Annotated in this window: 50 protein-coding genes, 2 tRNA genes and 3 rRNA genes (2 of these 55 only partly in view); 37 read left to right on the top strand and 18 right to left on the bottom strand. The window is 39.1% G+C overall.

Translation table 11 applies throughout. From position 1 onward, the window contains the following. From ASG01_RS03710 to gldG, 23 genes are all read left to right on the top strand, one after another. Positions 1 to 588, top strand: partial view of a polysaccharide biosynthesis/export family protein gene (locus ASG01_RS03710; RefSeq protein ID WP_055860071.1) — the 3' portion only. 276 nt of this gene lie to the left of the window's left edge; only the last 588 of its 864 coding nucleotides appear in the window; its start codon lies off the left edge, out of view; it ends in the stop codon at positions 586 to 588. Then, a complete protein-coding gene (locus ASG01_RS03705; RefSeq protein WP_055860068.1) occupies positions 588 to 3,068 on the top strand; it encodes an exopolysaccharide transport family protein in 2,481 nt (826 codons plus the stop codon). Before ASG01_RS03710 ends, ASG01_RS03705 begins: the two co-directional genes overlap by 1 nt. 238 nt (positions 3,069 to 3,306) lie before the next feature. Continuing rightward, positions 3,307 to 4,179, top strand: coding sequence for a DUF6089 family protein (locus ASG01_RS03700; protein ID WP_238584499.1), 873 nt, complete (start codon positions 3,307 to 3,309; stop codon positions 4,177 to 4,179). 2 nt (positions 4,180 to 4,181) lie between these two features. Continuing rightward, positions 4,182 to 4,937, top strand: a complete 756-nt coding sequence (uppS, locus tag ASG01_RS03695; RefSeq protein ID WP_055860063.1) for a polyprenyl diphosphate synthase — start codon at positions 4,182 to 4,184, stop codon at positions 4,935 to 4,937. Positions 4,938 to 4,958: 21 nt separating this feature from the next. Further along, positions 4,959 to 7,508 carry an outer membrane protein assembly factor gene (locus ASG01_RS03690; protein ID WP_055860060.1) on the top strand — a complete coding sequence of 850 codons (2,550 nt, stop codon included), beginning with the start codon at positions 4,959 to 4,961 and terminating at the stop codon, positions 7,506 to 7,508. A gap of 8 nt (positions 7,509 to 7,516) precedes the next feature. Next, positions 7,517 to 8,065, top strand: a complete 549-nt coding sequence (locus tag ASG01_RS03685; RefSeq protein WP_055860057.1) for an OmpH family outer membrane protein — start codon at positions 7,517 to 7,519, stop codon at positions 8,063 to 8,065. An 82-nt stretch (positions 8,066 to 8,147) separates the two neighbouring features. Further along, the gene (locus ASG01_RS03680) at positions 8,148 to 8,648 is read left to right on the top strand and encodes an OmpH family outer membrane protein (RefSeq protein WP_055860054.1); all 501 of its coding nucleotides are present in this window, start codon (positions 8,148 to 8,150) and stop codon (positions 8,646 to 8,648) included. A gap of 63 nt (positions 8,649 to 8,711) precedes the next feature. Beyond that, positions 8,712 to 9,197, top strand: coding sequence for an acyl-CoA thioesterase (locus tag ASG01_RS03675; RefSeq protein WP_055860052.1), 486 nt, complete (start codon positions 8,712 to 8,714; stop codon positions 9,195 to 9,197). Beyond that, positions 9,194 to 10,057 (top strand): dTDP-4-dehydrorhamnose reductase, encoded by an 864-nt coding sequence (gene rfbD / locus ASG01_RS03670; protein WP_055860043.1) that lies wholly within the window; start codon positions 9,194 to 9,196, stop codon positions 10,055 to 10,057. Before ASG01_RS03675 ends, rfbD begins: the two co-directional genes overlap by 4 nt. 4 nt (positions 10,058 to 10,061) lie before the next feature. Then, positions 10,062 to 10,745 (top strand): hypothetical protein, encoded by a 684-nt coding sequence (locus tag ASG01_RS03665; RefSeq protein WP_055860040.1) that lies wholly within the window; start codon positions 10,062 to 10,064, stop codon positions 10,743 to 10,745. A gap of 302 nt (positions 10,746 to 11,047) precedes the next feature. After that, positions 11,048 to 12,565 (top strand): 16S ribosomal RNA (locus ASG01_RS03660). Between the two features lie 216 nt (positions 12,566 to 12,781). Next, positions 12,782 to 12,855, top strand: a tRNA-Ile gene (locus ASG01_RS03655). 81 nt (positions 12,856 to 12,936) lie between these two features. Further along, positions 12,937 to 13,010 (top strand) — tRNA-Ala (locus tag ASG01_RS03650). A gap of 201 nt (positions 13,011 to 13,211) precedes the next feature. Then, positions 13,212 to 15,979: ribosomal RNA gene (locus ASG01_RS03645) — 23S ribosomal RNA — on the top strand. A gap of 203 nt (positions 15,980 to 16,182) precedes the next feature. Further along, a 5S ribosomal RNA gene (gene rrf / locus ASG01_RS03640) occupies positions 16,183 to 16,290 on the top strand. Together the 16S, 23S and 5S rRNA genes with 2 tRNA genes alongside form the textbook arrangement of a ribosomal RNA operon. Before the next feature lie 340 nt (positions 16,291 to 16,630). Then, positions 16,631 to 19,078 carry a primosomal protein N' gene (gene priA, locus ASG01_RS03635; protein ID WP_055860037.1) on the top strand — a complete coding sequence of 816 codons (2,448 nt, stop codon included), beginning with the start codon at positions 16,631 to 16,633 and terminating at the stop codon, positions 19,076 to 19,078. 161 nt (positions 19,079 to 19,239) lie between these two features. Continuing rightward, a complete protein-coding gene (gene dacB / locus ASG01_RS03630) occupies positions 19,240 to 20,712 on the top strand; it encodes a D-alanyl-D-alanine carboxypeptidase/D-alanyl-D-alanine-endopeptidase (RefSeq protein ID WP_055860033.1) in 1,473 nt (490 codons plus the stop codon). Between the two features lie 73 nt (positions 20,713 to 20,785). Further along, a complete protein-coding gene (locus ASG01_RS03625) occupies positions 20,786 to 22,702 on the top strand; it encodes a M1 family aminopeptidase (RefSeq protein WP_055860030.1) in 1,917 nt (638 codons plus the stop codon). Between the two features lie 59 nt (positions 22,703 to 22,761). Next, positions 22,762 to 23,169, top strand: a complete 408-nt coding sequence (locus tag ASG01_RS03620; RefSeq protein ID WP_055860028.1) for a hypothetical protein — start codon at positions 22,762 to 22,764, stop codon at positions 23,167 to 23,169. A gap of 169 nt (positions 23,170 to 23,338) precedes the next feature. Next, positions 23,339 to 24,535 carry a glycine C-acetyltransferase gene (kbl, locus tag ASG01_RS03615; protein ID WP_055860025.1) on the top strand — a complete coding sequence of 399 codons (1,197 nt, stop codon included), beginning with the start codon at positions 23,339 to 23,341 and terminating at the stop codon, positions 24,533 to 24,535. Between the two features lie 85 nt (positions 24,536 to 24,620). After that, a complete protein-coding gene (locus ASG01_RS03610) occupies positions 24,621 to 25,172 on the top strand; it encodes a CopD family protein (RefSeq protein WP_055860022.1) in 552 nt (183 codons plus the stop codon). A gap of 47 nt (positions 25,173 to 25,219) precedes the next feature. Next, positions 25,220 to 25,948, top strand: a complete 729-nt coding sequence (locus ASG01_RS03605; protein WP_055860020.1) for an ABC transporter permease subunit — start codon at positions 25,220 to 25,222, stop codon at positions 25,946 to 25,948. A 3-nt stretch (positions 25,949 to 25,951) separates the two neighbouring features. Then, positions 25,952 to 27,622, top strand: a complete 1,671-nt coding sequence (gene gldG, locus ASG01_RS03600) for a gliding motility-associated ABC transporter substrate-binding protein GldG (protein WP_055860017.1) — start codon at positions 25,952 to 25,954, stop codon at positions 27,620 to 27,622. Positions 27,623 to 27,656: 34 nt separating this feature from the next. Here the strand turns inward: gldG and ASG01_RS03595 are convergent, their stop codons facing one another. The 4 genes from ASG01_RS03595 to ASG01_RS03580 all read right to left on the bottom strand — a co-directional run bounded on the left by ASG01_RS03595 (position 27,657) and on the right by ASG01_RS03580 (position 30,732). After that, complete coding sequence (locus ASG01_RS03595; protein WP_055860015.1) at positions 27,657 to 28,091, bottom strand: hypothetical protein; 435 nt, start codon at positions 28,089 to 28,091, stop codon at positions 27,657 to 27,659. 3 nt (positions 28,092 to 28,094) lie between these two features. Continuing rightward, positions 28,095 to 28,400: a hypothetical protein gene (locus tag ASG01_RS03590; protein ID WP_055860012.1), complete on the bottom strand. Its 306-nt coding sequence runs from the start codon at positions 28,398 to 28,400 to the stop codon at positions 28,095 to 28,097. Positions 28,401 to 28,473: 73 nt separating this feature from the next. After that, complete coding sequence (locus ASG01_RS03585; RefSeq protein ID WP_055860009.1) at positions 28,474 to 28,968, bottom strand: hypothetical protein; 495 nt, start codon at positions 28,966 to 28,968, stop codon at positions 28,474 to 28,476. Positions 28,969 to 29,640: 672 nt separating this feature from the next. Continuing rightward, complete coding sequence (locus ASG01_RS03580; protein WP_055860006.1) at positions 29,641 to 30,732, bottom strand: ComEC/Rec2 family competence protein; 1,092 nt, start codon at positions 30,730 to 30,732, stop codon at positions 29,641 to 29,643. A gap of 203 nt (positions 30,733 to 30,935) precedes the next feature. Here ASG01_RS03580 and ASG01_RS03575 point away from each other — a divergent pair, with 203 nt between their 5' ends. Beyond that, on the top strand, positions 30,936 to 31,613 hold the full coding sequence (locus ASG01_RS03575; protein WP_055860003.1) for a YceI family protein: 678 nt from the start codon (positions 30,936 to 30,938) through the stop codon (positions 31,611 to 31,613). A gap of 204 nt (positions 31,614 to 31,817) precedes the next feature. Here the strand turns inward: ASG01_RS03575 and ASG01_RS03570 are convergent, their stop codons facing one another. Continuing rightward, positions 31,818 to 32,246, bottom strand: coding sequence for a DUF4268 domain-containing protein (locus ASG01_RS03570; protein ID WP_055860000.1), 429 nt, complete (start codon positions 32,244 to 32,246; stop codon positions 31,818 to 31,820). Positions 32,247 to 32,349: 103 nt separating this feature from the next. Here ASG01_RS03570 and ASG01_RS03565 point away from each other — a divergent pair, with 103 nt between their 5' ends. Together ASG01_RS03565 and ASG01_RS03560 are read left to right on the top strand one after the other, a co-directional pair. Further along, positions 32,350 to 32,775: an RrF2 family transcriptional regulator gene (locus ASG01_RS03565; RefSeq protein ID WP_055859997.1), complete on the top strand. Its 426-nt coding sequence runs from the start codon at positions 32,350 to 32,352 to the stop codon at positions 32,773 to 32,775. Then, on the top strand, positions 32,772 to 33,641 hold the full coding sequence (locus ASG01_RS03560; protein WP_238584498.1) for a ChaN family lipoprotein: 870 nt from the start codon (positions 32,772 to 32,774) through the stop codon (positions 33,639 to 33,641). The genes ASG01_RS03565 and ASG01_RS03560 overlap by 4 nt, the downstream gene beginning before the upstream one ends. Positions 33,642 to 33,701: 60 nt before the next feature. On the opposite strand, the gene ASG01_RS03555 is transcribed toward ASG01_RS03560, so the two are convergent. From ASG01_RS03555 to ASG01_RS03505, 11 genes are all read right to left on the bottom strand, one after another. Continuing rightward, positions 33,702 to 34,139 (bottom strand): MarR family winged helix-turn-helix transcriptional regulator, encoded by a 438-nt coding sequence (locus ASG01_RS03555; RefSeq protein ID WP_055859991.1) that lies wholly within the window; start codon positions 34,137 to 34,139, stop codon positions 33,702 to 33,704. 35 nt (positions 34,140 to 34,174) lie between these two features. Beyond that, positions 34,175 to 34,807 carry an NAD(P)H-dependent oxidoreductase gene (locus ASG01_RS03550; protein ID WP_055859988.1) on the bottom strand — a complete coding sequence of 211 codons (633 nt, stop codon included), beginning with the start codon at positions 34,805 to 34,807 and terminating at the stop codon, positions 34,175 to 34,177. A gap of 142 nt (positions 34,808 to 34,949) precedes the next feature. Continuing rightward, positions 34,950 to 35,201: a hypothetical protein gene (locus ASG01_RS03545; RefSeq protein WP_131725315.1), complete on the bottom strand. Its 252-nt coding sequence runs from the start codon at positions 35,199 to 35,201 to the stop codon at positions 34,950 to 34,952. 16 nt (positions 35,202 to 35,217) lie between these two features. Continuing rightward, complete coding sequence (gene lipB / locus ASG01_RS03540) at positions 35,218 to 35,946, bottom strand: lipoyl(octanoyl) transferase LipB (protein ID WP_055859983.1); 729 nt, start codon at positions 35,944 to 35,946, stop codon at positions 35,218 to 35,220. 31 nt (positions 35,947 to 35,977) lie between these two features. Then, the gene (gene trpA, locus ASG01_RS03535) at positions 35,978 to 36,757 is read right to left on the bottom strand and encodes a tryptophan synthase subunit alpha (protein ID WP_055862140.1); all 780 of its coding nucleotides are present in this window, start codon (positions 36,755 to 36,757) and stop codon (positions 35,978 to 35,980) included. A gap of 144 nt (positions 36,758 to 36,901) precedes the next feature. After that, a complete protein-coding gene (gene trpB, locus ASG01_RS03530) occupies positions 36,902 to 38,083 on the bottom strand; it encodes a tryptophan synthase subunit beta (RefSeq protein ID WP_055859980.1) in 1,182 nt (393 codons plus the stop codon). Further along, positions 38,070 to 38,726 (bottom strand): phosphoribosylanthranilate isomerase, encoded by a 657-nt coding sequence (locus tag ASG01_RS03525; RefSeq protein ID WP_055859977.1) that lies wholly within the window; start codon positions 38,724 to 38,726, stop codon positions 38,070 to 38,072. The genes trpB and ASG01_RS03525 overlap by 14 nt, the downstream gene beginning before the upstream one ends. Then, a complete protein-coding gene (gene trpC / locus ASG01_RS03520; protein ID WP_055859974.1) occupies positions 38,723 to 39,499 on the bottom strand; it encodes an indole-3-glycerol phosphate synthase TrpC in 777 nt (258 codons plus the stop codon). Before trpC ends, ASG01_RS03525 begins: the two co-directional genes overlap by 4 nt. A gap of 56 nt (positions 39,500 to 39,555) precedes the next feature. Further along, a complete protein-coding gene (trpD, locus tag ASG01_RS03515) occupies positions 39,556 to 40,542 on the bottom strand; it encodes an anthranilate phosphoribosyltransferase (protein WP_055859971.1) in 987 nt (328 codons plus the stop codon). Between the two features lie 20 nt (positions 40,543 to 40,562). Beyond that, positions 40,563 to 41,162 (bottom strand): anthranilate synthase component II, encoded by a 600-nt coding sequence (locus ASG01_RS03510; protein ID WP_055859968.1) that lies wholly within the window; start codon positions 41,160 to 41,162, stop codon positions 40,563 to 40,565. 120 nt (positions 41,163 to 41,282) lie between these two features. Next, positions 41,283 to 42,701: an anthranilate synthase component I family protein gene (locus ASG01_RS03505; RefSeq protein ID WP_055859966.1), complete on the bottom strand. Its 1,419-nt coding sequence runs from the start codon at positions 42,699 to 42,701 to the stop codon at positions 41,283 to 41,285. 364 nt (positions 42,702 to 43,065) lie between these two features. On the opposite strand from ASG01_RS03505, the gene ASG01_RS03500 reads away from it, so the two are divergent. The 6 genes from ASG01_RS03500 (at position 43,066) to ASG01_RS03475 (ending at position 47,918) form a co-directional block, all read left to right on the top strand. Continuing rightward, positions 43,066 to 43,281 (top strand): hypothetical protein, encoded by a 216-nt coding sequence (locus tag ASG01_RS03500; RefSeq protein WP_055859962.1) that lies wholly within the window; start codon positions 43,066 to 43,068, stop codon positions 43,279 to 43,281. Then, positions 43,278 to 43,643, top strand: coding sequence for a c-type cytochrome (locus ASG01_RS03495; RefSeq protein ID WP_055859959.1), 366 nt, complete (start codon positions 43,278 to 43,280; stop codon positions 43,641 to 43,643). Before ASG01_RS03500 ends, ASG01_RS03495 begins: the two co-directional genes overlap by 4 nt. Then, positions 43,644 to 44,543 (top strand): 23S rRNA (adenine(1618)-N(6))-methyltransferase RlmF, encoded by a 900-nt coding sequence (rlmF, locus tag ASG01_RS03490; RefSeq protein ID WP_055859956.1) that lies wholly within the window; start codon positions 43,644 to 43,646, stop codon positions 44,541 to 44,543. It begins immediately after the preceding gene. Positions 44,544 to 44,643: 100 nt separating this feature from the next. Further along, on the top strand, positions 44,644 to 45,096 hold the full coding sequence (locus tag ASG01_RS03485; protein ID WP_055859953.1) for a hypothetical protein: 453 nt from the start codon (positions 44,644 to 44,646) through the stop codon (positions 45,094 to 45,096). 202 nt (positions 45,097 to 45,298) lie between these two features. Continuing rightward, positions 45,299 to 46,999 (top strand): lysine--tRNA ligase, encoded by a 1,701-nt coding sequence (gene lysS / locus ASG01_RS03480; RefSeq protein WP_055859950.1) that lies wholly within the window; start codon positions 45,299 to 45,301, stop codon positions 46,997 to 46,999. Between the two features lie 100 nt (positions 47,000 to 47,099). After that, entirely contained in the window at positions 47,100 to 47,918 is an 819-nt protein-coding gene (locus ASG01_RS03475) for an OmpA family protein (protein WP_055859947.1), read from the top strand. Positions 47,919 to 47,969: 51 nt separating this feature from the next. Here ASG01_RS03475 and ASG01_RS03470 read toward each other — a convergent pair whose 3' ends face one another. Both ASG01_RS03470 and ASG01_RS03465 read right to left on the bottom strand, forming a co-directional pair. Further along, on the bottom strand, positions 47,970 to 48,995 hold the full coding sequence (locus tag ASG01_RS03470) for a cytochrome d ubiquinol oxidase subunit II (RefSeq protein WP_055859945.1): 1,026 nt from the start codon (positions 48,993 to 48,995) through the stop codon (positions 47,970 to 47,972). Next, positions 48,992 to 50,335 carry a cytochrome ubiquinol oxidase subunit I gene (locus tag ASG01_RS03465; protein WP_055859942.1) on the bottom strand — a complete coding sequence of 448 codons (1,344 nt, stop codon included), beginning with the start codon at positions 50,333 to 50,335 and terminating at the stop codon, positions 48,992 to 48,994. The genes ASG01_RS03470 and ASG01_RS03465 overlap by 4 nt, the downstream gene beginning before the upstream one ends. A gap of 231 nt (positions 50,336 to 50,566) precedes the next feature. On the opposite strand from ASG01_RS03465, the gene gyrB reads away from it, so the two are divergent. The 5 genes from gyrB to ASG01_RS03440 form a co-directional block, all read left to right on the top strand. Further along, positions 50,567 to 52,501 carry a DNA topoisomerase (ATP-hydrolyzing) subunit B gene (gyrB, locus tag ASG01_RS03460; RefSeq protein ID WP_055859938.1) on the top strand — a complete coding sequence of 645 codons (1,935 nt, stop codon included), beginning with the start codon at positions 50,567 to 50,569 and terminating at the stop codon, positions 52,499 to 52,501. A 140-nt stretch (positions 52,502 to 52,641) separates the two neighbouring features. Continuing rightward, positions 52,642 to 54,537 carry a DUF3857 domain-containing protein gene (locus ASG01_RS03455; protein WP_055859933.1) on the top strand — a complete coding sequence of 632 codons (1,896 nt, stop codon included), beginning with the start codon at positions 52,642 to 52,644 and terminating at the stop codon, positions 54,535 to 54,537. A gap of 3 nt (positions 54,538 to 54,540) precedes the next feature. Continuing rightward, entirely contained in the window at positions 54,541 to 56,478 is a 1,938-nt protein-coding gene (locus ASG01_RS03450; protein ID WP_055859931.1) for a DUF3857 domain-containing protein, read from the top strand. A 72-nt stretch (positions 56,479 to 56,550) separates the two neighbouring features. Then, positions 56,551 to 57,369 carry a DUF3298 and DUF4163 domain-containing protein gene (locus ASG01_RS03445; RefSeq protein WP_055859928.1) on the top strand — a complete coding sequence of 273 codons (819 nt, stop codon included), beginning with the start codon at positions 56,551 to 56,553 and terminating at the stop codon, positions 57,367 to 57,369. Between the two features lie 16 nt (positions 57,370 to 57,385). Further along, on the top strand, positions 57,386 to 57,671 hold the 5' end (the start) of the coding sequence (locus ASG01_RS03440) for a diacylglycerol/lipid kinase family protein (protein ID WP_410492796.1). It continues 593 nt past the right edge of the window; the window shows 286 of its 879 coding nt (coding positions 1–286); its start codon is at positions 57,386 to 57,388; its stop codon lies beyond the right edge, outside the window.

Raw genomic sequence — 57,671 nt, 5'->3', positions numbered from 1 at the left:
GCAACCGGGGGAAGTTCTTCAGGCACAGTTGGTGGAAATGCGATTTTCTATTTCAATGGTTTAAAAATCGATACTAAAGGTGATATTAATGTCTTTGGAATTGGTTTTATTAAAGCGGAAGGAAGAACTTTAGAAGATATCAGCCAGGAAATTCAGAATAAAGTAAATGAAAATTTTCAGGAAGGAAAATCTGAAGTCCGTTTAAATACAGACGGAATTCGCTACACCGTTCTTGGCGATGTGGAAACGACGGGAATGACTGGTGAAAAAGTGGCTTACAAAAACACACTCACCCTTACCGAAGCGATCTCGATAAACGGCGGGTTAAACAGAACTATTGACCGGAAAAATATCGTGATTCACAGAAAATATCCCGAAGGAATAAAAGTGGCCAAAATCGATCTTACCCGCGAAGATGTGATGAATTCGCCTTACTTTTATGTACAGAACGGCGACGAAATTTTGCTTACTACCCGCGGAAGAAGCCTTAATGGTTTCGGTAAAGATCCTGTACAGACGATCATCAGCGGAGTTTCTGTGATTACTACAGCTTTGTCGATTTATCTACTTATCAAAAATCTTAACTAATGATTCCCGCAAAAGATACTGCCGACAAAAATGAAGCTCAGAAAGATAAATTCGGGTCTTTCGCTGTGTTTGATATCGAGCATTTTTTAAGAAGAATTCTCAGAAATTGGTATTGGTTTGTTCTGATGCTCACCATCGGTTATGCAGCGGCGTATGTTTACGGTAAATATTATGCGCAGAATATCTACTCTTCCAATCTTTCTCTGAGTGTTTCCAATAATACATCGAGTTATTTTACACCAAACCAGTCGATCAATTTCATTTGGGGACAGGGCGGAAATCAGGATGGAGTCTATTTGAAAAAGGTTTTGCTTTCGCGTACGCACAACGAATTTTTGGTGAAAGAGCTCAATCTTTTTACCAATTATCAGACGAAAGGCTTTGTAAAATCTACTTTTTTAGATAAAAATGATTCGCCGGTATTTTTAGAAATCGATAAAAAACATCTTCAGCAGGTTAATTATCCGATCACGATTGTGCCGAAAGGCAAAGACACCTACGAAATTGTTTTTCCGGAAGAAGGTCACACCACCAGTCTTTACTCTTTCGTCTACGAAGGTTATCAGAATGTGCCGAGTTATGCAAAACCTGCCAATAAAACAATCCGTCTGAATGAATGGTACAATGCACCGAATCTTAGATTCCGGTTGTTGCCAAATCCTGTAAAGCCGGATATTAAACTTGATAATATTATCGTAAGTCTTTACACTGTAAACCAAAGTGTAAACGATATTATATCATCGATCAACATTGATTTTGATAAAGAAATCAATTCGATCATGATTATCAGCAAAAAAGGTTTTAACCTGAATTCTACAGTGAATTTTCTGAATAAGTCTGTTGAAGAATTGCAGAAAAAGAGGTTCAACGATAAAATAACCGGTGACAAAAACACGGCAAAATATCTCCGCGAAAATCTTGCTGAGGTCCGTAAAAAACTCGACTCAAGCGCTAATTTCATCAATTATCTGAAAACCACAGAAAAGCTGTACGATATTAAAGACCGCGACGAGAAATCAATTTCGAAAATAAAAGATCTGGAAGCCAAAAAAGCCGATATCGTAAGCAAAATGAGCTCGCTGAGCAACATCAGAAACTCGGTGGAAACGCAGAATTTCGACAGAATGATTAATCCGTCTGCAGCAGGTTTTGAAGACGGAATGTTTTCTGCGTCTGTTTCAGAATTGAAAGCTTTATATCTGAAAAGAAGAGAACTGGCGTCGATTTATACGCCGAATTCTGAGCCGATGAAGGAAATCAACCGTCTCATCAATGATGCAAAAATGAATTCTACCGGTTCACTGCGAAATGTGTACACAGTTTACAGCAATCAGCTGAACAGAATCGATCAGGAAATTGCAGAATCAAATTCTGATCTTTTGACTTATCCTGAAAAACAGCGCCGATACCTCGATGCAGAAAGAGGTTATAATATGATTGAAGCAACCTACAACAGTTTGCTTGGGCGGCAGAATGAAAGCCAGATGCGAATGGCGACCAATCAGTCGGATATTACGGTGATCGATCCTGCGAAAAATCTAGGACAGGGACCAATCGGGCCGAATGTAAAAGGTACAAAAGCCGCGATCATGGGTGGAATGCTTTTGTTGCCGCTTGCTTTCATTTTAATCGGTGGTTTGCTTGATAATAAAATCAGAAATATCAAAGAGCTGCTTGCCGCGACAAGAATTCCGCTGCTGGGTGTGATCGGGAATAACAGTCACGAAAGTATGCGGACGGTTATTGACCAGCCAAAGTCTTCAGTTTCAGAGGCTTTCCGTGGAATACGCGCCAATATGCGTTTTCTGGCTAATGAGAATGACGGAAGCAAGGTAATTCTAGTGACGTCATCTGTGGGTGGAGAAGGTAAAACCTACGTCTCGATCAATTTATCTTCTGTTTTAGGTTTAAGTGACAAGAAAACTATTTTGCTGGGTATGGACTTAAGAAAGCCAAAGATTTTTGGTGATTTTAAAATTGATAATAAATACGGGATTTCAAATTATCTGACGGGTGAAGTAGCCATTGAGCAGATTATTAATAAAACGAATATCCCAAATCTTGATGTGGCGACTTCAGGACCGATTCCGCCAAATCCTTCAGAATTATTGATGAGCGAGAAGAACATCCGCTTCATTATGGAGCTGAAGAAGATTTACGATTTTATCATTATCGATTCACCGCCAGTTGGTCTTGTTGCCGATTCTTATGATCTGATGAAATATTCTGATGCTAACATATACGTCGTGCGTCATGAGTACACCGAAAAATACATGCTGAAAATGATTACCGAGAAGTATCACAACAACGAAATACAGCATCTTGGTCTAGTGTATAATGATTACAACACGAAGCAGGGCTACGGTTACGGTTATGGCTACGGATATGGTTACGGCTACTTCGATGAAGATAAAAACTACAAAGAGCCTTTAATCATCAGATTTAGAAATAAACTACGAAGTATTTTCAACAGTAAATAATCTTGCAGCCCTCATCTGATGAGGGTTTGCTGATTTTATGAAAGCCTGCCGCTGACGAAAAAAGAATAAAATCTGAAGTTTGCCGTTTACTTTATAACTAATTATGCTTTTTTGTTTATTTTTAACGAAGCATTAAGATTATCAGTAATATAAATTTGTTTTATATTTGCAAAAATTAAAATTTAAAATAACCATAAATCCATATTCTTCTATGAATAAAAAATTATTGTTTAGCTTCATGACTATCCTCGGTACTGTGGTAGGGATGAAAGCACAGAGAAATGAAGTGGGAGTTCGTTTGGGGATGAGCAATCTAATAGGTGATATCGGGAAAACCAACTATATTCTTCAGCAGCCTTTGGATTTAAACCGTGCTTCAGAATTGGGTGTTCCTTTTTATGGTGGGTTATTGTACCGATTTAATTTTAATCCTTATCAGACTGTAAGATTAGACGTTGGTTACAATCAGGTGCAGTTTAGCGATAAATCTGCAAAAGAAGAGTACAGAAGAAACCGTAATTCTTTCGGTAAAAACAATATCTACGAAGCCAGTTTGGTTTTCGAATATAATTTTTTCCCGGTTAATAACGAGCAGAAAAGAGGTATGGTAAGTCCGTACATTTTTACAGGTATCGGCGGTTTGATGTATGATGCTCCGAAAGCAACGATTAAGCACGACTTCAGAAGAAATGCTGACGGTGTGGCGCAGGCTCCGATTAATGAGCAGGATTTCATATCGACACCTGTATATTCTCTGGGAACAAAAACAGCAGTGAACATTCCTTTTGGTTTGGGACTGAAATATAAATTTAATTACGGCTGGGCTATTTTCGCGGAAGCTACATTCAGATACACTTTTACCGATCAGCTGGATTACAGCAAGATCTTGGCTAAAGATGTCATTTCTAGCTACAACGGAGATATCATAAGCCCGACTACCGGAGGTTCGCTTCTGGAAACAGGAAACTATTTTATAGTGGCTAAAGAAAGAGAGCGTGGATTGGTCGGAAGTAGAAGTGTAGGTGATTTAGAATCCCGCGACTGGCTGAATACATTCAGTATAGGATTGACCTATTCTTTCGGAAGACCGCCGTGCTATTGTGAAGATTAAATATGTCGTTGATAAAAGAAAAAATAGATCCTGAGAAATTACCGAAACACGTTGCAATCATTATGGATGGTAACGGAAGATGGGCAAAATCTCGGGGCGAGGAAAGAACATTCGGTCACAAAAATGCACTACATGCTGTACGAAATGCAATTAATGCATGCAATGAAGTAGACATTCCTTATCTTACCCTTTATACTTTTTCGTCTGAAAACTGGAAACGGCCTTCTGATGAAGTAAGTACGCTCATGAGCTTGCTTACAGAAACACTTGTGGAAGAAACCGAAAGTATCTTCAGCAAAGGTCTCAGGCTTCATGTCATCGGTAATTTAGACCGTCTTGCGCCGATCGTAAAAGAGCAGCTCCAGCATGTGATGGATCTTACCAAAGATAATACCAGAGGAAATCTTGTGCTTGCCATAAGCTACGGCTCGCAGGATGAGATTATCAATGCCGTAAAAAACATCAGTAATGATGTAAAAAACGGGAATTTAGAAATTGAAAATATTAACGAGCAGCTTTTTGAAAGCTATTTATATACCAAAAATTTTCCACCGGTTGATCTGCTCATCCGCACGAGTGGCGAGACGAGAATCAGCAATTTTCTTCTTTGGCAGATTGCCTACGCAGAATTGCAGTTTTTAGATATACTCTGGCCAGATTTCACCAAAGATATTTTCTTCCAGTGCATTGTAAACTATCAAAGCAAAGAAAGAAGATACGGCCTTACCGGAGATCAAATCACATCCAGCAAATTTTAGAAAAAGAAAGACTACGATACAATGAAGTTTAGACTATTACCCATTATTATGTTTGCAGCCTCTGCACATTTTTATGGACAAGTAACGCCTCAAGACAGCACAAAGGTAAATACCAGCGTACTGGCAGAGACTCCGCAGGAAACTTATGTTTTGAAAGACATAGTGGTAGATGGCGTTAAAAGATATACACCCGCACAGATTCTGCGTTTTACCGGCCTTATGAAAGGCGAAGTGGTAGATATTCCCGGGCAGAAAATCAGCAACGGAATCAAAAAACTTTGGGATACGCAGTCTTTTTCTGAAGTAGAAGTTTATGTAGAGAGTGTAGAGGGAAAATCGGTCGTTCTGAAATTTTATCTTCAGGATCTGAAAGAACTTGGTGAAGTAAAATTCACCGGAAAAGGCATTGGGAAATCTAAAAACGAAAAACTGGCGAAAGACAATAATCTGAAGCCGGGCACGAAGATTACCCAAAGTTTGGTTTCAAGTTTAAAAACTAAAGTGCCTCAAGATTATATCAAAAAAGGTTTTGCTGATGCGAAGATCAATATTCAGGAAAAGCCAAACCTGAACGATCCTGCGTTGGTAGACTGGACAATCGAGGTAGAAAAAGGTAAAAAAGTAAAAATCAGCCATATTGAGTTTGAAGGAAACGAGAACGTAACCGACAAAAAACTCAGAAAAAATGGTTTCAAAGAAACGAAGCAGAAGAGACTGAGCATCGGCGGAATTCTGAAACCTTCGAAATTTATTCAGGCGAAATATCAGGAAGACAAGCAAAACCTGATTAATTATTATAACTCGCTCGGCTACCGTGATGCTCAAATTGTTTCTGATTCTGTTTGGAGAAACAAAAAGAACAATTACGAAATCAACGTAAAACTTAGCGAAGGTAAAAAATACTACATCGGAGATATTACGTTTACAGGAAATACGGTGTATCCGACCGATTATCTTGAACGCAAACTGGGTTACAAAACCGGAGATATTTATGATGCAGTAGGTTTCAATAAAAAAGTTGGTGAAGACGGCGGTAAAGAAGATGATTCTGATATCAAGTCGATCTACATGAACAACGGATATTTATTCTCCACAGTAGTACCGGTAGAAAAATCGGTAAACGGAGACAGAATTAATCTTGAAATCAGAATTACAGAAGGTGAGCAGGCAACCTGGAATCGCGTAACGTGGGACGGGAATACCACGACTCACGATCACGTAGTATTGCGTGCTTTAAGAACAAGACCAGGCGAACTTTTCGCTAAATCTGATATTAAAAGAACATTTTATGATCTTGCTGGGATGTCGTTTTTCGATCCTCAGCAAATCAAATATGATATTCAGCCAGATGCGCAGGATAATACTGTAGATGTGAAGTGGGGCTTGGTAGAAAAAGGTTCGTCACAGATTCAGCTTCAGGCTGGCTATGGTGGAAACAGTTTCATCGGAACACTTGGCGTGACGTTCAATAACTTCTCGCTTAAGAATTTCCTGAAGTTTAAAGATTTCAGACCGGTGCCACAAGGTGACGGGCAGACTTTATCTGTACAGGCGCAGGCCGGGCAGTTTTTCCAGAATTACGGGATCTCTTTTGTAGAGCCATGGATTTTCGGGAAAAGGCCGACCGCACTTTCTGTGAGTGTAAACAACTCGTTGGTAAGATATAATTCTTCGATCACACAGGTAAGTACAGAGCCTTCAAAATTGAATATCATTTCGGCAACTGTTGGTTTAAACAGACAGCTGAGCTGGCCAGACAGTTATTTCTCGCTTTATACAGGAATTCAGTATCAGAATTATAATTTTAAAAATTATCCTTTTGAATTCGGAAACACACAGGAATATTACGGAAACTCTAATAACCTTTCGTTAAACGTTGGGATCAGCAGAAACTCCGCTGGTATTGACCCGATTTTCCCGACAACTGGTTCAAACATTGAACTTTCAGGAAAATTCACGCCGCCGTATTCTTTATTCAAAACGAGAGATTATTCGACACTTTCTCCGACTGAAAAATACAAGTGGCTTGAGTTCTATAAAATTAAGTTTAAAGCAGATGTTTACAACGAAGTTCTTGGAAAATTAGTTCTGAGATCATCTGCTGAAATGGGCTTCATGGATGGCTACAACAAAGTTTTGGGAGCGCCGCCATTTGAAAGATTTTATGTAGGTGGTGTAGGTTTATTTGGTGGCCGATTTGACGGTAGAGAACTTATTCCGTTGAGAGGTTACGAGAATGCTTCGCAGTCTGGTGGTGAGCCAGATGATATTACGCCACGAGGTGGAGGTACTATTTACAATAGATTTACGTTAGAGTTAAGATATCCGATTTCAATGAGCCAGACAGCAAAGATTTACGCGCTTACTTTTGCAGAAGGCGGTAACGTTTGGAACTCCTGGGGAACTTACAATCCTTTCCAGCTGAAGCGTTCAGTAGGTGTTGGGGTAAGAGTTTACATGGGTGCATTTGGTCTTATTGGATTTGATTTTGCGTACGGATTCGACCGCACAGTAACGGGCACAGAGCCTTCCGGTTGGAAAACGCATTTCTTAATGAACCAATCTTTATAATAAAATTTATGAAAAAATTTAAAATAATTTTCACATTTGTAGTACTTTTGTCTTGTGGTTTCGCAAATGCGCAGAAGATAGGTGTTGTAGATACCGAATATATTTTAAATATGATGCCTCAGTATAAAGAGGCCGAAGCGAGACTCAATTCGCAGATCGATACGTGGCAAAATGAGCTGCAGAGTCTGCAGTCTGAGCTCGACCGAAAAAGATCAGCTTTCGAGAGTGAAAAAGTACTTTTGGTAGGAGATCAGCTCAAACTTCGTGAAAAAGAGGTGATGGATCTTGATAAAAACGTGAAAACTACTTTGAGTTTACGTTTTGGCTCAACCGGTGAGATCAGCAAACTTCGCGAGACCTTGGTGCAACCTTTTCAGGATCAAATCTGGACGGCTATAAAAACAATGTCTGAGAAAAACGGTCTTGGTATCGTAATAGACAAAAGCAACGGCGTAAGTGTGATTTTTCTTCAGAAAAGATTCGATTACACAGACAAAGTTTTGGATGTTTTAATGAAGGGAACAGATTCCGGAAAAAAATCGGAAAAGAAAAAATAATAGAGTTTATAGAAAAGAGAATTAACCTTCATCTTTTTTTATCATCTAAAAACAAATTAATTTAAATTATTTATTACCAGTTATGAAAAAATTAAGTGTATTATTTGCAGCAGTAATGATGGTTGTATCATTCGGTACAGCAAAAGCTCAAAAAATAGCTACTTTAGATGTTGTAGGTGTACTTACAGCAATGCCAGAAAAAAAGAAAGCTGATGCAGAATTAACAGCTTTTGCTGATGCAAAACAAGCTGAAATCAAGAAAAAAGCAGACGCTGCACAAGCAAAATTTCAGCAATATCAAACAGAAGCATCAAAGAAAACTGCTGACGAGAATAAAGCGAGAGAGGCTGAAATGGAAAAATTAGGAACTGAGATCAAGCAAATGCAGGAAAAAGCTCAGAAAGATTTCCAGGCTAAACAGGATGCTGCTTACGAGCCTATCGAAAAGAAGCTTAATGATGCGGTGAACAAAGCTGCTAAAGCAAACGGATACGATTACATCATGGATGCAAATTCTACATCAATCGTGTACAAAGGAGGTCCCGATGCGACAGCTGCAGTGAAAAAAGAATTAGGTCTTTAATTTTATATTAAAAGATTATAAAAACAGCCACTTCATTTCGAAGTGGTTTTTTATTTTTGTGCTATGGAAAAAGAAGTTGCCACCAAGGTAAAAGTGCGTTTCAGCGACTGCGACCCGATCGGTCATTTAAATAATGTGAAATATCTCGATTACATGTTTAATGCCCGCGAAGATCACGTAGAAACATACTATGGTTTTACCTACGAAGAATATAGAGAAAGAACCGGCTGCACGTGGATTGCAATTCAAAACGAAATTGCATATCTGAGAGAAGTACGCTACAACACACAGGTCATCATCAGCAGTAAAACCATCGAAATTCAGGACCGTACCTCGAAAGTCGAAATTCTTATGAAGAGTTTAGACGAGAAAACAATTCATGCGGTTTTGTGGGTTACGGTTATTTATTTTAATGTGAATACGCGCCGCAGCGAGGTTCATCCGCAAGATATTAAAGATGCTTTTGGGCAGTTTTATATCAGTCTCGAACAGAAAGATTTCCAGAGCCGAGTGAAGTATTTACGGTCACAAAATGCAAAAAACTCATGAAGAAAAAAATTATAGTAACTGGCAGCAACGGTCAGCTTGGCAATTGCATCAAAAAAATTGCTCCAAGTTTCGAACTCGATTATGAATTTGTTTTTACAGATTCAAAAACTTTAGATATTACAGATGACAATTTTGTGACTAATTTCTTTGCCGAAGAAAAACCAGACTTTTGCATCAATGCTTCCGCGTACACAGCGGTAGATCTCGCCGAGCAGGAAAAAGAGAAAGCTTTTGCTGTAAACGCAGATGGTGTTGAAAATCTTGCTAAGGCATGTGCAGATCATGAGGCAGTTTTTATTCATGTGTCGACAGATTATGTTTTCGATGGTGATACCAATCTCGATTATTCTGAAGACGATTTTACGAATCCAATAGGAGTTTACGGTGAATCGAAACTCGCAGGTGAGGAGCGTGCGATAGATGCCAATCCGAAAACGGTAATTCTGCGAACTTCCTGGCTATACTCTGAGTTTAATAAAAACTTTGTGAAAACCATGCTGAATCTTTTTTCGCAGAAAGACGAGCTTGGAATCGTGGGCGATCAATATGGACAGCCAACGAATGCAAACGATCTTGGTGAAGCGATTATGGAAATTATTGAATCTCCAGAAAAGGAATTTGGTGTTTTCCATTTTTCCAATTATCCGGAAACGACTTGGTTTCATTTTGCCGAAAAGATTGCTGAGTTTTCAAAATCTTCAGTGAAACTTAATTCGCTGACGACTGAGCAGTATCCGACGCCTGCGAAACGTCCGAAAAGAAGTACGATGTGTCTGGATAAAATCGAAAATTCTTATCAGATTGAGCCAAAGCATTGGGAAAACAGCTTGGAAGATTGTATCGAAATTCTTAAATCATAGCGCTATGAAAAGTTTATTTTCGATAGTGGCGTTTTTTCTTGTTCAGACCTTCTTTGCTCAGAATATTTATTTAAATAAAATTGAGAAAACCAAAGACAGCGCAGACAAATTTTTATATTCAATTTCTTCAACAGATATTTCTAAAGCAGAATATCTTGGCGAGATCGAAGTTCAGGGTTATTCTTCGGATGACGCCGCAGTTTTTTCTGCTATTTATAAAAAAGCGAAAGAAATTGGAGGAAATGCAATTGCCTACAAGCCATTCGAGTCGATAGATAATATAGAAAAACCGCTCGATCCTCAGCATTATAAACTCGGTGTATATTTCTTGTCGAAGGAAAATTTTATAAACGCGGATGAAAATCTTTATTTATTTGCGGGTTCATCGAATGACCAGAAAATAAGAATTAATGAAAAAGATTTTATTTTACAGCCTAGATCTTTTGTAAAAATCAAGATGGATGAAGGGATGACGTATGTTGTTTCTACTAAAAAATTATTGGGATCTACAATTAGAGTTAAAAAAAATGTGGATGGAGAAGGACAATATTACCTGATATCAGGTGGAAAAATAGGCGGAGCGAACAACAATGATGGTACACTTCACATTAAATCTGGTGACATTACAGGCCTTGAAAAATCTTTCGGAGAATTTTTAAAGTTGATTTATAAGCCTTTAACGTTTTAGCTGATATTTTATGTTAAATATATTTGGAATTGGCATTATGAAGTTGTTATCTTTTTTATTTAGGGATTGGATGTTTTGGGTATGGATTTGCTTTCATTGATGAAGGGAAATTTTTTCAGAAAAACATTTGGTAGTTTAGGAATAAAGTTTTACTTTTGCACTCGCAAATACGGAGCGACACTGACAGAGTAAGCGATGTTAAAAAGCGAAGAGAATAGAAGATCATTGAAACATAGATATACAACCAAGTAAGGAAAAAAACTAAGACGTTAATTTCTTTGAGGTAGGGACAGACACAACATACAATGGAGAGTTTGATCCTGGCTCAGGATGAACGCTAGCGGGAGGCCTAACACATGCAAGCCGAGCGGTAGAGATTCTTCGGAATCTTGAGAGCGGCGTACGGGTGCGGAACACGTGTGCAACCTGCCTTTATCAGGGGGATAGCCTTTCGAAAGGAAGATTAATACCCCATAATATATTTGATGGCATCATTAGATATTGAAAGCTTCGGCGGATAGAGATGGGCACGCGCAAGATTAGATAGTTGGTGAGGTAACGGCTCACCAAGTCGATGATCTTTAGGGGGCCTGAGAGGGTGATCCCCCACACTGGTACTGAGACACGGACCAGACTCCTACGGGAGGCAGCAGTGAGGAATATTGGACAATGGGTTAGCGCCTGATCCAGCCATCCCGCGTGAAGGACGACGGCCCTATGGGTTGTAAACTTCTTTTGTACAGGGATAAACCTACTCTCGTGAGGGTAGCTGAAGGTACTGTACGAATAAGCACCGGCTAACTCCGTGCCAGCAGCCGCGGTAATACGGAGGGTGCGAGCGTTATCCGGATTTATTGGGTTTAAAGGGTCCGTAGGCGGACTCGTAAGTCAGTGGTGAAATCTCACAGCTTAACTGTGAAACTGCCGTTGATACTGCGGGTCTTGAGTAAGGTAGAAGTGGCTGGAATAAGTAGTGTAGCGGTGAAATGCATAGATATTACTTAGAACACCAATTGCGAAGGCAGGTCACTATGTCTTAACTGACGCTGATGGACGAAAGCGTGGGGAGCGAACAGGATTAGATACCCTGGTAGTCCACGCCGTAAACGATGCTAACTCGTTTTTGGGGCCTAGCGCTTCAGAGACTAAGCGAAAGTGATAAGTTAGCCACCTGGGGAGTACGTTCGCAAGAATGAAACTCAAAGGAATTGACGGGGGCCCGCACAAGCGGTGGATTATGTGGTTTAATTCGATGATACGCGAGGAACCTTACCAAGGCTTAAATGGGAATTGACAGGTTTAGAGATAGACTTTTCTTCGGACAATTTTCAAGGTGCTGCATGGTTGTCGTCAGCTCGTGCCGTGAGGTGTTAGGTTAAGTCCTGCAACGAGCGCAACCCCTGTCACTAGTTGCTAACATTAAGTTGAGGACTCTAGTGAGACTGCCTACGCAAGTAGAGAGGAAGGTGGGGATGACGTCAAATCATCACGGCCCTTACGCCTTGGGCCACACACGTAATACAATGGCCAGTACAGAGGGCAGCTACCAGGCGACTGGATGCGAATCTCGAAAGCTGGTCTCAGTTCGGATTGGAGTCTGCAACTCGACTCTATGAAGCTGGAATCGCTAGTAATCGCGCATCAGCCATGGCGCGGTGAATACGTTCCCGGGCCTTGTACACACCGCCCGTCAAGCCATGGAAGTCTGGGGTACCTGAAGTCGGTGACCGTAACAGGAGCTGCCTAGGGTAAAACAGGTAACTAGGGCTAAGTCGTAACAAGGTAGCCGTACCGGAAGGTGCGGCTGGAACATCTCATTTTAGAGCGTCTTAAGACGATAAACAAACAAGTGTTTTCGGACACACATTGGACTTATTTTAAAGAATACGTTTTAGTTTTTTTATTTGGTTGCTATATTATATAAAATACACCCACTAGAGATTAGTATAAGGGATAAGAGATTTAGAAAAAGAAGTTAGGAATTAGAAGTTGGAATTAGTCTGACCTCTGGTGTCTAAAATCTAACATCTAAACAAAGTCTCGTAGCTCAGCTGGTTAGAGCGCTACACTGATAATGTAGAGGTCGGCAGTTCGAGCCTGCCCGAGACTACTAATTAAGGCGGATGGCAAATAGCTTTTAGCTGCTGGCATTTAGCCAATAGCAAGAAGCCATAAGCTGGAAGCGACTAGAGGGGAATTAGCTCAGCTGGCTAGAGCGCCTGCCTTGCACGCAGGAGGTCAAGGGTTCGACTCCCTTATTCTCCACAGTTGTACGGTTTACGGAAGTAGGCGGTATGATGTATGATGATAATTTAAGCAGGATGTATACTACATAGTGACGGAGCCGTCATTAGTACGTTTTGCGGATTATTTAATTACAAGAAAAGAGATCATTGACATTAACGGTAAAGACATCACAAAGAGAAAACCGAGCACTTATAAGTGCTTGAGTAACCTAAAAATAGGAAAGAAATCGTTAAGGGCGTATGGCGGATGCCTAGGCTTTCAGAGGCGAAGAAGGACGTGGTAAGCTGCGAAAAGCTCGGGGGATTGGCACACACGAATTGATCCCGAGATGTCCGAATGGGGCAACCCAATACATTGAAGATGTATTACTCTAAATTTATTTAGAGAGCAAACCAGGAGAACTGAAACATCTAAGTACCCTGAGGAAAAGAAATCGAAGAGATTCCGTAAGTAGTGGCGAGCGAACGCGGATTAGCCCAAAAGTCTTTATATATTTAGAAGAATGTTCTGGAAAGAACAGCCATAGACGGTGATAGCCCGGTATTCGAAAGGTATACATAGATGATAAATGAGTAGGGCGGGACACGTGAAATCCTGTCTGAATATGGGGGGACCATCCTCCAAGGCTAAATACTCCTGAAAGACCGATAGTGAACAAGTACTGTGAAGGAAAGGTGAAAAGCACTTCGAATAGAAGGGTGAAATAGAACCTGAAACCGTACGCCTACAAGCGGTCGGAGCCCACAAGTTGGGTGACGGCGTGCCTTTTGCATAATGAGCCTACGAGTTAATGTTACTAGCGAGGTTAAGGACTTCAGGTCCGGAGCCGGAGCGAAAGCGAGTCTGAATAGGGCGCTTAGTTAGTAGTATTAGACGCGAAACCTTGTGATCTACCCATGGGCAGGTTGAAGCTTTGGTAACACAAAGTGGAGGACCGAACCGGTTGACGTTGAAAAGTCTTCGGATGACCTGTGGGTAGGGGTGAAAGGCCAATCAAACTGGGAGATAGCTCGTACTCCCCGAAATGCATTTAGGTGCAGCGTCGTGTATAAGTTTATTAGAGGTAGAGCTACTGATTGGATGCGGGGGAGTCAAATCCTACCAATTCCTGACAAACTCCGAATGCTAATAAATGTTCCACGGCAGTGAGGGCGCGGGTGCTAAGGTCCGTGTCCGAGAGGGAAAGAACCCAGACCAACAGCTAAGGTCCCCAAATATATGTTAAGTTGAAGCAACGCGGTTGGACTGCATTGACAGCTAGGATGTTGGCTTGGAAGCAGCCATTCATTTAAAGAGTGCGTAACAGCTCACTAGTCGAGCGGTCCGGCATGGATAATAATCGGGCATAAACATATTACCGAAGCTATGGATTTACAGTCAAGGGACTGTATCTGGTAGGGGAGCATTCTGTTTGCACAGAAGCAGGGTCGTGAGATCTTGTGGAGCGTACAGAAAAGAAAATGTAGGCATAAGTAACGATAAAGGGGGCGAGAAACCCCCTCACCGAAAGACTAAGGTTTCCTCAGCCATGCTAATCAGCTGAGGGTTAGTCGGGACCTAACGCGAACCCGAAAGGGGTAGTGGATGGACAATGGGTTAATACTCCCATACTTGCTCACACTAAAAAGGGGACGGATTTACGTACTTACTGGAGACTGACGGAATAGTCAAGACCTAGCCTTCGGGCGAAGTTGCTGTAAGGAAATAGATTCCAAGAAAAGCCGAAGTGAAGCAACCCGTACCAAAACCGACACAGGTAGTCGAGGAGAGAATCCTAAGGTGCTCGAGTGAGTCGTGGCTAAGGAACTAGGCAAAATAGTCTCGTAACTTCGGAAGAAGAGACGCCTCTAGCAATAGAGGCCGCAGTGAAGAGGCCCAGGCGACTGTTTATCAAAAACACAGGACTCTGCTAAATCGAAAGATGCTGTATAGGGTCTGACACCTGCCCGGTGCTGGAAGGTTAAGGAAGGGCGTTAGCAGCAATGCGAAGCGTTTGACTGAAGCCCCAGTAAACGGCGGCCGTAACTATAACGGTCCTAAGGTAGCGAAATTCCTTGTCGGGTAAGTTCCGACCTGCACGAATGGTGTAACGATCTGGGCACTGTCTCAGCCACGAGCTCGGTGAAATTGTAGTATCGGTGAAGATGCCGATTACCCGCAATGGGACGAAAAGACCCTGTGAACCTTTACTATAACTTCGTATTGACTTTGAGTAAGTAATGTGTAGGATAGGTGGGAGACTTTGAAGCAGGCACGCCAGTGTTTGTGGAGTCGACGTTGAAATACCACCCTTTACTTACTTGGAGCCTAACTTGAGAAATCAAGGACATTGCGTGGTGGGTAGTTTGACTGGGGTGGTCGCCTCCAAAAGAGTAACGGAGGCTTTCAAAGGTACCCTCAGCACGCTTGGTAACCGTGCGTAGAGTGTAATGGCATAAGGGTGCTTGACTGTGAGACCTACAAGTCGATCAGGTGCGAAAGCAGGACATAGTGATCCGGTGGTTCCGTATGGAAGGGCCATCGCTCATAGGATAAAAGGTACTCCGGGGATAACAGGCTAGTCTCCCCCAAGAGCTCACATCGACGGGGAGGTTCGGCACCTCGATGTCGGCTCGTCACATCCTGGGGCTGGAGAAGGTCCCAAGGGTTGGGCTGTTCGCCCATTAAAGTGGCACGCGAGCTGGGTTCAGAACGTCGTGAGACAGTTCGGTCTCTATCTATTGCGGGCGTTAGATGTTTGAGAGGGCTTGATTCTAGTACGAGAGGACCGAATTGAACAAACCTCTGGTGTATCAGTTGTACCGCCAGGTGCACCGCTGAGTAGCTACGTTTGGAAGAGATAAACACTGAAAGCATATAAGTGTGAAACTCGCCTCAAGATGAGACATCTTTTAAGGGTCGTTGGAGATGACAACGTTGATAGGCTACAGGTGTAAAGACAGTAATGTCATAGCCGAGTAGTACTAATTACCCGTAGATTTATAGCCTATTACATAAGTAATGGGTGATCAGTAATGAGTAATCATATATAATCATCAACATTATTTATATCAAGCCTTGTAAGTGCAAAAAAGGTTTTGTCTTTGTGAACGTTTTTATCGATTAAAACAGATGTCGGATACAAGACATCAGATAACAGACTTAAGATCTGAATCTGATATCTCCCCTCTGATATCTTATATACAACCTTTAGGGTGGTTTTAGCGGTGGGGCTCACCTGTTCCCATTCCGAACACAGAAGTTAAGCCCACCAGCGCCAATGGTACTGCGAAAGCGGGAGAGTAGGTCGCCGCCAGTCTTTTTTTATTCCMATTCCGAACACAGAAGTTAAGCCCACCAGCGCCAATGGTACTGCGAAAGCGGGAGAGTAGGTCGCCGCCAGTCTTTTTTTATTCCAATAACTCCTTCATCAAAAWATGAAGGAGTTTTTTTGTGACATGTAGTTAAGAAACTAGTACATATGAGAAAATAGTTTTGAAACCGTAAGTGACAAGTGAGAAATATAATTTGACAAGACTTACAATTCAAATAGAAAAATAACTTTGTTTGATTTATATATTTTTTGGATTGTAAAAGTACAATGTTGCATTCTTGCTTTTTATTGTTTTATACACTATTTTTACAGTAAATACTGCCCATTGTCTTTCGCACAAGTTATTTTACCGCTCAACATTAAAGGAACATTTACCTATAAAATTCAGGAAGAGTTTAGAGATAAAATTGGATTGGGCATGCGTGTTTTGGTTCCGTTTGGTGGGAAAAAAATATATACTGCGATAGTCTGTGAGATCAGTAATCATGCACCCGAAAATTTTATCGCAAAAGATATCATCGGCGTTTTAGATGATTCGCAGATTCTGCCTGATAAGCAGCTTGCTTTTTGGCAATGGCTTTCCAGCTATTATCTCTGCAATATCGGTGAGATTTACCGTTTTGCCTTTCCGGCTTCTTTAAAACTCGAAAGTGAAACCTATTTAAAACTAAAACCACTGGCTGATATTAATTTTGAGAATCTTGATGTTCACGAAATGTATCTTATTCAGGCTTTAGAAGTTCGTCAATTGATCAATCTTACCGATGTCGAAGCATTTATTCCAAAGAAGGATATAATAAAAACAGTGCGGTCTCTTCTCGATTTGCAATATATCGAAGTGGATGAAAAGATTACTGAAAAATATAAAGCGAAAGAAATATCATACATTAAGATAGAAGATAATTTACTGAACAGTACAAATTTTTCTGAGATTTTATCAAGTTTAGTCCGCGCCGCAAAACAGAAAGAACTGTTTCTTTACATACTTCACAAACAAACCGAAGATCCGGAAAGTTTTATTAAAAAATCTGATCTGCTTGCCGAAAATATTTTTGCGCCGTCTCATCTTAAAGCGTTGGTCGATAAAGGTTTTGTCGCGGAATATAAGTTGGAAACAGACCGTTTAACTTATTATGAAGGCGAAACAGAGAATCTGGATGAACTTTCAGAAAGCCAGAAAAAAGCTTTACAAGAAATTGATGAAGCATTTGAAAATAATAAAAATGCGCTTATTCACGGAGTTACGTCTTCCGGCAAAACGCATGTTTATCTCGATAAGATTGAAGAATGTTTCCAGAAGGATAAAAATACGCTTTTCCTGCTTCCGGAGATTTCGCTTACCAAACAGATTATTCTTAGGCTGGAAAAAAAATATGGCCGACAGCTTGGTTTTTATCATCAGAAACTAACTGATTTTGAAAAAGTTGAAGTTTGGAGGCGCGTTAAAAACAACGAGATAAAAGTTCTTATCGGTACCCGAAACGCATTATTCCTTCCGTTTAAAAATCTTGGATTAATCGTTGTTGATGAAGAGCACGACAGCGCATACAGGCCAAAAGAAGTTTCGCCGTTTTTTAATGGTCGGGATGCGGCTTTAATGCTTGCATATTTCTATAAAGCAAATGTAATATTGGGTTCTGCAACACCTTCTGTCGAAAGTTATTATTTGGCTAAAAAAGGAAAACTTGCTTACATATCATTAAATGAACGCTTTGGAAATGTTAATTTGCCGGAGTTCTCAATCATCAATTTTAAAGAAGCACAGGATTCTAAAAAAGTAACCGGAAATTTTTCACTGACATTAATTGAGGAAATCCGGAAAACATTAGAGGATAAAAATCAGACAATGATCTTGCACAACCGCCGTGGTTATGCGAGTGTCGTAGAGTGTGAGACTTGCGGATATGTGCATTACTGCTCAAACTGCGATGTTGTTTTGACGTTTCATAAAGCGGCAAACGAAATGAAATGCCATTATTGCGGTCAGCGGGCGGCAAAACCCAAAATCTGTCCGAAATGTCATTCTGAGAATCTCAACGAGAGAGGCGTCGGCGTAGAGCAGATTCATGAAGAAACTTCCAAGATTTTTCCGGAAGCTACGGTTGATCGGATGGATGTAGATTCTATGCGGAAGAAATTTGCGTATGAAAAGCTTTACGAAAAAATTGAAAACCGAGAAACTGATATTGTAGTTGGTACGCAGATGATTTCCAAAGGTTTGGATTTTGATCACATCGAACTCGTTGCGATTCCAAAGGCAGATTCTATGCTTTATGTGCAGGATTTTAGGGCTGAAGAACGCGCTTATCAACTGATAACGCAGGTTTCCGGACGTGCAGGAAGAGTCTCGGGGAAAGGAAAAATTCTGATTCAGACTTTTAACCCTGAGCATTCTGTTTTTCAACTCATTAAATTAAATAATCCTGCGAAGATTTATAAATATTTTCTGACGGAGCGTCAGCGGTTTTTTTATCCGCCTTTCACCAAATTAATTTTAATAGAATTAAAACACCGGAAGGATGATAAAGTAAATCGCGCGTCACAGTTTTTAGGATCTGTTCTGCGGAAATATCTGCCGGAAGAATGTATTCTAGGACCGGAAAGATCGCAGATTGCGAAACTGAATAATCTGTATCAGTTTCAGATTTTATTAAAACTTCCGAGAGGCAAAAATTACTCAAAATATAAAGATTTGGTATTGACAAGTCTTAATGAATTCGAAGAAATAACTGCATATCAAAGTATTAAAAAAAATATTTTTGTAGATTTTTAACAAAGTTTAACAGCTTTTTAAATTACTTTATCATCTCTTGTTGCTGCGTGTTTTGCAATATTCTATACATTTGTGCGTTGCTAATATGTTTGGATTTGCAGACTGAAACTTAACTATCAGATTTTGACACAATCCTAACAGTAACAAATCTCACAAAATTGATGGTAAATTTTAGAAAATATATTTCAGGTTTTACGGTTCTTGCTTCAGGATTTTTCCTCTCACAGGTACCCGTTTCTGCAGTTCTTTATTCTCAGAGTTACGAAAATCAGAAAAGTGCACTCAACCTTCCTTCTCCGGTCGCGATCGCAGAAAAGGTGTTTCTTTCTCCAAAAGAGCTTGTAGATGTAAACGTAAACACGATGATGACCGATCCTGTGCTGAAAAACGCATCTTGGGGTTTTGTCATCTACGATCCAAAGACGAATAAAATTATTTCGTCTTACAACGAAAATATGCCGCTGGTGCCGGCCTCGACCACGAAACTACTCACAACGGAAACTGCCTTGCATCTTTTAGGTGAAAATTACCGTTGGATGACCGAGCTCGATTATTCCGGGACGGTTGAAGAAAATGGAGTTTTGAACGGAAATCTTTATTTAATAGGAAGCGGCGATCCATCGCTGGGAACCAATAAAGCCGGCGCATGGTCTTACCGCGAAATTATCACTGATTTTATTGCAGGTTTAAACAGAGAAGGCATTAAGAAGATTAACGGAGATATTTTCATCCAAACAGGTTTATATAAGAGCAATATCTCGAGACTGCCGGAAAATATAGTCTGGCTGGAGCAGGCAAATTATTATCTCCCGGCTGGTTCAACGAAGGATATTAATCCGATGAATGAAAAATTGGTTGTGAAGAAAAACAGCATGACAGCCGCCGCCGACAAAAGATATTTCTATGTTTCGCCATACACAAAGCAGCCCGTTTATGCAGATTCCTACGAAGGTGACGGAAAACTTTTAACTAAACTTCCGGACGCACCCACTTATCTTGCGAATAATTTGAGAGCAACGATGCTGAAAAGCGGAATCTCGATCACGGGAAAAGTTTTACCTAAAATGACAGATGCTGCTCCTGAAAGTAAAAAGATTGTTGCATCATACAAATCTCCGACGCTTGCCGACATAGTACATTACACAAATCAGCACAGTGATAACGGACTTGCTGAAGCTTTGCTGAAAACCGTTGGTTTCCACAAAGGTGGCGATCAGACGCCACAAACCGGAAGAATTGTAGTAAATGATCACTTACGAGATGTCGCTTTTGACGTAGAAGGTTTAAATTACATGGATGGAAGCGGACTTTCAAGAAGCAATACGGTAACACCGATTTCTCAGGTAAAATATCTGACTTCGCTGATGAACAAAAATTATTACAAAACGTATTTCGATTCGCTTCCGGTTGGAGGACAGAGCGGAACGCTGAAAAGAATGTTCAACGGTCAGGGCAATGGACAGGTTTTCGCAAAAACAGGAACTTTAAACAAAGTAAAAGCGCTTGCAGGTTATATCAAAACAAATTCAGGAAGAACATTGGTTTTTTCTTTATTGGTAAATAATTATGCAGGTTCAGTAGATCAGGTAAAAGGCAGAATGGAAAAACTCATTCAGCCGGCGCTCGATCTTTAAATAAAATACAGTAAAGGAAACCTTTTAATCTCAGATTGAAAGGTTTTTTTTATCTTTAATCCTTTACAAAACGATGAAAAAAATATTTATTCTCGGCATGAGTTTGCTGGCATTTTCAAACCTTTTTGCGCAGCAAAACAACGTTGAAATGAAGGGCCTGATGGCAAAAGAGATGAAATCTTTTGCGCAGAAAATGGCAGTTGGCAACATCAATCCGAACACTTCAAACTATGATCTTCAGTATCAGCGGATGGATGTGACGCTTGATCCGGCAGTGTATAATATTTCCGGTTCGGTAACTTCGCATTTCAAACCTCTGCAGGCCATGAATAGTATTTATTTTGATCTTGCGAATGCACTTTCTGTTTTTTCGGTGCAGTTTCATGGGCAAAATCTGGCTTTTCAGCAGCTTACAACTAAAGAAATTAAAATTGATTTTGCTACCGCGCTTCCAGCTAATACGCTCGATTCTTTAACGATCAATTACGCGGGAGCACCGCCCACCACGTACAACTCTTTTTCGACCACATTGCAAAGTGGAATTCCGCTTTTATCAACTTTAAATGAACCTTACGGTGCGCAGGATTGGTTTCCGACGAAGCAAAGTCTGAATGATAAAATCGAAAGATTTGATATTAAAGTCACGACGCCTGCGCAATATAATGTCGCATCCAATGGCAAACTGATGTCTGAAACGATTCTGCCCAGCGGACAGAAGCGTACTTTCTGGCGTACAATGTATCCGACAGCAGCGTATCTGATTGCTTTAGGAATTACCAATTACACAAAACTAACAGACACAATGGGAAGTCCGCCTTTCCCTTTTATTAATTATGTTTATCCTTCAACAACCGGCAACGCAACAAGCATGGCGAATATTGAATGGACGAAAACGGTGATGAATACTTTTGAAACCTATTTTGGACTCTATCCTTTCAGAAATGAAAAGTACGGTCATATGGAGTTTCAGTTTGGTGGAGGAATGGAACATCAGACAATGTCCTCAATGGGCGGCTGGAGCAAACAGTTAGTTGCGCACGAACTTGCACATCAATGGTTTGGTGACAAAGTTACCTGCGGCGCATGGAATGATATTTGGCTGAATGAAGGTTTTGCGACTTTCGGAGAACATGTCGCGAACGAAAAACTCATTATGTCGAATGCTGATTTTTTAACTTATCTTCAGGGCGAAAAAGATTATATTACAAGTGCTACCGGCGGCAGTGTGTATGTTGCAGACAGCAATCTGAATAGTGTTAATGCGATTTTCAACGGTCGTTTGTCGTACTCAAAAGGTGGATATGTTCTGAGAATGATTAAATGGATTTTAGGCGATACAGTTTTTTATCAGGCGCTTAAAGATTATCATACACGGCCCGCGTTGGCTTACAATTACGTGAGAACTTCAGATCTGAATGCATCTTTACTACAGTCAACCGGAAAAGATTTTACCGAATTTTTTAATGACTGGATTTACGGTCAGGGTTATCCGTCATATACTATCAAATGGAAACAGGTGGGGAACTTTATCACTTTTAAAGCTTCTCAAACGCAAAGCAATCCTTCCGTAAATTTTTATGAAATGCCATTGCCAATAAAAGTAATTGGAACCAGTGGTCAGGTAGCTTTTTTAGCCTTAAATAACACTTTCAATAATCAGTATTTTACAGAAGCGGTGACTTTTCCGGTGGCAAGTGTGCAGTTTAATTACGATTATCAGATCATCGAAAAAAACTCTACAGTTGCGCAGGATGCAACTTTAAGTACTGCAGAAACGGTAAAAGAGGTTTTTAGTATTTATCCAAATCCGGCGAGAAATGAATTGTTTGTTTCGGGTTTAAAAAGAGAAACCGATTATCAGATTTACAGTGCAGACGGAAGATTGGTAAAACAGGGAAAAACGGATAAGAAAATTGAAATCTCATTTTTAACGAAAGGCGTTTTCTTTTTGAAAATAGCAAATTCAGATTTCAAATTTGTTAAAGAATAAAAAATATTCATCATATTGATTTTCAGTGTATATTTGTTTTAAACAAATAATTTAAACTTATGAAAATCTCAAAATTATTCTATTTAAGACTGATTGTTATCACTGTATTGATGCTGGATCTAATATCTTGTGAATCTAAAAAATCCAGCAATCCTTTATCGGATACTCAGTGGGTCGGGATGGCAAAAATTCCGGAAGAAACTGAGGTAGTTCTGAAGTTTTCTTCAGATAAACTGGATGTTTTCGTAGGAAGTAAAGTTATTGAGAACATGAGCTACACTGTAAGTAACGGCGAAATTACTTTGGTTAAAAAGTCGGGAGGAACACCTTGTAATAATGGATCTACCGGAAAATATAAGTACGAAACGGTAGGTGATAATCTGATCATGACATTAATTTCCGACGAATGTACTGCCAGAATAAAATCTGTACAGGGCGTGATTTACAAAAAATATGACGGGAAGTAATTAAATAGTCCTAAATCTTAAACCTAAAGCTTTCATTCTGTGAAAGCTATTTTTTATTATTCTTAAAAAAGACTTTAAAAAACGAGGCATAATTTACATCAATAAAGATCATGAAACATCTTTTGTTTAATGTGTTTTTATTAAATTAGCGCAACTAAATTTAATTATAATGATCTCCGGAAAATATCTTGAAAATCTACAGAACGAACTGAACAATATCGAAAACGACGGGCTTTTTAAGAAAGAAAGGATCATCACCTCACAGCAAAGTGCCGAGATCGAGGCCAATGGAAAAAGACTATTAAACTTCTGCGCCAATAATTATCTTGGGCTATCAAATCATCCTGAAGTGATGAAAGCGTCGCAGGATATGATCGAATCTCGCGGCTACGGAATGTCTTCGGTGCGTTTTATCTGTGGAACTCAGGATATTCACAAACAGCTTGAAGAAAAAATTTCTACATTTTTAGGCCTTGAAGATACGATTCTATATGCGGCATGTTTTGATGCCAATGGCGGTGTATTTGAACCTTTATTTACAGACGAAGACGCGATTATTTCGGACGAACTGAATCATGCGTCAATTATCGATGGTGTACGTTTGTGCAAAGCAGCGCGATACCGTTACAAAAATAATAATATGGCGGATCTTGAGGCGCAGCTTATTGCTGCTTCAGAGAAAAATCACCGTTTTAAAATCATTGTTACAGACGGTGTTTTCTCGATGGACGGAATTGTTGCTGACCTGAAAGGCGTTTGCGATTTGGCTGATAAATATGATGCGCTGGTGATGGTAGACGATTCTCATGCGACAGGATTTATCGGAAAAACAGGTCGGGGAACGCACGAAGCCAATGAAGTAATGGGCAGAGTAGATATCATCACATCGACTTTGGGTAAAGCTTTGGGTGGTGCCTTGGGTGGATTCACTTCCGGAAAAAAGGAAATCATCGATATGTTGAGACAGCGTTCGCGGCCTTATTTGTTTTCAAATTCACTGGCACCCGGGATTGTCGGCGCTGCGATGAAGGTGATAGACATGATTTCTGAAGACACTTCACTGCGAGATCGCGTGATGGAAAACGCTGAATATTTCAGAAAAGAAATGAAAGTAAAGGGTTTCGATATTCCTGATGGTGAAGCAGCCATCGTTCCGGTGATGTTGTACGATGCACCTTTAGCTCAGAAAATGGCAGAAAAATTAATGGATGAAGGCATCTACGTAATCGGATTCTTTTATCCTGTGGTTCCAAAAGGAAAAGCAAGAATCAGAGTGCAGCTTTCCGCAGCGCACACGAGAGCACATCTTGATAAAGCCATTGCTGCTTTTGAAAAAGTAGGGAAGGATCTGGGTGTGATTTCTTAATTTAAAAATATAAAGCAGAAACGATACTAAATGAGTTTCTGCTTTTTTGTTTCTAAAAATATATCTTTGCACACAAAATTTTACGATGCTGTACACCATTATCAAAGCGTTGCATATTATTTTTATGGTCAGCTATTTCGCCGGGATTTTCTATCTCGTGCGTATTTTTGTGTACTACAAAGACACCGATGATTTTGCCAACGAAAAGAGAAAAATTCTCCGTGAGCAGTATACTTTTATGGCGCGCAGACTTTGGAATATTATCACCGTCCCTGCTGGAATTATCATGGCCGTTTGCGGAATCATTATGATATTTCTGAATTTCGGTTTGATGAAAACACCTTGGTTTCATCTGAAGCTTACATTCCTCATCGGTCTTGCAGCTTATCATTATTGGTGCTGGAAAAAAGTAAAACTGATGGTCAGCCTTAATGGCGAAGCCATTACAACTTCCAATCTAAAACTTCGCCAGGCCAACGAAATCGCCACATTTATTCTCTTTCTTGTTGTATTCACAGTCATTTTAAAATCAGACGTAATCGAATATTGGTGGCAATTAATCACCGGATTTTTCGTTCTTGTATTTTTAATTATGATGACGGTGAAACTGGTCAACAGGAAAAAATCAAAAAAATAATAATCAAAGGTAGAGTATATTTACCATGAAAACTTACAGTAAAAAATATGTTTGCCATCTTTAGAAAAGAACTCTGGAGCTCGTTCGGAAACTGGAGCGCGTGGGTTGTGATCGGTGCGTTCAGTTTGATCACCACACTATTTTTATTTTTCTTCGAAAACGATTTTAATATTTTCGATATCGGTCAGGCATCGCTGCAAAGTTATTTTACTTTGGTGCCATGGCTTTTAATGTTCATTATACCGGCACTTTCAATGCGCGCTTTTGCAGAAGAGCAACAAACCGGAACACTCAACTGGCTTTTTTCGCAACCTGTAAGCATACCGCAACTGGTGACCGGAAAATTTTTTGCAGTAAGCGCGGTCGGCATTTTATGTCTGATTCCATCATTGGTCTATTTCTACACAGTTTACGTACTTGGCGTACCAGCAGGAAATATCGATATGGGAATGACGCTGGGAAGTTATTTGGGGTTAATCATTTTGATTGCAGCTTTCTCAGCGGTTGGGGTTTTGGCTTCATCGCTTTCACAAAATCAAATCATGGCATATCTGCTGGGTGTCTTTATGTGTTTTATTCTGTATTTCGGGATCGAGCAATTGGCAAGCTACAAACTTTTGGGCAATGCCGATTATCTTTTGCAGAACGTCGGTTTTTACCAGCATTTTCTCGGTTTCACAAGAGGTTTGATAGATTTTAAAGACATTGCATATTTTGTTCTAATCATTGGTCTTTCGCTGGCTTTGTCTAATTATTTTATCACCGGAAAAAAGTAAACCATGAAAAAATTTAATTTAAAATCACCTTTCGGGATATTTGTAAGCATTATTTTACCGTTTTCATTACTGCTTTATTTTTCAGGTGTAAGGCTTGATCTTACAAAAGAAAAAAGGTATACACTTTCTGAAAGCACAGTAAAAGTTTTAGAATCAGTTAAAAAACCTTTGACAGTTGAAGTGTATTTGGAAGGTGATTTTCCTGCAGATTTTAAGCAGATTCAAAACGAAACACGATTCATGCTCGAGAATTTCAGAAAGATAAACAGCAATATTGATTTTAAATTTATTGATCCGTTTAAATCTAAAATGTCGCCTGATACTCTGATGGCGATGGGAATGCGGCCTTCCGTTTTACCTGATGTGAAAGAAGGAAAAACCACGCAGATTGAGATTTATCCGTATGCCGTGATCAAATATAAACAGCGTGGCGTTTCGATTCCGCTCATTGTAGAGCAGGCGAATATTTCTGCCGAGGATCAGCTTCGAAAATCAATAGAAAATTTAGAATACAATCTGGTTTCCAATATCAAATCGGTTTCTTCCGACCACCGGAAAAAGGTAGGCATTTTGGTGAATCAGGACGAATTGCGACCTGAAGAATTCTTCGGTTTTATGAATCTTGCCCGCGAAAATTACGATGCCGGACCGATTATTCCTAAGAATAATACTGAACTCACGCTGGCAGATTTACCGTTATTAAAACAAATGAGCGCCTTGGTTATCGCAAAACCACGCAAAGCGTTCACCGACGGCGAAAAACTGATTCTCGATCAGTACATTATGCACGGCGGAAAAACGCTTTGGATGATCGACGCCGTAAATGCTGAAATGGATACCCTCACGAGATCAAAAAAAGTGATGCCATATCCCGTAGATATAAATATGACAGATTTTTTCTTTAACTATGGTTTAAGAATCAATCCGGCGCTGGTAAAAGATGTACAGAAGTTTGCCTTACTGAAACTCGTTACTGGTGAAGTAAACGGCAATCCTCAGTTTTCAAGTCTGCCGTGGCCATACTTTCCGCTCGGGATTGCAGAAACAGATCATCCGATTACAAAAAACATCAATCCGGTAAAGTTTGAATTTCCGACGTATATCGACACGCTCGGCGGAAAGAAATTTAAAACCAATGTACTTTTTGAATCGAGTAATAAAACACTTCTGAAACAGGTTCCGAATTTTGTCTATCTTGAAGAAATTGCAAGTGTAGACAGTCTCGGACAAATGGAAAAGCCAAGCACACCCAAGATTTTTGCAGTAGCGCTTGAAGGCAGATTTTCTTCAGCTTACGCTTCACGAATTGAAAAAAAGTCGTATCCTGATTTTAAAAATACAAGTCCGGAAAATAAGATGATAGTCATTGCAGACGGTGATGTCGGAAGAAACAAAGTGATCAAAGGCCAGCCGATGCCGCTGGGAATGGACCGTTTAACAGACGAGCAGTTTGGCAACGAACAGTTTCTGCGCAACGCACTCGATTTTCTTTTGGATGACAGCAATCTCATCAGTTTACGAAACAGAAACATAGAAGAGCGACTGCTCGACCGCTACCGTATTTCTGATGAGAAAACAAAGTGGCAGTGGATTAATCTTTTGCTTCCGCTGGCGGTAATTGCAGGTCTTGGATCTTTATTTTTCTGGCTTAGAAAGAGAAAATTCGGATCATAAAACATAAGAGAGAAACGGTAAAGTTTCTCTCTTTTTATTTTTTACTGAGTATAAAAGGCAATGTCACAATGTCAATTACGCGTTCTCCTTTTTCATTTTCCCCGGGAATCCATTTCTTATTTGCAATGATTTCTTCTGCCACTTTTTTTATTTCCGCATTGAAATCTTCAGCGTTACCATAGACCGAAATATTTAAAACAGTTCCGTCGGCAGCAATTTTAAAAATGAGTTTGAATTTCTTTCCCTGAAAATCATATCGGGCAGTCGCAAGTTTCTTTTCAATCTCTTTTAAAAACATTCTATTTCCACCGGGAAACTGTGCCGGAAAAGCAACGGTCGGCGGCGGCGGTACCGAAAAATCCTGTGGCTGCTGCGCCTCGAATTTTTCCGCAACAGTTTTCTGATCTTTCTTCTGACCTGAAAACAGTCCGCAGCAAAGCGTGGAATACACGATGAAAAGTTTAATCATATTCTAAAGTATTTCGGTTACTGTGCCATGTCCCACATGATCTTCACCTTCGTACATCTCAAAATCCTGACCTTCGTATATCTGTTTTAAATAATCATCTGCCCGAAGAAGCGAAATATCAGCCGTCACAATTTCTCCCGGAAAAACCAGCTCCGGCTCCTCAAAATCTGCAACGGCAATAAAATTTTCTTCACTGAAAGGAAATTTCACCGTTGGCCGGTAACCCGATGAAACAGGACTCGTAAGTCCTCCGTTTTCTGTACTGCGGAAGGTGAGCATGGCTGTGAAATGTTTCTGAGCTTTCTTCATGTTTTAAAAATAAAAAAAACTTCCCGAAAAAGTACAAACCTGTTTTCGGAAAGTTTGATCATGTCTATGAAATTTATTTGCAGTCAGTTTCGTTTAAAACCTTTTTGTATTTGGCTTTTGCGGCGTCTTTCAGGATCATGTTGCCCTTTTTATTCGGGTCTTCCGTCAGCTCACCTTCTTTAATGTAAAGCCTGTCGCCGTCTACTTTCATGATGGTGATTTCGCTTTGCCTGTTGCCTTCAATCATATAATTGTAGTCAAACTGAATCTCATTTTTCGAGATCATTTTTCCGGTCAAAGTTCCGGTGGCACCGTCTTTTTCATAAGGTCTCCACAACATTTCTCCGCGGATATCGTCATTGCTCAATACCCGGAATTTCACCATTGTAGAATCTTTATTTTCCACTTTCTCAAAGCAGTAGTCGCCGCTCAGAGCAGCTGCAGCCTCAATGGTTTTTGTCATCGCCACCGTATCTGTGGTTTTGGTCGTTTCCTTCGTTTCTTTTTTGCAGGAAATGGCCGCGAGGGAAAGGCACATAAGTACCAGCGTGATAATAGATTTTTTCATGTTATTTAATTATTAGTTTTAGATGCAGATTTTCTTTCATCATTTGTATGCAAAAGTTAATAAAAAATTAAATCCCCAACGATTTTATTTTAAAGCTACTAATCATTGTTCAAAGACGCATCGACGAGCTCAGAATGAAACCGTTAAATTGAGCGGTTAGTATTAGATTTGTCAGTCTGAGCCTGTCGAAGACTCAATTAATCAAACTATTTATAATCCATATAATCAAACTATTTTAATAATTTTTAAACAGGCTTTTAATGATGAGAAAAAGTGCTGCTGCGCTGCATTGGTTCCCATCTGTTTGGCTTTGAGAAGATTCATCGCTGAAGGAGCTTGCTTCACTTCTGTTTGGGTTAATGTCTCGATATATTCATCTCAACCTGTTCAGTTTTGCCTTAATGTAACGCAGAAAAGGTCTGCCTCACTTCACGTTTGCCTCGTCGCAACCTGAGATAGTTTCCACGCAATGCGTTGAAGCCGTCGCAATCTGAAAAAGCCTTCCTCACTTCAGGTTTGCCCCGTCGCAACCTGAGAAAGTCTCAACCTGTTCTGGTTTGCAGTTTCGCGATGTGAGAAAGTTTTACCGTTAAGTGTTTCGGCGTTTCTCCGTATGAAAAACATTATACGTGAAGGAAATCTTTCTGTAATAATTTAAAAACAGACAGAAAATTACTCTAAAATCCTTTGTACCACACCTTTTTCGTTGATGCTGAGATACCAGGTTTCCGGGATTCTGTTGGTTACCTCAAAAGTTTTCAGGCGGACTTTAGATTTCATGCATTGTTCGATCATCAGCGACGGACGATTAAAATTTCCCTGCCCGGAAACAAAACTGTGCACCGGATTAAAGATATTCAGCATTTCCTGAGACGTATTGTTTTTGCTGCCGTGATGTGGAACTACAAGGAAGAAGAGGTCTTTAAGCGACTTTTTCCAATCGGCGGTGTGTTTCTCAAAAGACTCGATTCCACTGTCGCCGGTGAAGAGAAATTTCTTTGTCCCGAGTTTCAGCATCGTCACAATGCTCACCATATTGGTCGCCGAAACACCGTTTTTGATGCTGCTTTTTTCGAGCAGATCGCAGGGATTCTGTTTTAAAATTTTTTGAGGAAGAACATTATTTATTACTTCAAAAAGTATCGTTCGGTCGATCATTTTGCTTTCCAGATCTTTTTTTACATCTTCCAGAATCGCTTCCTCTTTTAAAGCCGGAAGATTGCTGTTATAAAATTCTGCCGACGGACCGACAGCCGTAAACTCCGGAAATTTTTTAAAAATATCACCGTGTTTCGCTTCAGTAATTTTTATCTCCAAACCGTAGGTTTTTATTTTTTCGACCACGCGCAAAAGATCTCTGTAGCGCTCGATGGCTAAAATATTTTTTAGTGTATCTGCGTTTTCTAACGTTTCCGTTTCGATAATCCGGTCATTTACAAAGCGTAATTTTTCTCTAAGAACTTCAGCAGTTTTCGACATGGAATGATCAATTTTATGAATCCAGATTTCACCGATCGCCGCGTGATAATCATCCAGAAGATTTTCCACGCCGCCGAGGTGATCGTTGTCATAATGCGTGCAGACGAGCAGATCGATTTTATTGTCAAATTTAGGCAGAACTTCCTGTAGCCGCCGTTTCAGTTTGGGATAATATTTTTTAAATCCACCGTCGATAAGAATAAGTGATTTGCGGTTGGTGTCGGTAAGCATGAGAATAATGGCGTCGCCATCTTCCACATTAATGAGGTTGATTTCTGCTTTCATGATTGTGTTTTTAAGCTAAATTGAGTTGGTTAAATTAAAAATATTCTGAAAATTGAGAGAGTTTTACAGAAAAAATATTTTATTTTCTATTTAATTAACATAAGATAAGACAAGCGAAACTTTTTTTTCGGATTTTTGTGTGTCAGATTTACTATCTGATTTAAAAACATCAGTAAAACAACATTAATAAACAATTTAGAAAAATGAAAAAATTCAGTGTAATTGCTTTGGCAGGTCTGGGATTGCTATTGGCATCTTGTAACGACAAAAAAGCGGACGACGCAAAAACTTCTACCGAGCAGACTGTTGCTGAGAAAAAAGGGAGTATGTTTTCTGTAGACGCAGCGACTTCAAAAGTAGAGTGGAGAGCGTTCCACAAAGGTGGTTTTGCACCAAGATGGGGAAATCTTAAAATCACTTCCGGTAACTTAACTGTGGATAACAGCCAGTTGACTTCAGGTGAATTTATTATCGATATGAAATCTCTGACTGTAGATCCTGCTTCAGTGACAGAAAAAGATAAAAAATATTCAGATCTTGAAGGTCATTTGAAGAGTAAAGATTTCTTCGACACAGAGAAAAATCCTACTGCAGATTTTAAAATCACTAAAGTAGAAGATCTTGCAACTGCACCAAGCGATGCTGTACAGGGTGCTAATAAGACCGTGAGCGGAAATCTTACCCTTCTTGGAAAAACGATGAACGTTACATTCCCTGCAAAAGTGAACATGACTGAAACCAACGTAGATATGATGGCGAAATTCACGGTAAACCGTGCAGATTGGGGCATCAAATTCGGAACTGATGAAACAGATCCTGCAGAATGGGCGATCAGTAAAGACATCGAAATTTCTGTTGATATAAAGGCAATGAAAAAATAATCTGATTCACATATATAAAAAGACATCTGCATTTTGCAGATGTCTTTTTTGTTTTATGATGGTTGAAATAATTATTTAAATTTGATCTTTCTTTTTCCTGTAAAAAGTGATTTTATCATCCTGTAAAGAAAAACAGGAAGTTTAATAAACAGAAATTCTACAATGATCTCTGCTGTAATCTGAAAAATAAATTCAAAAATCATTTTAAACGTCTTTTATAAAATCTTCGTACTCATAATAAAAACGCTCGAAGCCATCCATTTTTTCAACGAAAAATTCAAAAATCTGTTGCCAGGAGTTTTTATTGAAAATAGAAACGCCGTTTTTTTCAACCCAGACTTTACTGATGATTTTTCCGTTTTCAAGTTGAAAAAATTCATCTTTCTGAAAGTCGCCGATGTAGTCTTTTAAAATATCTTCCAGCGACCAGATTTTCTCAAAATACGCATTTCGAAAGACTTCATCCTTCATCTCTATTTCCAGAGAAACTTCGGCCTTCTTGTTATCCGCATTAAATTTAAACGAAAAATCTTTGATCTTTGTATCATATAAAAGCCATTTTCTTGGAAACGACTTTCCAAAAGCCGTCCAGAATTCCTTTTTTAGCTGCTGCGCTTCCTGTTTACTGAACATAAAACAAAGGTAAGAATTAATAGAAAAAACGGCATGCGAGAAAAAACATGAGGAAATGGAGAAAGTCTTATGGTATTCAAACAAAATCGCTACTTTTGTTGTGATGTTGTCTAAGAAATCACAGTATGCTTTTAAGGCGCTTTCATACCTTGTTGAAAAGGGAAATGAGAGGCCGGTTTTAATCTCTGAAATTTCAGAATTTAAAAAAATTCCTTTAAAGTTCCTTGAAAATATTCTGCTTCAGCTAAAAAAATCTGAGATTCTCGACAGCAAAAAAGGAAAAGGCGGCGGATATTTTCTCAAAAATAATGCGCAGACCACAAGTCTGGCAACGATTATCAGAATTGTAAACGGCCCCATTGCGCTTCTCCCTTGTGTCAGTTTAAAATTTTACGAAAAATGTGAAGATTGCAACGAGGATCACTGCGGCCTGCACGATGTTTTAATCGAAGTGCGTGATGCTTCCCTGAAAATTCTGGAAGAAAAAACGCTGCTCGATCTCACCGACCAAAAAACTGTTTCGATTTGAAAATTTTCACGCTACTATTTTTATTTTCTGCCATGATTTTTAATGCTCAAAATTTTAAATCGTATCAGTTTTACACTCAAAACGGCAAGGAAATCAATCCTGAAAAACTGGTAAAAAATCTCGCAGAATATGACGTCATTTTCTTTGGCGAACTTCACAATAATTCTATTAATCACTGGCTGCAACTGAGAATTACAGAAGCTTTATACAAAAAAGCAAACGGAAAAATTACTTTGGGCGCGGAGATGTTTGAGCGCGATAATCAAAAACAGATTAATCAATATCTTTCCGGAAAACTGGATGAAAAACAGCTGAAAGATTCAGTGAGACTTTGGAGCAATTTCGCAACCGATTACAAACCGCTTTTAGATTTTGCCAAGAATAATCAGCTGAAATTTATTGCTACCAACGTTCCAAGAAAATATGCACAGCAAACAGCGAAACAAGGTTTGGAATCTTTAAATAATATTTCGCCTGAAGAAAAAGAATTTATCGCGGAGCTTCCGGTAAAAGTGACGCTCGAGACGCCAGGTTATGAGGAAATGAAAAGCATGATGGGCGCTCATGCAGATGTTTCTAAAGCAATGAATTTTGTATCTGCGCAGGCGATAAAAGATGCGACCATGGCAGAATCAATTTTAAAAAATATGGAAGCCGGAAAAATGTTTATTCATTTTAACGGTGATTTTCACAGCAAAGAATTTGGCGGAATTTACTGGTACATTCAACAGAAAGATCCAAATCTGAAGATGGCGGTGATCTCTATTTATGAATCTGAAAATCGGGAATTGGCTTTTCCGGAAAAGAATTTTAAACCGACGACTTTCAATCTCGTGGTTCCGGCGGATATGACGAAGACGTATTGATTATTTAAAAAAAAATCTGTCTCCTTGGAGACAGATTCCACTAAATACTATATATGAAAACTATTTTCTGATAATTTTACTGAGAATATTATTTACAGTATTTTTCATCTCTAAAAGATCTTCTGGCGAAAGATCGAGACGCGATTTTATTTTTTCAGGAATTTCACTAGCCTGCACTTTCAAATCAAAACCTGCACGGTCGAGAAAAATTTCAACCACACGCTCGTCTTCTTTCTTTCTTCTTCTCTGAAGCATTTTTTTGGTTTCCAGACGTTTTAGAAGTGGCGTAAGCGTTCCGCTATCCAAGTATAACTTTTCGCCAATCTGGTTTACGGTAAGCCCGTCTTGCTCCCATAAAACCATCATCACAAGATATTGGGAATAAGTAATGCCGATCTCATCGAGAAAAGGACGGTACAAACCCGTGATTTCTTTGGCAACTAGATAGAGCGGAAAGCAGAGCTGATTGCCCAGTTTTGGAACGTTCTGATCTTCCATTATTCCTGTTTTTTTTGGATGAATGATTTTTTAATTTATCTTCTGATTATAAATTCCTCCATCGGAATTCTTACTTTCTTCATGTGGGAGAGATAATCGTTTTCCAGATCTCTGTAGCCGAGGTATAAAAGACTCACACTTTTCAGTCCCAATTCTCTCAAACCTAAAATTTCGTCCACTACGTCATTACTGAAACCTTCTGCCGGAGTAGAATCTATCTTTAATTCTGCAGCCTGAGCCATCGCCAAACCTAAAGCAATATAAGTCTGTCTTGCGGTATGAGCAAAATGCTGTTCCGGAGTCTGATTATCATACAATTCTTTAATCTTGTCTGTATAACTGCTGAAGCGACCTCGTGGCAAATCCCGTACGTCGGTGTGATGATCGTATACTTTGTCAATTTTCTCGGCGGAATAACTGTCCCACGCTGCAAAAACCAAAACTTGCGAACAGTCTCTCATCACCTCAGGATTCAATGCGCCTTTCACCATTTTCTCTTTTAATTCCTGATTTTCTACTACAATCACACGGAAAGGCTGTAATCCTGATGAAGTCGGAGCCAATCTCGCAGCTTCCAAAATTTTATTTAAATCTTCTTGTGATACTTTTTTTGTTGAATCATACGCTTTTACGGCATGTCTCCAGTTTAAATCTTCTATTAATGACATTGTTTATTATTTTTGAAATTAAAAATTTGATTATTAGAATTGTGTGAACAAAATAACAATGCAAAGATAGAAAACAATTAAATTGTGTACAATTTAATTTTGGAAAATGAGTTTTAGATGAAATCTATCTATTTTAAATAATTTATGTGTTCTTTTTTAAATCTTTTATTTTAGAAATAAAAAGTAAAAAGGAAGAAATTATTAAAAGGGAGGAAATTAAATAAAATATCCAAGGATTCTCTTCTGATTTGATATCGTTAGATAAAAAAATTGCAATTCCAGGAATTAATAAAAATATTGCTAATCCTATTCGTGTTTCAATATGTCCTAAAAGTCCAAAAATTCCTAAGAACACTTCGTAGAGAATTTTTTTTAATAATTTAATATTTTTCATCTTAGAATTATTTAAATTATTCACTCACCAATTCCGCCTCAAAAACATCTGCAAAATGCTTTCTGATCTTCACTTTAATATCTTCAACTTCTTCTGGCGTCAGTTCTCTTTCCAGTTCTCTTTTTAAAGAAGTCACCTGCTTATCTTTAATTCCACAAGGGATAATATATTCGAAATAGCGCATCTCCGTATTGATATTGAGCGCAAAACCATGTAATGTTACCCAACGCGATGCTTTCACACCCATTGCACAGATTTTTCGGGCGTATGGTTTTCCAACATCAAACCAAACTCCGGTTTCGCCGGGTGAGCGTTCACCTTTTAAACCAAATTCGGCCATCGTTCTGATGATCACTTCTTCCAGATTGCGCATATATTTGTGGATGTCGGTAAAAAAGTTTTCAAGATCTAAAATCGGGTAGCCCACAATCTGTCCGAAACCATGATAAGTGATGTCTCCGCCACGGTTTACTTTCACAAAAGTTGCTTCGATTTCTTTCAACTTGTCGATTCCCGCGAGCATATTTTCTTCATGACCACTTTTCCCCAGTGTGTACACGTGCGGATGTTCCACCAAAAGCAAATGATTAGGTGTTATCAGATGATCTTCTGCCGGCAAATCGCGGTTTTTGATCTTGGTATCGATGATGTTTTTCATCAAAGATTCCTGATAATCCCACGAAGACTGGTAGTCTCTGGTTCCCAAATCTTCAAAAGCAACTTTTCTGTTCTGATGTGTATTCATACGCGTATCTAAGGTGCAAATTTAGTCAATTTTAATGTTTTACCGAAGCAATGAATTCTGCGGCAGAAGTTCGCCAGTCATTATTGTGAAGAAGAATTTTTACAAATGCGGTTCCTATAATTCCGCCGTCAGCTTTTTCGGTGACGTTGTCGAAATCCTGTCTAGTCTGAATTCCAAAGCCGATCATTAAAGGATTTTTCAGAGGAAGTGAAGATAGACGTGAAAGATAATCATCGTTTTTCAAAACTGCATTTTGCTGTCCGGTTGTGGAAGACGAACTCACCGCATACAGAAATTCTGAACTCAGAGAATCAAGATAGAGAATCCTTTCGTTGGAAGTTTCGGGCGTTACGAGAAATGTGAAATTCAGATTATATTGTTTTAAAATCTTCTGATAGTTTTTTTCAAATTCAAATGGTGGTAAATCAGGAATAATTAATCCGGAAACGCCGCTGGACTCGCATTCTTTGCAAAAATTTTCGAAACCGAACTGCAAAACAGGATTGATATAACCCATCAGAATCACCGGAATTTTAATCCCGTCTTTTACTGTTTTCAGCTGTGAAAAAAGTTTTTCGATCGTCATTCCGTTTCTTAAAGCTAATTCGTGAGCCTGAGAAATTACAGGTCCGTCTGCAACAGGATCAGAATACGGCATCCCGATTTCCATCATATCCGCTCCCGAATCTTGAATGAGTTTGATGATTTCTGCAGTGTCATCCAGTTTTGGAACGCCTGCAGTAAAGTATATATTGAGTTTTTTAGAAATTTCTGAATCTTTATTTTTTTGGGTGTGGTTTTCTGTATTCATCCTGTTAAAATGTTTTGGTTTGTGATTGAAATTTTTTCTGGAAAGGCAGATTTTGTCTTTCGGCAATTCTGCGATCCGGCTTGAGCGGAACTCCTTTTGCAAAGCAAAAGAGTGGGAGCGGAAGACGGAAATTATCGCGCAAAATCAGATATTTTTCAGATAGGTTTCCATATCCTTATCGCCGCGGCCGCTGAGACAAATCACCACGACATCATCTTTTTTAAACTTTTTCTTGTCTAAAACAGCCAGCGCATGCGCACTTTCCAATGCAGGAATAATACCTTCTATTTTTGTCAGTTCATACGCAAACTGCAAAGCTTCATCGTCATTGATGCTGAAAAATTCGGCTCTTTTTTCTCTGAAAAGATTCGCGTGGAAAGGTCCGATTCCCGGATAATCAAGGCCGGCGGAAATGGAATGTGGTTCAATCACCTGACCGTCTGCCGTCTGCATTACAAGACTTTTGCTGCCGTGCAAAATCCCCAGAGTTCCCAGAAAAGTGGTCGCTGCCGACTTCCCAGACTCTACGCCAAAACCGCCGGCCTCAGCCGCGATAATTTTCACATTTTCTTCATCCACAAAATGATAAAAAGTGCCTGCAGCATTGCTTCCGCCACCGACGCAAGCAATGATGTAATCTGGATTTTCTCTGCCGATCTGCTCAAAAAGCTGTTCTTTGATTTCTTTTGAAATGATGCTTTGAAATCTCGCCACGAGATCAGGAAAAGGGTGCGGACCGACCACACTTCCGATTACATAATGCGTCGTCACGGGATTATTAATCCAGTCTTTTAGTGCTTCGTTTACGGCGTCTTTCAGTGTTTTGGACCCTGAAGTTGCAGGAATAACTGCCGCACCGAGCATTTTCATGCGGCCTACATTTGGTGCCTGTCTCTGGATATCGACTTCGCCCATGTAAACGATGCATTCCAGGCCAAGAAGTGCGCATGCGGTTGCGGTCGCCACACCGTGTTGTCCGGCTCCGGTTTCAGCGATGATTCTTTTTTTGCCAAGCCGTTTGGCCAACAAAACCTGTCCAAGCGCATTGTTGATTTTGTGCGCGCCGGTGTGGTTGAGGTCTTCTCTTTTAAGGTAAATATTGGTGGCGTATTTTTCACTTAAATTTCTTGCAAAATAGAGTGGTGTGGCGCGCCCAACGTAGTTTTTAAGCAAATCTTCGTATTCTTTTCTGAATGATTCAGATTCGATGATTTCGATATAATTTTTCTGCAGTTCTTCTACATTTGGATACAGCATTTCGGGAACGAATGCACCGCCATAATCGCCGTAATATCCGTTTGCATCAGGGTTTTTATAATTTTTCATGTGTTCTTTTTATTTTTTGCAGATCTTTTATTCCGGGTGAAATTTCGTACCGCGAATTAATGTCAACTGCAAAAGGTTTCTGTTTTAAAATATCTAAATTTTTGATGTTTTCTTCTGAAATCCCGCCGCTTAAAAAATACGGAACAGGAATGTTAATTTCGTTTAAAATCTGCCAGTTAAAAGTTTTCCCTGTTCCGCCAAATGCTTCAGAATCTGTGTCAAATAGCAAATAGTGCATGGCTGACTGTGGCTGGCTAATGATTTTTTGAAGTTCTTGTGCGCTTTGATTTGCAATTCTGATAACCTTAATTATTTTAATTTCTGAAGGCAGTTTCTGTCTTAAATCTGAAATAAATTCTGTTGTTTCGTTTCCATGAAGCTGAATGAAATTCAAATTTGCCTTTTCAGCAATTTCTACAATTCTTTTTGCATTTTCATTCACGAAAACTCCGGTTTTTCCTGAGTGATTAGTGGCAGAAATCTCTTCTAAAGTGAGGCGATTCAAAACAAATCTCGGCGATTTTTCGAAAAAAATAAATCCGAGAAAATCAACTTTCATGTTAATAAGTTCGTTGATCTGATCTATATCTGTCAGTCCGCACACTTTTAATTTTGTGGAAATGTATTGGTTTTCTGCGCTCATTCTATCTGATTCATAAAGTTTTCAAACTGATTTCCGGGATTTTCATGTTTCATGAAATATCCGCCCATCAAAAATCCGTCAAAACCTTTTTCTTTTAAAAACTTAAAATCATCCATCGAATAAATTCCGCTTTCAGCAATCGATAAAACATCATTTGGCAATTGATTTTTCAACTGTATTGAATGCTGAAGATCAACTTTAAAATCTTTTAAATTTCTGTTGTTGATTCCGACGACTGTATTTTTTTTTGAAATATGTTTCAGTTCACTTTCATCATGAATTTCCAGTAAAACCGAAAGTGCTAACTCTTCTGCAAGTTCTGTGAATTCTACAATCTCCGAAATAGAAAGACAGGCGGCAATCAGCAAAACAGCGTCTGCGCCCATCGCTTTTGCTTCGTAAAACTGATATTCGTCAATCATAAAATCCTTCCGTAAAATCGGAATATTAATTTGATTGCGAACACTTTCAATATCATTAAAACTTCCGCCAAAATAATCATGGTCGGTGAGAATGGAAACAGCGCCCGCTCCAAATTTTTCATATTTAGAAATAACTTCGAGCGGAGAAACCAGATTATTGATAATGCCTTTGCTTGGAGACTGTCTTTTAAACTCCGCGATAATTCCAGATTTTTTCCTCAAAGAATCTTCCAACGAAAGAGTTTTTCTTTCAAAAAACTCAGAATCTTTGAGTTGCTGTAGCGGAATTTTAGATTTTGAAAAAGCAATTTCCTGCTTTTTGGTTTCTATAATTTTATCGAGAATATTCATTTTTGTGTTTTAGTGTAATCTAATCAAAAGATTTAAGATAGAATTTGTAAAAGCTTCTATGACACAAGCTTTCTAAGGCATTTAAAAGCTTTGCCGCCAAGAAGACTTTCTTTAGCAGCCGCTAAACATTCGCTGTAATTTCCAACTTTTCCGGTGAGCTCAAGTGCAACGGCAGCATTCGCTAAAACAACCGCATTTTGATCTTCCAAACCTTTTCCCTGCAGAATATTTTTAAATATCGAGGCCGTTTCTTCACTCGTTTTTCCCGCTTTAATGTTCTTCGCCAAAACCGGCTGGAAACCAAAATCTACAGCAGATAAAATCTTTTCGCCAACTTTCGTGATGATTTTGCTGTCGCCCGTGAGACTGATTTCATCATAACCGTCCATACCGTGCACAAGAATGAAATCGCGTTTCTCTTTCTGCAGCAGATACTGATAAATTCTTGCAATCTCCAGATTGTATACACCAATCACCGAAAATTCTGGCTGCGCAGGATTCACCAGCGGACCGAGAAGATTGAAAAATGTTCGTAAGCCTAAAGATTTTCTTAATTCTGAAACCGATTTTAAAGCGGGATGAAAATGCGGAGCGTGAAGAAAACAGATATTGGCTTTCTCTAAATCTTCCCTCAGTTCTTCCGAAGTTTCTTTAAAACGGTATCCCAAAGCCTCCATCAAATTTGATGAGCCGGTACGTGTAGAAGCGCCGTAATTTCCGTGTTTCGCTACTTTTTGTCCGGTTCCTGCAACAACGAAACTCGCCAAAGTGGAAATGTTAATCGTGTCTTTTCCGTCGCCGCCAGTTCCGACGATGTCAATTAAATTCTGCGTTTGAAGATCAACAGGAACTGCCATTTCGAGCAAGGCTTCTCGAAAACCTTTCAGTTCGTCTAAGGTAATGTTCCGCATGAGAAAAGTGCTGACAAAAGCAGAAACTTCGGCGGAATTGAATTTATTTTTGGCAATTTCAATCATGACGGATTTCGCTTCGGCTTTTGACAAAGTGTGATGATTGAAAAGGTACTGCAATATTTCTTTCATAATTTTTTCTTGAATTAAAATCAGCCGAGGAGAAAATTTCTGATAATTTTTTCTCCTTCCGGCGTCAGAATACTTTCCGGGTGATACTGTACGCCATGAACGTCGTAGGTTTTGTGTTTCAGACTCATGATCATTCCCTTGCTGTCTTTGCTCGTAATTTCGAGTTCGGCCGGGAAATTTTCGGGGTTAACTGCCCAGCTGTGATAGCGTCCTACTTCCAGAGTGTCTGGCAAATCTTTAAAAAGTTTGTGATCGCTCGTCTGATGCGCTTCTGTCGCGACGCCGTGATAAATTTCAGTAAGATTAATCAGATTTCCGCCGAAAGCTTCTGCAATAGCCTGCTGACCGAGACACACGCCGAAAATAGATTTCGTCGGTGCGTATTTTTTGATAACATCCAATAGAATTCCGGCTTCATTGGGAATTCCCGGGCCCGGTGAAAGGATAATTTTATCGTATTTTTCGATTTCTTCCAGGGAAATTTTATCGTTTCGGTAGACATCCACTTTTGTTTCTAAAATGCGCTCGATGATCTGTACAAGGTTGTAAGTGAAACTGTCGTAGTTGTCGAAGACCAAAACTTTTGGTTTCTGTAAAGAAATATTTTTATCTGTTTTCATAAATATGTTTTAATTGTGGTGATGTTTAAATGTTTGACAAATCTGCGACCCGGCTTGAACGGAACTCCTTTTGCGAAGCAAAAGAGTGGGAGCGGAAGACGGAAACTGTCGCCAAAAACATTAAACCAGTTTCTCCGCTTTTTCTACTGCTTTTTTTAATGCGTTGAGTTTATTATTCACTTCCTGCAGTTCGTTTTCAGGGATAGATTTGGCTACTATCCCAGCGCCTGCCTGATAAAAAAGTGTGTTGTTTTTGCTGAGAAAGGTGCGTATCATGATCGCCTGATTGCAGTCGCCATTGAGTCCAACCATACCGATGCAGCCGCCGTAATATCCGCGCGAATCTTTTTCGTATTCGTTAATGAGTTGCAAAGCGCGGTGTTTTGGAGCTCCGCTTAAAGTTCCCTGCGGAAAAGTCGCAGAAACAACGTCAAAAGGATTGGTTTCCGGTTCCAAATCTGCGGTTACCTCGCTCGTCATGTGAATCACGTGCGAAAACATCTGGATTTCTTTTAGTTTTGAAACCGTGATGTTTTTTCCGACTTTCCCAAGATCATTCCGTGCGAGGTCAACAAGCATCGTATGTTCGGCGTTTTCCTTGGCGTCGTTTTTCAAAGCTTCAGCAGCCAAAAGATCGCTTGTGATATCGCCTGTTCGTCTGAAGGTTCCGGCAATCGGGTGAATGACGGCTTTGTTGTTCTTGATAATCAGCTGGCTTTCGGGGCTTGAGCCAAAAAGTTTGTAATCGCCGTAATCGAAGAAAAACAGATACGGAGATGGATTGATATTTCGAAGCGCCCGATAGACATTAAATTCATCTCCGAAAAATTTCTGCTCAAAACGTCTGCTTAAAACCATCTGAAAAACATCGCCGCGCATGCAGTGCTTCTGTGCCGTTTTTACCAGATTTAAATAATCATCATCTGAAATATTTGTAGTTTCATCGCCGTTTTTTTCGAAAGGATAAACTACGGCATTTCGGTTTTTAATCAAATCTTCCAAGGCGCGAAATTCTGAAGGTAAACCTTCAATTTTATTTTCGATGAGGTGCATTTCATCATTGTAATGATTAATGGCGATCACATATTGATACAGTCGGTAGCGCAAAATCGGGATTTCAACTTCTGTGCTTTGAGGTTTCAGTTTAATTTTTTCAAAAAACTGTACGGCTTCAAAACTTGTGTATCCGAAAAGACTCTGCGCCGTTTCCTCGATGTGATCCAATGTTTTTTCACACACGAAAACTTTGGAAAAACTGTAAAGAAGTTTGGTAAGTTTTTCGTTATCCAAAGATTTTTTCTCCGCAGGTTTGTTGGGAAGCTTGATTTCAAATTCGCTGAGGTTTTTGATTTCGATTCCGGCAACAGCATTTACTGCGATGAACGAAAAATTATTTTCAACATTTTTTGAATCTGAACTCTCCAGCAAAATCGTATCGCGGAATTTATCGCGGATCTGAAGGTACAGATGCATCGGTGTCTGCATGTCGCCCAAGGTTTTTTTTGAGCTTGTTTTTATCTTGATTTTGGTATCAAACATTTTTTCTGTTTTAAAATTTGTGCATAAAAAAAGACTTCAACGCATCGTCAAAGTCTTGTATAGTTTCTATAAAATCCAGGTTGAGAAAATTAACAACAGGACAATAGCTTCAGACCCGACGAAGAGTTTGAATGCCACCACCAAAATTTGTTAACTGAAATAATCATACAGCAAATGTAGAATTTTTTTTGAATCTTAAAATATTTTTTTTAAAAATTTAGATGAAAAAAGTTTTAAAGCCGTCAAAAAAAACATCAGGAGCCCGAAAAATGCTGGATAAATTTTTATATTTTTGTACGATTAACAGAGCTTATTCTTTTAGAAGAATGCGGCTTTTATCAACATTAAAAATTTAAATTTAGACATGAAAAAATTATTGGCAATCGCATTTGTAGGAGGTTTATTGGTGGTAAACTGTGGCAAAAAAACAGAAAACAACCTGAAGGACAGCAATGTAATGCTTGAAGAGCCGGAAGCGCCTGTCGTAGCGGCAGATTCTACAAAAAAAACTGATTCTGTGCCAGCGGCTGCAATCCCAAATCCTTCGCCGTCTACAGATTCTACTGCTGCTGCCAAATGAGAAAAATAATCGCGGCTTTGGCTTTCAGTTTCTTCGTTTTTTCATGTGAAAAGAAAGACAGCGGTTCTTCGACAATTTATAATGATCAAAAAACAGCTGAAAACGCTAAGAAACTTTCAGGTGAAGAACTGATTGCCGGTTCCGACTGTATGTCTTGTCATCAGCTTGATGAGCGCATGATTGGACCATCTTATCATGAAATTGCTGCGCGCTACACCGGAAAAGATGCCGAAATGCTCGCCTCAAAAATTATTGAAGGCGGAAAAGGAAACTGGGGCGATGTGCCGATGCAGGCTCACCCGCAAATCTCAAAAGAGGAAGCAAAATTTATGGTGCAGTATATTCTAAGTCAGAAAAAATAAATGTCTTCCGAAAAAACAGGTCTGCACATAAGAAATCTGCACCGCAATTCTTACGATTTTGCCGAACTGATCTCCTGTGTGCCGGAACTGAAACATTTTGTTTTCAAAAATAAATTTGGAAATGAAACGATTAATTTCAGCATTCCGAAAGCGGTAAATCTGCTGAATAAAGCTTTGCTTGCGCATTTTTACGGCGTCAAAAACTGGTCGATTCCAGACCGAAATCTCTGTCCGCCCGTTCCGGGAAGAGCAGACTACATTCATTATGTCGCAGATCTTATCAACGAAAATGACTTGCAAACACGTAATTTTAAATCCATAAAAGGTTTGGATATCGGAACCGGCGCAAGTTTGATTTATCCTTTAATTGCAGCAAAATCTTATGGCTGGAAGATGACCGGAACTGATATCAGCGAAGATTCCCTGGAAAATGCAGAGAAAATTTTAAGTGAAAATCAAGATATAAAAGATCAGATTACACTGAAAATGCAGCCGGAAAAAGATTTCATTTTTAAAAATATTGTTCTTCCTGACGATCGTTTTGCATTTTCGATGTGCAATCCGCCGTTTTATGATTCTGAGGAAAGTTTGCTCAAAGAAAATATCAGAAAAAATAAAAATCTGTGGAACATAAAAACTGCCGAGAAGCATCTCAACTTTTCCGGCGTTGATGCCGAATTGTGGTGCGAAGGCGGCGAACTGGCTTTTATCTCAAACATGATTCTTGAAAGCAGAGATTACGCAGAAAATATTGAGTGGTTCACGTGTCTGGTTTCCAAAAAAGAGCATCTTTTCAAACTCCAAAATCTGCTTAAAAAAGTGAAAGCCGCTGAAGTGAAAATAATCGATATGGCGCAGGGACAGAAAGTGAGCCGATTTCTGGCGTGGCGATTTATTTAAAAAATCAATAGATGATTTTAATTAAATTTTTAAAAAAGGTCGAAGATTTATAATTTTAATATTTATAAATTTTTGAACATAGTATAAAATTCAATCAATCATGCCTTCAATAAATTTTACGTTTAATTCAGTAGAGTTCGATTTTGATCTCCGTAATGATCAAAGTTTTTGGTATTGCGAAGCAAATTATAAAAATAATAAAGTGATCATTTCAGCTAAAAAAGATATTTTTGAAGATGAAAGAACTATAGAAAAACTTAAATCTTTCTGTAAAATCATATCTTTAAACATCGAAAAGATACAAGAAAAGTCAAAATTGTGGATTGTAAGATTATATAATGAGTTAGGATCGTTTGAAATGGATGAAGGCTATTTTGGAAAAGAAATTTTCATCAAGCTCGTAAGTATTGAAATAGAAACGTTTTTTGATTTTGAAGTAAATCTTCCTTTTTTTTCAAAGAGAGATTTAATAATGGATATCAATCATAAGTATTATGTAATGTTCAAATCAATAAATGAAGATGTTTTTGTAGAGGGAGTGCATAAAGACTAAGTGGTTGAGATAACCATTTTTATTTCTTAAAATCGAAAAAGTAGCGTAAAAAGGAGTTATTAATTTCATTGAAATTTTTAAGTCCTAAAAGATCTTTGTTAGTGTTGGGATGTTTAAATTTCACTTATTTGATTTCCCGAAATTTCTTCCGCAACCTTTCTTCAAAATTCCTTATTTTTGCACGTTATTTTAAATACACAAAATGCAGTTATCAGAACAGGAAATCATCAGAAGAGAAAAGCTGAATAAGCTTGTTGAAATGGGAATCAACGCGTTCCCGGCGGAAGAATATACGGTAACAGATACCGCAGAATCGATCAAACGTGATTTCGCAGAAAGTAAACAGGTGAAGATTGCCGGCAGACTCATGTCGCGCAGAATTCAGGGGAAAGCTTCTTTTGCTGAGCTTCAGGATTCTACAGGGAAAATTCAGGTGTATTTTAACAGAGACGAAATCTGTACAGGCGAAGATAAAACTTTGTACAATGACGTTTACAAACATCTTTTAGACATCGGTGACATCATCGGAATCGAAGGTGAACTGTTTACCACGCAGGTTGGCGAACAGACGGTTTTAGTGAAAAACTTCACGCTGCTTACCAAAACTCTGAAGCCGCTTCCGCAGTCGAAAACTGATGAAAACGGAGTTGTTTATGATGCTTTCAACGATCCCGAGCTGCGTTACAGACAGCGTTATGTAGATCTAATTGTAAATCCACATGTGAAGGAGACTTTCGTAAAAAGAACGAAAATGTACACCGCAATGCGTCAGTTTTTTAATGATGCAGGTTATATTGAGGTGGAAACTCCGGTTTTGCAGGCGATTCCCGGCGGTGCGGCAGCGAGACCTTTTATCACGCATCACAACGCATTAGATATTCCGTTATACATGAGAATTGCCAATGAACTGTATCTGAAAAGACTGATCGTGGGCGGATTTGACGGCGTTTATGAGTTTTCTAAAAACTTCAGAAATGAAGGAATGGACCGTACGCACAACCCGGAATTTACCGTGATGGAAATCTACGTGGCGTACAAAGATTATTACTGGATGATGGATTTCACCGAAAAAATGATCGAGCACTGTGCCATCGCCGTAAACGGAACGACAAAAGCTAAATTTGGTGACCAGGAAATCGATTTTAAAGCACCTTACGCACGTGTCTCGATGACTGAAGCCATTCAGAAATATACAGGATTTGATATTACGGGAAAAACTGAACAGGAATTATTTGACTTTGCTAAATCCATCGGCATTGAAGTAAATGAAACGATGGGTAAAGGCAAACTGATCGATGAAATTTTTGGCGAAAAGTGTGAAGGAAACTTTATTCAGCCAACATTTATCACCGATTATCCAGTTGAGATGTCGCCATTAACCAAGAAACACAGAAGTGAGGAAGGTTTGACTGAACGTTTTGAACTGATGGTTTGTGGTAAAGAAGTTGCCAATGCCTATTCAGAATTAAACGATCCGATTGATCAGCGCGCGCGTTTTGAAGATCAGTTGAGATTAGCCGAAAAAGGTGACGACGAGGCCGGACAGTTTATCGATGAAGATTTCCTAAGAGCGTTGGAATACGGAATGCCGCCAACTTCCGGAATGGGAATAGGGATGGACAGATTAATTATGTTCTTAACAGATAACGCATCCATTCAGGAAGTATTATTTTTCCCGCAAATGAAGCCGGAAAAAACCGTTCCTCAAATCGAATTGGGCGAAGATGAAAAAGTGATTCTTGAAATTTTAAACTCCCGCGAAGAAGAATTTTCTTTAACGGAAATAAAAGAAAGAAGTCAGCTTTCCGGAAAAAAATGGGATAAAGCGTCAAAAAATCTTACGAAACACAACCTTGTAAAAGTGGAAAAAATTGGTGAGAATGTTTCGATGAAACTGGTTTAATTTCTTTAACATAAAAACTGAAATCCTGAAATTTTTTCAGGATTTTTTTGTTTAAATAAAATAATACTTTGATTTTACGTTTTATTGTAAACCTTTGGCGATGAAATATTTTTTTTGCTTTTTGCTTTTTTCATTCTCTGTGAATGCGCAGACCATGTCGTCGATTTATTTTAAACATAATTCTGCAGAATTAAATGCGGTTTCAAAACAGAAACTTGACAGTATTTCTCGGCTTAAAAGCAAATTTAAACTGAAGATCTACGGTAATTGCGATACCTCCGGAAACATAGAGTTGAATCAAAAGTTGAGTGAAAAAAGGGTTTTAGCGGTTTCAAATTATCTTAAAAACAGGCTTTCGGATAATCTGAAAATTGTTGAAGAAAAAGGTTTTGGCGATCAGAAACCGATCAACGATAATTCTGTAGAAGAACTGCGGGCAAAGAACCGACGCGTAGATGTTTTCATCGAAAAAGTGTTTATGCCTCATGAGAAAATCCTACGGAAAACGCCACCAAGTTTTGTGAAAACTTCTATTGAAATGATGAAAGTAAAAGATACTTTTCTTTTGCCAACGGTACATTTTATTGGTGGTAGAAGTGTTTGGCTTCCGGAAGGGAAGACTGAGCTACAGAAGGTTTTAACAGTTTTGAAAAATAATCCGACGATTAAAATCGAACTTCAGGGTCATATTTGCTGCGACTATGAAAATTTCGATGGTGAAGATCTCGATCTGAAAACGTACAATCTTTCTTTCACAAGAGCAGACGCCATCCGGCAATATTTACTGAAAGCAGGAATTGACGGAAATCGCGTGGTGGCAAAAGGTTTCGGGCATCTCAATCCGCTGGTTTATCCGGAAAAAACGGAAGCTGATTTTGCAAAAAACCGCCGCGTCGAAATCGTGATTTTAGAAAAGTGAAAAAATGTTTTTGAAGCGATTACTGATTTGAAATTTAATTTAATAAACGATTTATTTTACCTTTTTATCAATCTCTTTTTTTACATTCGAAAAGGAAAACATCAGATAAAACAGAAAAGGCAGAATGAAAACGGAGCCGAGCATCAAAGCCCAGGCGAGTGTGGTAATGGTTTTTGGCGCGGCAATATGTTCGGTAAGCGAAAGATGACTGCCGTTGGCAAATAATAAAATATTCGGGTTGTGCTGATAGGTTGCTGCGACCAAAATCATCATGATCTGAAAACCTGCCAATATGCGCACGGCGATCATTTTTCGATCTTTTAAAGCTTTTAAAACAAATAATAAAGCGACTGTTGCCAAAGTAATTGCAGTAATGCCAAGCGGTTTTGAGAAAACCCATTTCAGTAATGGAATGCCGGAAAAATACGCCGCTGTAAAAACTAAAATGCCAGAAACCAGAACGAAAACAATCATTTCGTACGATTTTCTAATCATCAGATTGAGTTCGAGTTTGTCGCCTAAAGTTCTTAGTGAAAAAACCGATGCGAGATATGCGCAAAGAGAAACGGCGAAAATACCGACCGAAACGCCAAACCAGTTGAGCCAGCTGAAAATATACAGATCCTGAAAAGTTCTCGCTTCAGGATTTATTGATTTAGAAATTGTGGAAGCTGCGATCAAACCAAGAAAAAACGGCGTCAGCAAACTTGCATAATAGAAAATGAGTGTATAAACAGTTTGCCAGCGGTCTTTCACGGCGTCATAATTTCGAAATGTGAATGCTGTACCGCGAGCAATAATGCCGAAAAGCATGAAAACCAGCGGAATGTGCAGATACGTCGACATTGTCGCATACACTTCCGGAAAGCCTACGAAAAGAATCACAATCGCTATAATCAGCCACATATGATTTGCTTCCCAGATCGGCGCAATTGAATCGTACATGATCTTCTGGGTGTACATTCTGCGTTTTTTCGGTGTGAAAAGCTCGACGATTCCGGCGCCAAAATCGGCTCCGCCTAAGATGAAATACAGGCAGATTGAAAGCCAGAGAAAAGAGATCACTACGTAAATCATGATTTTTTCTTTTTATCGTTAAACTGAAGATCGGTGTGATCGTAAAGTACAGGCACCATTCGGATTTGTCTTCGCAAAAGCAAAATGATAATCATTGAAAGAGAAATAAAAATTGCGGTAAAAAAGTAAAAAGAATACTGAATGCCAGGCATCGGCGTCACCGCATCTGCAGTACGCATGATTCCGTAGATAATCCAGGGCTGGCGGCCAACTTCTGTCACCGTCCAACCGGCTTCGAGAGCGATATATCCAAAAGGCGTGGCAATGAAAAAAAGTTTCAGCAGCCATTTTCTGGTAAGCCATTCTTTTTTAAATAAAAATGAAAAGAGAAAGACGCTTCCAATAAGAATCATCACGACGCCGAAAAAAATCATAATCTGAAATGCGTAATGTACAACGGCAACCGGCGGCCATTCATCTCTCGGAAAATCTTTCAGACCTTTTACTTCTGCATTAAAATCGCTGGCAACAAGAAAACTGAGCAGTTTTGGAATTTTGACAGCATATTTAATTTCTTCTTTTTCTTCGTTCGGAATTCCACCAAGAATAAAAGGTGCGCCTTTTTCTGTTTCAAAATGAGCTTCCATCGCGGCGAGTTTTATCGGCTGTCTTTCTGCAACCGATTTAGCCGCCACATCACCAGTAAGTGGTGCGCCAAAGGCTCCGACTATAGCAAATGAAGCCGCGATTCTGAATGCTTTTGTATGAAAATCAACATTCTTTTTTCTCATTATTAAAAAAGCGTGTACGCCTGCAACAGCAAATCCGGTGGCACAAAACGCGGCAACGGTCATATGCAGAGCCTGCGAAAACCAAGCATCATTAAACATGGCTTTTATCGGATCAATGTTTACGTATTCTCCATTCACATAATCAAAACCGGCTGGAGAATTCATCCAGGCATTTGCTGCGACGACCAAAATTCCCGAGGCGAGACCACTTAAACCGATAAGGAATCCACAAAACCAATGAAACCATTTATTAAATTTATCCCAGCCGTAAAGGAAAAATCCTATCGCGATGGCTTCAATAAAAAAGGCAGTTCCTTCGAGTGAAAAAGGCATTCCGAAAATCGGTCCTGCGTGTTTCATAAATGAAGGCCAGAGCAAACCCAGCTCAAAAGAAAGCATGGTTCCTGAAACGGCACCTGTGGCGAAGAGAATGGCGACGCCTTTGCTCCAGGCTTTTGTGAGACCTTTGTACATTTCGTTTCCTGTCTTCAGATATTTCCAGTGGGCAAAAGCCATGAGAAAGGGCATCACCATTCCAACGCATGCAAAAATGATATGAAAACCAAGAGAAAGTGCCATTTGAGCTCTGGCAGCGAGAAAATCGTCCATAGAATGTTTTATTTCCACCTCTAAGTTAAGTATAAATCCGATCCCTAAATTATGATTTATAACAGCGATTGCCTTTCCTTTTGATATGTTAACTTTGTAAGATTATCATCTGATTTCAGCGTAAAAAATTGCAGTTTTTACATCTGTTTAATGCGATAATTGGCTTTTATAAGTGGAAAAAAAACACGATATTTGTAAGTCTTTGCATTTAGCAAAAATTTTATATTTTATATGAGTCAAAAACAATATACAGCTAGCAGTATTCAGGCCCTGGAAGGCATGGAGCACGTGAGATTGAGACCTTCAATGTACATCGGTGATGTAGGTGTAAGAGGTCTTCATCATTTGGTTTATGAAGTGGTAGACAACTCAATTGATGAGGCACTGGCCGGTCATTGTGATACAATTCTGGTAACGATACATAAAGGTGAAGGAATTTCGGTAAAAGATAATGGTAGGGGTATACCGGTTGATTTTCATGAGAAAGAGCAGAAATCGGCTCTTGAAGTGGTGATGACAAAGATTGGAGCCGGAGGTAAATTTGATAAAGATTCTTACAAAGTTTCCGGTGGTCTTCATGGGGTCGGTGTTTCTTGTGTGAATGCACTTTCTACACTTTTGGTAGCTACGGTAAGCCGTGACGGAAAACTGTATCAGCAAAAATATTCTGAAGGTAAAGCTTTGGCAGATGTTGCTGAAATTGGCACTACAGAAGAAAGAGGAACGGAAGTTTTCTTTCAGCCAGACGGAACTATTTTTCAGGAACTGATTTATAATTATGATACGCTTGCAGCAAGAATGCGTGAACTTTCTTTCCTGAATAAGGGTATTACCATTACTCTTGTTGACGAACGAGAAGAAAATGAAGACGGCACATTTGCGTTTGAGGTTTTCCATTCTGAAGGCGGTTTAAGAGAATTTGTCGAGTTTATCGATGGAAACCGCGAGTCGATCATGGAAAGCGTGATTTTTATGGAAGCCGAAAAAGATGATATCCCAGTGGAAGTTGCGATGCGTTACAACACTTCTTTCAGCGAAAATCTGCATTCTTACGTTAATAATATAAATACACATGAAGGCGGAACGCACTTGGCCGGTTTCAGACGAGCTTTGACAAGAACGCTGAAAAAGTATGCTGATGATCTTGGAATTCCTGCTAAAGAAAAAGTGGAAATTACCGGTGACGATTTCCGTGAAGGATTGACTGCTGTGATTTCTGTAAAAGTGATGGAGCCGCAGTTTGAAGGTCAGACGAAAACAAAACTGGGGAACTCCGAGGTTTCCGGTGCGGTTGACAAGATTGTTGGAGAAATGCTTTCCAACTTTTTGGAAGAAAATCCTTCTGAAGCTAAACTTATTGTGCAGAAAGTTGTTTTGGCAGCAAAAGCCAGACAAGCAGCCAAAAAAGCACGTGAAATGGTGCAGCGTAAATCTCCAATGGGTGGTTCTGGTTTGCCTGGTAAACTTTCAGACTGTTCTTCGAAAGATCCCGCAGAATCTGAACTGTTCCTTGTCGAGGGAGATTCGGCAGGTGGAACTGCGAAACAAGGTAGAGACCGACATTTTCAGGCGATTTTGCCATTGAGAGGTAAGATTCTGAATGTGGAGAAATCGATGCTTCATAAAGTTTACGACAACGAAGAAATTAAAAATATTTACACAGCACTTGGAGTTTCGGTAGGAACTGAAGAAGACAGCAAAGCTTTGAACCTCAGCAAACTTCGTTATCATAAAGTCGTGATCATGACCGATGCTGATATCGATGGTTCGCATATTTCGACGTTGATTCTGACCTTCTTCTTTAGATTTATGAAAGAAATGATTGAGAACGGTTACATTTATATTGCACAGCCGCCTTTGTATCTTTTGAAAAAAGGAAACAAAAAAATCTATGCGTACAACGAAAAAGAGCGTGAAGAAATCACTTTAGAAATGTCTCCGGATGGAAAAGGAGTGGAAGTGCAGCGCTATAAAGGTCTCGGTGAGATGAATCCTGAGCAGCTTTGGGAAACTACACTTAATCCTGAACACAGATTATTAAAACAGGTGAATATAGACAATGCAGTAGAAGCTGATAATGTTTTCTCGATGCTGATGGGCGATGAAGTTCCTCCAAGACGTGAGTTTATCGAGAAAAATGCAAAATATGCGAAGATTGACGTCTAAATAGATTCCTTTTTTTATCGTAACAAAACTCCACATCGGTGGAGTTTTTTTTTGTCCTTTTTTAGTATATCATTTCATAATGATTATTTTTTAACTTTTCTTTAAGAAATTTATTTACATTTGCCAAAAACCAATATACTATGATGAAAATGTTTACCATCGGTGCAATTTCTTTGGCATCAGTGTATTATGCACAGTCTTATCCTGCTTCATTAATTTCTGAGCCTTTAAAAAAGAATGCCAGCGCCGTGATTCGTAATGAGCAAACGACTTTGGAGATTAATAAAATTGATGAGATTGTTTATAAGAATTTTTCTGCGATTACCGTTTTAAATAAAGATGCTGTGACATATGCAGCTCCAAAAATTTTTTATGAAAAAGGAGATGTGATTTCGGATGTAAAAGTTACAATTTACGATGAAAAAGGCGCGAAAATAAAATCTTTTTCAAAAAGTGATTTTTCTGATGTAGCATCAAATTCGCAGGGGACATTTTACAGTGATAACAGAGTGATGTTTTTACCGTACACACCGACTTCTTACCCGTATACGGTAGAATTTTCTTATGAGCAGAAAGATCACAATACCGTTTTTATTCCAGATTATACGCCATTTACAAACTTTAATCTCTCGCTTGAAAAAAGCAGTTTCAATATTGTTAATAAATCAGGAATCAATCTTCGCAGTAAAATTTACGAGTCGCCTTTTCAGTACGCGACTGCAAAAACTTTAGGTTCGGGAAATAATGTTTCGTATCAGTTTGAAAATATTCCCGCGATCAATGATGAAGAACTGGTTCCAAATCCGGCAAAAATTTTACCTAAAATCAGTTTCTCATTAGACCAGTTTTCTCTGGTTGGCAGAAAGGGAGAAATTACTTCGTGGAAGGATTTTGGACTTTGGTATTATAATAATCTGCTGACGCCGGTTTCGACATCAACACCGCAAATTAAAGCTGAAATCACTGCATTAAAACTGACAGGAACGACGGAAGAAAAGGTGAAGAAAATTTACCAGTACATGCAGAGTAAGACAAGATATATTTTCGTTGCACTCGGTATTGGTGGATGGCAGCCGATGATGCCCGATGAGGTTCAGAAAAAAGGATACGGCGACTGTAAAGGTCTTACCAATTACATGAAAACTTTGCTGGACGAAGCAGGAATTCCGTCGCATTATGTGATCATTAACTCAAATTCTTCTGCAGTAAGTTTTGATAAAGATTTTCCTAAAATGGGCGGTAATCACGTTATTCTGGTGGTTCCGACAGAAAAAGGAAATGTCTGGCTTGAAAATACTTCGCAGGAAATGGCTTTTAATCACTTAAGTTACAGCACGACCGACCGAAATGCGCTGGCCGTAAAACCGACTGGGATTGAACTGATTGAAACACCAAGTTATACTGCGCAGCAAAATAAGGAAAAGCAGATTTTAACGTTGCAGTTGCACGAAGATAAAACAGTTTCCGGGAAAGGAAATTTTATGTTTACGGGAAATCAGTATGACAGTAATCTTGGTCTGATGTCTCTGTCGGCGAAAGAAAAAACAGATGCAATTAAGAGTCAATATTCTGTGATGAGTTTTGAAAATTTTGATCTTTTGGAAATGAAAAACGACCGAGACAACACTGCGTTTTTGTATGATATTAATTTTAAAGCAACAAACTTTTCAAAGGCTGTCGGCAAAAGCTTTATTTTCCGTGCCGTGCCGTTTTATTCAAACAGTTTTTATCATCAGGACGAAACGCGCTCACTTCCTTTTGAAAACCGGTTTGCGTATGAAGATGAATATGAGATTAGCTACAAAGTTCCGGCAGGTTATATTATTGAAGATATTCCGGAGAACGGAAATTTTTCTTCTGATTTTGGAAACTATACCCTTTCATTTGAGAAAAAAGACGACCAGCTTCTTGTCAAAAGAATCATTCACATCAAAAAAGGAATGTATTCTAAAGACCGCTATAACGAATATGTGAACTTTCGGAAAAAAATCATGAATGCAGACAACTCAAAAATTTTAATTTCAAAAAAATCATAACCGATGAAAAAACTGATCACCGCATTTACTTTGTGCTTTTTTTCTTTTCTTACTCAGGCGCAGAAGCATGAATTTTTAAAAGTTCCGAAACTCTCTAATGATGATCTCACGAAAGAAAAATCTCAGATCGATGAAAAAGCGCCTGTGGAGCTGCTTTACCGCTCAATATATTACCGTGTAGATACTTCAACAGGAAAGCTGATTAAGAATTTTGTCTATCGTGTAAAAGTGTATGATAAAGATAAAGCTGAAAACTGGCTGAATCTCGAAATTCCGCTTTACGATAATAAAAAAGGAGACAGCGAAAGTCTTAATTCGATGAAAGCTTATGTCTACAACTGGGAAAACGGAAATATTGCAGAAACAAAAGTTGATAAAAGCTCGAAGTATAAATCGAAGGAAAACAAATTCGTCACGATAAACAAATATGCTTTCCCGAATGTGAAAAACGGTTCGGTGATCGAGTATAGATATGAAGTAGATTCGCCTTTTCTGTACGAACTTCCGCTGATTTATATCGAAATGGACACGCCTTCAATGTACACAGAATATGTTTTTGATTCTCCAATCAATATGTCTTACCAGGTTGATTATACCGGAAATCTCGCGCCGAAGTATAGTAAAAATGAAGAGATTCAGTCTTACGGATTGCAGACACGCACGTACCGGTTTGCATATGAAAAAATACCTGCTTTTAAGTCTGAAAAATTCGTAAAAAACAACGACAACTACCGTACAAAAGTTCGTGCAGAACTGCATTCCACTCTTTTCAACAATCAGTTTAAAGCGTACACGGCAAGTTGGGAAGATATTCGAAAAAAACTCTGGGATGACGATGATTTTGGCAGTCAGTATAAAAAAAACAGAGCGGTAAAGGAGGCAATTCCTTCTCATATATCAAAAGAAGGCAGCGAACTTTCGAAAGCAAATCTGATTCTTGATCACGTTAAAAATACATTTACCTGGAATAGAAGTTCAGGTTTTTACACTGAAAACGGGTTGAAAGATCTGATAAAAACCAAAACAGGAAACGCTTCAGATCTCAATCTTATGCTTATCAGCATGATGCGGAATGAAAATATAAAAGCCTATCCAATTTTAATTTCTACAATCTCTAACGGATATGTAAATCCTACATTTCCAAACATCGGAAACTTTAATTATGTAATTGCCTGCGCAGAGATAAACAAACAAATGTATCTTTTTGATGCAACTTCAAAACAGTCAAAAATTGATCTTTTGCCTTCGCGTGTGTGGAACAATAATGGGTTGCTGCTAAAAGATGATAAAGCAGAACTTATTTCTTTAAATAACATCAATAAAAGCCACGGTTATCAGGCGGTTTCAGCAAAATTTAACGCTGACGGCAGTATTTCAGGCTCGTACAGTGACAAAGATCTCGGGATGTTTTCGATGAGTGCCAAAGAAAATTTTGACGAAAACCCTGATAAATACAAAAAGCAGTACAAAGAAAATTTCTCCGTAGATTTTACCGATGTTAATGCTGGTGTGCTTGATACCGGCGATTTTGAGGCGAATATGAAATTTACTTCTAACAATATGGTGGATGAAATTGGAAAAAAGAAAATCTTCAATCCTCTGTTGTTTCTAAATACAAGTTCTAATGAATTTGATCAGAAAGAAGAAAGAAAATATACGATTGATTTCATTTCGCCTTTCACAAAAGTAAAAAAGGTAGAGATAGAAATTCCGGAAGGTTATGATGTTTTGGATATGCCGAAAAGCAAAAAAATCGTTACCGATGATAAAGAGATCAGCTATTCCTACGTTGTTGAAAAGAACGGAAACAAAATCGTTGTTACCTCGCAGGTAAGCGTTGCCAGTGCAGATTATCCGCGTGAGTATTATCCTGCGTTTAAGCAGATCTGGAAGGTTATTTCCGACAGCGAAAGCCAGGTGATCAGTTTAGCTAAAAAATAATTTCATATAAATATTTGCAAAAGCCATTCTCATATCAGGGTGGTTTTTGTAATTTAATCGAAAATTTGTACGATGAAAAATTCAATTTTAATCTTTGGACTGATCGCTTCTGTGATGGCGACAAGCTGCAAAAAAACAACGGCAGAAAATAAAAATGAAACCGTTGAAATATCTGTGGCGAAGAAATTTGCCATCGATTCGGTAAAGGTTAATGATTCCGTTAAAATCAACTATATGCTTTCTGCAAGTTATACTGCCACTTTTTTGGTTTTTCCGGATCTGAAAGATAAAGCGCTGCTCGACAGTATTTACGATAACAAAAAAGGCATCACCGATTTTTCTGTAGGTGGTTTGAAATCTTATCTTGAGAAGGATAAAAATGAATATTTCGACAGCGTAAAAAAAGACTATGGCAGCGAAAATCAGGACTTTAATATGGAATTGTACAGCGGCTGGGAAATGAGTCTTATTTCGCAAAAAAATGATTATCTGCAGATCGAAAACCTGTACAGCTCATATGAAGGTGGCGCCCATGGAAATTATGTTTTTGATGACCGCGTTTTTGATTTGAAAATGAATAAAAAGCTTCAGCTGCAAGATATTACCACGATGCCTACGGCGATGCTGTCAGCATTGCTAAAGAAAAATCTCAATAAATTACCTTCAGGAACAACCGATTCTCAGGGCGCTGTAAACAATTCTGACATGCTTTTGGTTGAGGTCATTCCGCCTAACAGAAGTTTCTACTTTGACGATAAAAACCTGTATTTTCACTACAGTCCGTACGAAATTGCCGCCTACGCTGCCGGCGATATCATCATCCCGATTGCATGGGAAGATCTCAAAGGTACGCTGACGGATGAATTTAGAGAGCGAATGAAAATAAAATAAGATAATGCTTCCGGATATGGAAGCATTTTTTAATTTTGTGGTAATGGAGCGCGTAGCATTTATCATTAATCCTTTTTCGGCGAAAAAAAATTATCATCCCTTTTTGGATGAGTTGAAAAGAAAAATTCCGAATCCTAATTATTACATCAGCGAATCGATTTCCGGGACAGAAGATTTTATAAGAGATCATTTTGCTGATACCGATATCTTTGTGGCAATCGGTGGTGACGGCACGATTTCTACAGTTGCTAAAAATCTGATTTACACAGAGAAAATTTTGGCTATTTTTCCTGCCGGCTCGG

It is taken from the genome of Chryseobacterium sp. Leaf180 (assembly GCF_001424585.1).
In the GTDB taxonomy this organism is placed as follows: domain Bacteria; phylum Bacteroidota; class Bacteroidia; order Flavobacteriales; family Weeksellaceae; genus Chryseobacterium.
The sequence above is the reverse complement of the archived record's forward strand: the minus strand, read 5'-3'. Positions and strand labels throughout refer to the sequence as shown.

What these genes read in the sequence shown, in the direction of transcription:
- gldG (WP_055860017.1), top strand. Translation starts at nt 25,952, where the DNA reads ATGAAAAAATTTAATTTAAAATCACCTTTCGGGATATTTGTAAGCATT.
- ASG01_RS03675 (WP_055860052.1), top strand. Translation starts at nt 8,712, where the DNA reads ATGGAAAAAGAAGTTGCCACCAAGGTAAAAGTGCGTTTCAGCGACTGC.
- ASG01_RS03525 (WP_055859977.1), bottom strand. Translation starts at nt 38,726, where the DNA reads ATGAGCGCAGAAAACCAATACATTTCCACAAAATTAAAAGTGTGCGGA.
- ASG01_RS03465 (WP_055859942.1), bottom strand. Translation starts at nt 50,335, where the DNA reads ATGGACGATTTTCTCGCTGCCAGAGCTCAAATGGCACTTTCTCTTGGT.
- gyrB (WP_055859938.1), top strand. Translation starts at nt 50,567, where the DNA reads ATGAGTCAAAAACAATATACAGCTAGCAGTATTCAGGCCCTGGAAGGC.
- ASG01_RS03610 (WP_055860022.1), top strand. Translation starts at nt 24,621, where the DNA reads ATGCTGTACACCATTATCAAAGCGTTGCATATTATTTTTATGGTCAGC.
- ASG01_RS03700 (WP_238584499.1), top strand. Translation starts at nt 3,307, where the DNA reads ATGACTATCCTCGGTACTGTGGTAGGGATGAAAGCACAGAGAAATGAA.
- ASG01_RS03590 (WP_055860012.1), bottom strand. Translation starts at nt 28,400, where the DNA reads ATGAAGAAAGCTCAGAAACATTTCACAGCCATGCTCACCTTCCGCAGT.
- ASG01_RS03485 (WP_055859953.1), top strand. Translation starts at nt 44,644, where the DNA reads ATGCCTTCAATAAATTTTACGTTTAATTCAGTAGAGTTCGATTTTGAT.
- ASG01_RS03665 (WP_055860040.1), top strand. Translation starts at nt 10,062, where the DNA reads ATGAAAAGTTTATTTTCGATAGTGGCGTTTTTTCTTGTTCAGACCTTC.
- ASG01_RS03605 (WP_055860020.1), top strand. Translation starts at nt 25,220, where the DNA reads ATGTTTGCCATCTTTAGAAAAGAACTCTGGAGCTCGTTCGGAAACTGG.
- ASG01_RS03620 (WP_055860028.1), top strand. Translation starts at nt 22,762, where the DNA reads ATGAAAATCTCAAAATTATTCTATTTAAGACTGATTGTTATCACTGTA.
- ASG01_RS03510 (WP_055859968.1), bottom strand. Translation starts at nt 41,162, where the DNA reads ATGAAAACAGATAAAAATATTTCTTTACAGAAACCAAAAGTTTTGGTC.
- ASG01_RS03580 (WP_055860006.1), bottom strand. Translation starts at nt 30,732, where the DNA reads ATGAAAGCAGAAATCAACCTCATTAATGTGGAAGATGGCGACGCCATT.
- ASG01_RS03585 (WP_055860009.1), bottom strand. Translation starts at nt 28,968, where the DNA reads ATGAAAAAATCTATTATCACGCTGGTACTTATGTGCCTTTCCCTCGCG.
- ASG01_RS03595 (WP_055860015.1), bottom strand. Translation starts at nt 28,091, where the DNA reads ATGATTAAACTTTTCATCGTGTATTCCACGCTTTGCTGCGGACTGTTT.
- ASG01_RS03545 (WP_131725315.1), bottom strand. Translation starts at nt 35,201, where the DNA reads ATGAAAAATATTAAATTATTAAAAAAAATTCTCTACGAAGTGTTCTTA.
- ASG01_RS03690 (WP_055860060.1), top strand. Translation starts at nt 4,959, where the DNA reads ATGAAGTTTAGACTATTACCCATTATTATGTTTGCAGCCTCTGCACAT.
- rfbD (WP_055860043.1), top strand. Translation starts at nt 9,194, where the DNA reads ATGAAGAAAAAAATTATAGTAACTGGCAGCAACGGTCAGCTTGGCAAT.
- ASG01_RS03455 (WP_055859933.1), top strand. Translation starts at nt 52,642, where the DNA reads ATGATGAAAATGTTTACCATCGGTGCAATTTCTTTGGCATCAGTGTAT.
- ASG01_RS03445 (WP_055859928.1), top strand. Translation starts at nt 56,551, where the DNA reads ATGAAAAATTCAATTTTAATCTTTGGACTGATCGCTTCTGTGATGGCG.
- ASG01_RS03450 (WP_055859931.1), top strand. Translation starts at nt 54,541, where the DNA reads ATGAAAAAACTGATCACCGCATTTACTTTGTGCTTTTTTTCTTTTCTT.
- ASG01_RS03705 (WP_055860068.1), top strand. Translation starts at nt 588, where the DNA reads ATGATTCCCGCAAAAGATACTGCCGACAAAAATGAAGCTCAGAAAGAT.
- trpD (WP_055859971.1), bottom strand. Translation starts at nt 40,542, where the DNA reads ATGAAAGAAATATTGCAGTACCTTTTCAATCATCACACTTTGTCAAAA.
- lipB (WP_055859983.1), bottom strand. Translation starts at nt 35,946, where the DNA reads ATGAATACACATCAGAACAGAAAAGTTGCTTTTGAAGATTTGGGAACC.
- ASG01_RS03500 (WP_055859962.1), top strand. Translation starts at nt 43,066, where the DNA reads ATGAAAAAATTATTGGCAATCGCATTTGTAGGAGGTTTATTGGTGGTA.
- ASG01_RS03505 (WP_055859966.1), bottom strand. Translation starts at nt 42,701, where the DNA reads ATGTTTGATACCAAAATCAAGATAAAAACAAGCTCAAAAAAAACCTTG.
- ASG01_RS03680 (WP_055860054.1), top strand. Translation starts at nt 8,148, where the DNA reads ATGAAAAAATTAAGTGTATTATTTGCAGCAGTAATGATGGTTGTATCA.
- trpC (WP_055859974.1), bottom strand. Translation starts at nt 39,499, where the DNA reads ATGAATATTCTCGATAAAATTATAGAAACCAAAAAGCAGGAAATTGCT.
- ASG01_RS03685 (WP_055860057.1), top strand. Translation starts at nt 7,517, where the DNA reads ATGAAAAAATTTAAAATAATTTTCACATTTGTAGTACTTTTGTCTTGT.
- ASG01_RS03550 (WP_055859988.1), bottom strand. Translation starts at nt 34,807, where the DNA reads ATGTCATTAATAGAAGATTTAAACTGGAGACATGCCGTAAAAGCGTAT.
- ASG01_RS03575 (WP_055860003.1), top strand. Translation starts at nt 30,936, where the DNA reads ATGAAAAAATTCAGTGTAATTGCTTTGGCAGGTCTGGGATTGCTATTG.
- ASG01_RS03565 (WP_055859997.1), top strand. Translation starts at nt 32,350, where the DNA reads ATGTTGTCTAAGAAATCACAGTATGCTTTTAAGGCGCTTTCATACCTT.
- ASG01_RS03470 (WP_055859945.1), bottom strand. Translation starts at nt 48,995, where the DNA reads ATGATTTACGTAGTGATCTCTTTTCTCTGGCTTTCAATCTGCCTGTAT.
- rlmF (WP_055859956.1), top strand. Translation starts at nt 43,644, where the DNA reads ATGTCTTCCGAAAAAACAGGTCTGCACATAAGAAATCTGCACCGCAAT.
- ASG01_RS03495 (WP_055859959.1), top strand. Translation starts at nt 43,278, where the DNA reads ATGAGAAAAATAATCGCGGCTTTGGCTTTCAGTTTCTTCGTTTTTTCA.
- dacB (WP_055860033.1), top strand. Translation starts at nt 19,240, where the DNA reads ATGGTAAATTTTAGAAAATATATTTCAGGTTTTACGGTTCTTGCTTCA.
- kbl (WP_055860025.1), top strand. Translation starts at nt 23,339, where the DNA reads ATGATCTCCGGAAAATATCTTGAAAATCTACAGAACGAACTGAACAAT.
- ASG01_RS03555 (WP_055859991.1), bottom strand. Translation starts at nt 34,139, where the DNA reads ATGGAAGATCAGAACGTTCCAAAACTGGGCAATCAGCTCTGCTTTCCG.
- trpB (WP_055859980.1), bottom strand. Translation starts at nt 38,083, where the DNA reads ATGAAAAATTATAAAAACCCTGATGCAAACGGATATTACGGCGATTAT.
- trpA (WP_055862140.1), bottom strand. Translation starts at nt 36,757, where the DNA reads ATGAATACAGAAAACCACACCCAAAAAAATAAAGATTCAGAAATTTCT.
- lysS (WP_055859950.1), top strand. Translation starts at nt 45,299, where the DNA reads ATGCAGTTATCAGAACAGGAAATCATCAGAAGAGAAAAGCTGAATAAG.
- ASG01_RS03570 (WP_055860000.1), bottom strand. Translation starts at nt 32,246, where the DNA reads ATGTTCAGTAAACAGGAAGCGCAGCAGCTAAAAAAGGAATTCTGGACG.
- ASG01_RS03625 (WP_055860030.1), top strand. Translation starts at nt 20,786, where the DNA reads ATGAAAAAAATATTTATTCTCGGCATGAGTTTGCTGGCATTTTCAAAC.
- uppS (WP_055860063.1), top strand. Translation starts at nt 4,182, where the DNA reads ATGTCGTTGATAAAAGAAAAAATAGATCCTGAGAAATTACCGAAACAC.
- ASG01_RS03475 (WP_055859947.1), top strand. Translation starts at nt 47,100, where the DNA reads ATGAAATATTTTTTTTGCTTTTTGCTTTTTTCATTCTCTGTGAATGCG.